This is a genomic window from Modicisalibacter muralis (assembly GCF_900102945.1).
GTDB classification, from domain to species: Bacteria; Pseudomonadota; Gammaproteobacteria; order Pseudomonadales; family Halomonadaceae; genus Modicisalibacter; species Modicisalibacter muralis.
In genome coordinates, this window is the sequence record NZ_FNGI01000013.1 from 57,672 (window position 1) to 115,342 (window position 57,671).

Sequence of the window (57,671 nt, forward strand, 5' to 3'; positions counted from 1 at the left end):
GGCTGGTTGCCCCCGATAGGCTGATCGCCCAGCGTGGGCGCTGCCCGGATATCGAATGGCAGCTCGCCGAGCCAGAGCTGTGGACCGAGGACCTACTCGGCCAGGCTGTGGCTACGCGCTTTGCCGAAGCCAAAAGCGCCCAGCAAACACTCGATGCCGGCGGCACCGAAGCAATGGATGCCTGGGAGCGACCCAATCCGGCATTGGCACTCGAGGCCGGATTGTGTGCGCTGGCCCTGGAAAAGATCGTCCAGCAGGACAGCGAACAGGACGACCCACTGCCCTGGGAAGAGGCACCATCGAGCGAGGATGTCTTCAGCGATGCGCGCCGGCGCGGCATTCCCGGACTGGTGATCGACGACGCGATGTTCGCGCTGCGCCACGCCCAGATGCAGACCCAGCAAGCCCAGCATTATCTGTCGCTACTCCTCGAACGCTGCGCCCGACACCCGCATTACCAGAGCGCCCTGCTGGTGCAAAAGCGTATCATTCCCGAGCGGATCGCCGGGCAGGACAATCCGCTGCACGAGTTCGCCGACGACGAGGTGCTGAGTTACCACGGTGGCACCTTCCATACCGCCATCGCCACGCTGTCTCGCTATAACGCGCATAGCCTCTGGGAGACCCATCAAACTCGGCTCGCCGATTACCTGAGCGATGCTGCCTATCAGCGCGCGCTGGCCGACTATTTCAGCCTGGAAGGCGGCGATTACCTCAGCGGCTTCGCCATCGCCCAGCAACTCTTCACCGCGCTGAGCCTCGATCGCCAACGCGCGGATACCCTGCTCGATCGCGATATCGCCAGCCAGTTCGGCGATACCCAATCAGCGACGGCGGCGCGCACCCTTCAGGCGCTGCTCGAAGACGGCAGCGATGAGCCGTTACACGCGATGTGCTTTCCTGATAGCGCCGCCTATCGCGTCGAGCAACCCTTCGTGCTGCCCGAAACCGAAATCAACGACGGCAGCGGTGTGTTCAGGTCCTTGGCCCTGGCCGAGCAAGGCCAGCGCGATCAAGCCCCCGAGAAGGACGAACTACATACCCTGGAAGCCTCGCTGCTGGCAGCCATGGCCCGCAGCAGCACGACCAGCCAGCTAAAGGGCTGGACGGGCACCATCGACATTGTGTTCGCCAAGTTCGCCGAAAGCGGCAAGAACCTGCTCGGCCAAATCGCCGACGAAAACCAACGTACGGTGATGGCCGCACGTATTTACCTGCCCTCGTTCAATGCCTCGCGCGCGGCCTTGCATACACTGATCGGCGATCTGACCTTTCAGCCGCTTGCCGATGTCGACTTGGGCAACAAGGTGCTGCTGGGTGTCGAGGACGTCGCCTCGGGGCTGACCTTCGGGCTCGACAAGGCCGAGCGGGAATACATGGCCAATCACCGTCGGCAATTTTATGGCAACGTCTATCGCACTGCGGATGGCACCTTGCTGGGCGCCACCAACCGTCGCCGGCTGAACTCGATGAGCGAGATCGGCGAAGCCCGCGAGATGCGCTTCATCTTCGCCGACGCCGACTCCCGGGCCGCTGAGCTGGTACGCCGGGGTAGAACACGCATCGGGATGGCCGAACGCGCCGCCGGAATCACCAAGTTGCCGTATATTCTGGTGGTCGTCGAAGCGATGAATTTGGCAGTCTGTGGATCGGCCTTCCTCAAAACGAAAAAGAGCGCTAAAACAGCCTTATATGCCGTTTCCGCAATGACCGATCTTGGCCTGGCCACGCTGAATATCAGCGAGTATATCGCCAAGCGCCATCAAGCCCCCCGGCCAATTATTCGCGTCAGCCAGATCAGTCAGAAGGTGGTTATTCGTAATCAAGGAACTAACTGGTTAGCACGTCGTTTTCCCCAACTAATTCGGATCAACTGGCTGGCCACCAAAGCTTCCGGCATTCTGCTGGCGATCACCATGGCCTGGGAGGCACTGGGCCGCTTCGACGAGGGCGATACCGATGCCGGCATTGCCTATGCGCTGGCCGCCGTCGGCGCGGTGATGCTGATGATCGGACCGCTGGGCTGGATCGGCCTGGCCCTGCTGCTCGGGGGTAGTATCGCCGGCACCCTGCTCACCGATGGGCCCTTCGAGGCCTGGCTCAAGCACGGCCCGTTCGGCAACCAGAAAGACGATGCGCCCTGGTTGCAGGACCCCAAAATCGCCTACTATCGCCTGCAAGGGCTGTTCGCCAATATCCGAGTGACGCGACGCAGGATGTCGCCCATCGAGCAGCGCGCCCTGCTGGCAGGGCTGGGCAACAGCCATGATTCAACGTCTTACCCCATTGGTGAACGCTGGCAACAGCATGGAAGCCTCCAAGACATCGATACGGCCATCGAGGTGCGCAGCGCCCTGCCCGGCATGGGCGTCGAGCTCAAAGATAGGCTCGTGCTGACCCGCGAGCACTACCGGAATACCACGCTGCCACGCATGTATCCGCAACCGGACACCTTGTCATCGACCCGCGTACAGCCGTTATTGACCCAGATCGCACCGCACCGGCTGACCTATTTCGTGCATACCCCGCGAGTCGCGGACCCAGTGGTTAGCACTGGGTTGGCCCTGGTAACAGAAGGCTATCGCTGGCAACTTCAGTTACAATTTCACGAAGTCACCCAGCCGCCGCTGCGCACCAGCCGGCGAATTTTTCCGGCACCCAAGCCGTTGGTGGCCATACCCGATGACATGACCGAAATACTCAGCATCGACAACGCCATGGGCGACTACTGGATCAAGGAAACGCTCTGATGTCGGTTAATGAAACCTTCGACAGCTATTACGCCGCAACGGCCTACACGCCCGAGAAGCGCCACGAGTGGGAATCAGAAAACCCCAAGCGGGACAAGCTATTTGGCTCGCAGCTGTCCTGGGATCGCAAGACCCAGGATACCGGTCCGGAAGAAGAATATGACTACAGCCATATCGAAATTTCTCAACAGGAAGAGAAAAGACGCTCGGGAAAAAGTCTGGAAGGAAAAGAGATTTACAAAGAGCTGAAGGCACGTTACGACTATCAGGTTATCATGCCGCCAAATTACAAAGCATTGGCAACATTTTTTTTTATGACAACGGGAATATCAAAAGGACTGACTTACATGTCAGCATTTGGATATTTTGCCTTTTCCGTATTACTTCCTTTGTACGTGGTTTTTGGAGATCCAACGCTCTCAGATTATAAAGACGCAATGATTTACCTTTTCTTTTTTTTGGGTCCGGTTTTTTTTATCTGCTTATTCCTTTGGAAATCAGGGGAGCTACTTAACAAAAAACGTCCAGATATTTTCATGGGTGTGCGAAAAGGTCCCCTTTGGCAGGCCAATCGCCAAACCGGCATGCTTACCTTCTACAAGAAAAGGCGCGCCTGGAAGCAACGCTTGCAAGCGCCATTTCACGAGTTCGATGCCTTTCTGCAAAGCTCTCCGGATTCTCAGGGTAGTTCGACCTATTCGCTGTTTCTGTATCATCCCCAGCAACGCATTAAACAAAAGCTCGACGCTCAGTTTCCGCCGACCAAGATGGAGGGCGAGCTGGTCGCCGCCTGGCAATTCCTGCAACGCTATATGGATGTCTCCCAGCCACTGCCGGATGTTCCCGGGCTGGAGATCCATCGCCATAAGGACCCTACCACGGCAGCCTCTGACAAGCGCAGGAAGCGAAACCCGCGCTACTGGCGCGACATGAGTGAGCAAAACGTCAACAAAATTCAGCGCGAGAAATATCTGAAGAACATTCGACGTTGATGGTTGGATAGAGCTTGTCGCTTGACCCTGAATCGCCGTTATAGACGCGCCTCAATCATCGGTATTAGCAGGTGATTTGAGATCCGATTTAGCGGTAGCGTGGGCGGCTATAGGGCCGACATGCAGAATAGAATACAGGCCCATCGAGATCTGCAACACCGAGCGACGTCGAACCTAAAGGCGTGCCTAGCGACTGGCACCGCTTGACTATCGAGGTTTGGTAATAGAGGAAGGATGGATAAATGAGTCGCAAAAAAGCCGCCGGAGAATTACCCAAACCGGCCCTCGACCAACCCCACCGCGCCGGTGACACCGAACGCATGGCGGGAGGGCGGGTCACTTACCTAGCCCCCTTGCCGCTGCCCACCGGCTACCCGAAGGTGGATTTTCTCAAGGCTACCGGCGAACTCAACGATACCTGGCTGGACTATGGCACCGGCTGGCCCACGGTATTTGGCTGGCAGTTGATCTTCGGCGTGGTGTTTGGTGTTTTTTTACTTGTTGCGTTTATTTTTCCGCTACTGGCTGCGGCTATGACTTATAGCGAAGCTTATCCGTTTACGGAGGAGCTTTCGATTTACTTAGATATCACCATGCCGTTTGCCATTTTAGGTGGGGCGGCTGGCTTGCTGATCTCGTTGTCGGCTGTTTTCCATGCTCATCAAAAAAGAAAAAAAAGCATGCCCGTGCGTTTCAACCGCCAGCGTCGTGAGGTGTGTTTTGTGCCGGAAGGGCCACGAGGTCACGAGGCACCGGTCTTCGTGCCCTGGGAGTCGCTGATGGCCTGGGTGGTGGAGGCACGTGGCGTCACCGGATATGGCGTGACCCAGCAATATGGCCTGGGGCTGGGCTATGCCCACCCTCAGACCGAAAAATGGCTGACCCTGGAGTTTATGTCGCCGGCCGTGCCGCTGGCGATTGGCAGTTGGGAAGCGATTCGCGCCTATATGGAATACGAGGTGGACTCGCTGCGCGATATTCAGGACCCGGAAGGGTTGCGCGGCCCCGACGACCCGCCCTACGAGGGCCTGCACACCCTGCGCAATGCCCGCAAGGATATTAACCGGCGCTACCGTAACGGCGAGGTGGGCTGGCTCTATACGCTGTGCTGGTATCTGTTCGATATCATCGAATGTTGGAATTTGCCCGGCTATCTGGCCGAGTGGGAAACCCGCCGCCTCAAGAAGGCCGGGCCCAAGCGGCTCCCACCGGAAATGCAAGCCTGGTCGCAGCCATTGCCCAGGGAACAATGGGCTCAGCCCAGCCCGGCACTCAAGCGCCTATCCGCCGAGGTGAATCGATTGCACAAGCAACACCCCAACCGCCCCATCGAGCAGCTATTCGCCGAGGTGTACCGCAAGGAAGGGTTGACGGCTTGAGTCAGAAAACCGCCAGCAACCTACCCAGGCCGGGCTTCAACCAACCCCACCGCGCCGGTAACACCGAACGCATGGCGGGTGGACGGGTCACTTACCTAGCCCCCTTGCCGCTGCCCACCGGCTACCCGAAGGTGGATTACCTCAAGGCCGTCGGCGAGCTCAACGACACCTGGCTGGATTATGGCACCGGCTGGCCCACGGTATTTGGCTGGCAGTTGATCTTCGGCGTGGTGTTTGGTGTTTTTTTACTTGTGGCGTTTATTTTTCCGCTAATTATAGCAACCGTAACCTATAACGAGGCCTACCCCTTTATCGGAGAGTTTGTAATTCACTTTAAGATGGGTATTACCCTCGCTTTATGGGGCTGCGGGGCTGGTTTGCTAATCTCGTTGTCGGTTGTTTTACATGCGCATCAAAAAAGAAAAAAAAGCATGCCCGTGCGTTTCAATCGTCAGCGCCGTGAAGTGTGTTTCGTGCCGGAGGGGCCACGGGGTCACGAGGCGCCGGTCTTCGTGCCCTGGGAGTCGCTGATGGCCTGGGTGGTGGAGGCACGCGGCGTCACCGAGTATGGCATGATGCAGCAATATGGCCTGGGGCTGGGCTACGCCCATCCACAGACCGAAAAGTGGCTGACTCTGGAGTTCATGGCGCCGGCCGTGCCGCTGGCGATGGGCAGTTGGGAAGCGATTCGCGCCTATATGGAGTACGAGGTGGACTCGCTGCGCGACATTCAGGACCCGGAAGGGTTGCGCGGCCCCGACGACCCACCCTATGAGGGCCTGCACACCCTGCGCAATGCCCGCAAGGATATCAACCAGCGCCGGCGTAACGGCGAGGTCGGCTGGCTCTTTACGCTGTGCTGGTATCTGATCGATATCATCGAAGGTTGGAACCTGCCCGGCTACCTGGCCGAGTGGGAAACCCGCCGCCTCAAGAAGGCTGGGCCTAAGCGGCTACCCGAGGCGATGCAGGCCTGGTCGCAGCCATTGCCCAGGGAACAATGGGCCCAACCCAGCCCGGCGCTCGAGCGGCTATCCGTCGAAGTGACGCGACTACACAAGCAACACCCTAACCGCCCCATCGAGCAGCTATTCGCCGAGGTGTACCGCAAGGAAGGATTGACGGCTTGAGTCAGCAAAAAACCCACGAGCTCGTCGTGGGTTTTTCGTTCAAGCCATAGGCTAGCGATGTAAGCTCAAGACTCAACCTTTGGCGGCTCTACCTCGAGCTTCTGCGCAGCAATTACCGCCTGGGTGCGCGAGTGCACGCCCAGCTTGCGCAGGATCGCGGTGACATGCGCCTTGATGGTGGCTTCGGAGACATTGAGCTCGAAGGCGATCTGCTTGTTGAGCAGCCCTTCGGTCAACATGTTGAGCACGCGGAATTGCTGCGGCGTCAGTGAGGCGATGGCTTCGGCGAAGCGTGTTTCATCCTCGTCGGACTCGCCGAGCGCTTCGGCGAGCTCCGCGGGTAGCCATACTTCGCCATTGAGTATCTCGCCGACGGCTTCGGCGATCATCGTTAGCGACGATGATTTGGGAATGAAGCCGGAGGCGCCGTAATCGATGGCGCGGCGTACCACGTGGGGTTCGTCGCTGCCTGACACCACTGCCACTGGAATGTCCGGCGTCTGGCCACGCAATTGGATCAGCCCCGAAAAACCGTGAGCGCCGGGCATGTGCAAGTCGAGCAGGATGAGATCCGCGTCGGGATGCCGCATCACCATCTGATTGGTGGCATCCATGGTGTCGGCCTCGACGATCTCGGCCTGCGGCGCCACTTGACGCAGCGCCTGGGTCAGCGCGGCGCGAAACAACGGATGGTCGTCGGCAACGATGAATTTCTGGGCAAAAGCCATTGAGTCTCCTCCGGATCCTCCTGCAGCGAACAGTTGCACTGTCTACCGCAATGCTAGTCTGGTTCGCCTTTCGTACAGCATGTTACCCCATGCCAAGCGGGATTCCCAAGGTTCATGCAGTGCGGAGGCCAGGAACGCTAATATTCTCGCAAGTCGACTTCAATGAAATCGATATGAACCGGAGCCCGCCTGCCTGGTGGCAGTAGCGGGCCCGGTAGAAAAGGTATGTTGAATTAGCGATTAGCGCGGTTCTCGATCAAGTCCTCGACCACGCTGGGATCGGCAAGGGTACTGGTATCGCCGAGCCCTTCGGTCTCGTTGGCGGCAATCTTACGCAGAATGCGGCGCATGATCTTGCCCGAGCGGGTCTTCGGCAAGCTGGGCGCCCACTGGATGATATCCGGCGAGGCAAACGGCCCGATATCCTTGCGCACGCACTGGGTGAGTTCCTTCTTGAGCGCATCGCTGGGCTCGTACTCGTCGCCCACCGTTACGTAGATATAGATACCCTGTCCTTTGACATCGTGCGGATAGCCGACCACCGCCGCCTCGGCCACGGCTTCATGGGCCACCAGCGAGGATTCGATCTCGGCGGTGCCCATGCGGTGCCCGGAAACGTTGATCACGTCGTCGACGCGTCCGGTGATCCAGTAGTAGCCGTCTTCATCGCGGCGGCAACCGTCGCCGGTGAAGTACATGCCTTCATACGTGGAGAAATAGGTCTGTACGAAGCGCTCGTGATTGTTCCAGATCGTGCGCGCCTGACCCGGCCAGGAATCGAGCATCACCAGGTTGCCGCTGGCAGCGCCCTCGAGCAGATTGCCCTCGTTGTCGACCAGCGCCGGCTTGATGCCGAAGAACGGTCGCGTGGCGGAACCCGGCTTGAGATCGATGGCGCCAGGTAGCGGCGAGATCATGATGCCGCCGGTCTCGGTCTGCCACCAAGTATCGACGACCGGGCAATTGGATTTGCCGATCACGCGATAGAACCACTCCCAAGCCTCGGGGTTGATCGGCTCGCCCACCGAACCCAGCAGCCGCAGGCTGTCGCGCTTGCTGGAATCCATCACATGGTCGCCGTGGGCCATCAGCGCACGCACCGCAGTCGGCGAGGTGTAGAGAATCGCCACGTTATGCTTGTCGATGACCTCGCCCAGGCGGCCATGCGTCGGATAGCTCGGCACGCCCTCGAACATCAGCGTGGTCGCACCATTGGCCAGCGGCCCATAGACGATATAACTGTGGCCGGTGACCCAGCCGACGTCGGCGCTGCACCAGTAGACCTCGCCATCCTTGTAGTCGAAGACGTATTGATGCGTCATGGCGGAGTGCAGCAAGTAACCGCCCGTGGTGTGCTTGAGCCCCTTGGGCGCGCCGGTGGAGCCCGACGTGTAAAGAATGAACAGCGGATCTTCGGCATTCATCGGCTCGACCGAACAGTCGCTGGATTGCTTGTCGACCAGATCGTGGAACCAGACGTCGCGACCGTCGTGCCAGTCGATGTCGCCGCCGGTGCGCTTGACGACCAGCACCTTCTCGGCAACATCGGTACCATCGCGAGTCAGCGCCGCATCGACATTATTCTTGAGTGGTACCTGCTTGCCACCGCGCACCGACTCATCGGCGGTGATCACCAGTTTGGTCTGGGCGTCGACGATGCGTTGCGCCAGAGCGTCCGGCGAGAAGCCGCCGAATACCACCGAGTGAATCGCGCCGATGCGCGCGCAAGCCAGCATCGCCATGGCCGCCTCGGGAATCATCGGCATGTACAAGGTGACGGTATCGCCCTTGCCGATGCCGAGTTCCTTGAGCGCGTTGGCCAGTTGGCAGGTACGCGCGTGCAACTCACGATAGCTCAGCGTCTTGCTCTGGCTGGGATCGTCGCCCTCCCAGACGATCGCCGGCTGGTCGCCGCGCTTTTCCAGATGGCGATCAAGGCAGTTGGCGCTGGCGTTGAGTTCGCCATCCTCGAACCAGCGGATATCGACATTGTTCGAGGCGAAAGAGGTGTTCTTGATCTTGCTCGGCGCCTTGATCCAATCCAGGCGCTTGGCCTGCTCGGCCCAGAAGGCTTGTGGATCGTCCACCGACTGCTGGTACAGGGACAGGTACTTTTCGTTATCGGCCCAAGCGTTGGCGGCGAAATCATCGCGCACTGGGTGGACCTTGTGCTGTTCACTCATATCGATGCTCCCTGCACTCGTAATGAGTACGCTGAGAAAGAATTGTATTTCCCAGCATATACCCAGTCGGGGCAGCTTTCCCAATTAGACGTTGGTAGGAGACATTCTTCTTTTAAATCAGAAATTTAAACAGACATTAGCGCTATGAGACGCTGCTATGGACCAAGGGTTGGCGGCATTGTCGGCAAACATAGGATTGACCCGCGCAGGCCAGGGCATGACGACGCCGGCTGAAATGATGATCGCGGCATGCACAACGGTAACGATAGGGCGCCGGGCTCGCCGAGCGAGTGTCGAAGCGGTGCGTCGCGCGAGGCTCCAGGCCGTAGAGGTTGCGCATCACGCTGCGCCACTCGCGGCCATGAGGGCGGACCCTGTGCCCTTCCTCAAGATGGTGGACCAACCAATGCGCCATTTCGTGAGGCACCACATCGACGAAGAACGCCAGGCGATTCTCGCTCAGCAGGGTGGGATTGAAACGTAACCCGCCCCGCCCGAAATGCGCCTGGCCCGCGCACTTGCCGCGCAGGTCCAGCCACGTCCCGGGACGCGGCAGCGCCGGGTATACCTTGCGACCCAATTGCCAGGCGTCATCGACACGCTGGTGAAGGCGGGCATGCAGTGCCGCTTGATCGAGCGCGAACAATCGATCGACATCGGGGGTGGGGAGCGCCGGAGACTTCATGGGATGCTAGAATGCCGAGCAACGCCACCATCGTCCAGCCCCTTTTCCATGGAAGCGACATGCAAGAGACGCCCTATCCCCAACCGCTGCTAGACGACGACGAACTGGATCGACTCGACGACTTCCTCGACTCCGAACGGGTCGACGCCGAGGCGCTGGACCTGATCGGCTCGCACGGTCTATTGGTGGCGTTGGCGGTCGCGCCTCGCGATGTTCCGGCGTCGACCTGGGTCGGTGAGTTGTTTCACGGCGAGCCCACCTTCGCCAACGACGCCGAGCGCGACGATATCCTCGGCTTGCTGGAGCGTCTCAAGCGCAACGCCATCGAGGCCCTCGAGCACGGTCAGTTGCCTGAGTTGCCGTTCGATCTGGAGCTCGAAGGACTGGCCGCCGAGGAAACCCCGATCGGCGACTGGTGCGCCGGTTTCATGGAAGGCGTGTTCCTCGATGAGAGCGCCTGGTTCGAGGGCGACGAGGAAGGCGCCGCCACCCTGTTGCTGCCGTTCATGGCGTTGTCGGGCCTGTTCGACGATGAGCCGGACATGGCCGAACTGGCCGGCGACCCGCTTCAGGCCGAACGCCTCGTGCAGCAACTCCCGGAGCTGGTGCTGGATATCTACCTGCATTACCGCGTGCCGCCGGAGTCGCCCAAGCCCAGCCCACGCAAGAAGCAACCGGCAGGACGCGGTGGCAGGAAGCGCTAACCGCAACCATGCACTCTTAGCTCGCTTTCAGGAGTTTCCCATGAGCGCCCCGATTCCCACTCGTGTTCACTATCATAAGCAGGCCCGCGATCTCGAGCTGGATTATGCCAATGGCGAAAGCTATCGGCTCAGCGCCGAGTACCTGCGCGTGTTTTCGCCCTCCGCCGAGGTACGCGGCCACGGTCCCGACACCGCCGTGCTGCAGGTCGGCAAGAAGGATGTCGGACTTTTGAACATCACCCAGACCGGGCGCTACGCGCTCAAGCTGCACTTCGACGACGGCCACGATAGCGGCTTGTTCAGTTGGGATTACCTGTACGAGCTGGCCACGCATCAGGAGACCAACTGGGCCGATTATCTCGAGCGCCTCGATAACGCCGGCGCCTCGCGCGAGGCATTGGGGATTCCGCTCAAGCAGTTGTAGGCCTCGGCGCAGACAAATGCCGCTGGGCGGCGCTACAATGTCGCCCACGCGTCTTCACACCCGGCCACAGCAAGGGAATACCATGGACAAGCGCACGACCCACTTCGGTTATCAGGAAGTTCCGGTCGAGGAAAAGGCCGCCCGGGTGGCCGACGTCTTCCATTCGGTGGCGGCTCGCTACGACATCATGAACGACCTGATGTCGCTGGGCATTCACCGGCTGTGGAAACGCCTGACGCTCGAGCGCGCCGGCGTGCGGCGCGGCCACAGCGTGCTCGATATCGCCGGCGGCACCGGCGATCTGACGCTCAAGTTCTCGCGGCAGGTCGGCCCTACCGGTCGCGTGGTGCTCGCCGACATCAATCAATCGATGCTGCGTGTGGGCCGCGACAAGCTGCTCGACAGCGGCGTCGGCGATAACGTCGAGTACGTGCAGGCCAACGCCGAACGCCTGCCGTTCCCCGACAACAGCTTCGATTGCATCACCATCGCCTTCGGCCTGCGTAACGTCACCGACAAGGACGCCGCGCTGGCCTCGATGGCCCGCGTGCTCAAACCCGGCGGACGGCTGCTGGTACTGGAGTTCTCCAAGCCGCCCAACGCCTTGCTTTCCAAGGCTTACGACAGCTATTCGTTCAGCATGCTGCCGAAGATCGGCGAATGGGTCGCCGACGACGCCGATAGCTACCGCTATCTGGCCGAATCGATTCGCATGCATCCGGACCAGGAAACGCTCAAGGCGATGATGGAAAATGCCGGCCTGGAACGCGTGGAGTACACCAACATGACCGGTGGCATCGTCGCCCTGCATCGCGGGATCAAGCTGTGAGGATTCGATGTCGCTGACCCCGACCCTGCTACTGGCCTGCGCCGAGAAATCCCTGAATGCCTTGCTTGCCCGTGACCCGGCCGCGCCGGCCCGGCTGCGTCGACTGACAGGCAAACGCCTGCTGCTGCGCCTGGAGCGGCCGCGCCTCGACCTGCTGGTGGTGTTTTATCGCGAAGGCCTGAGCCTGCTCAGCGCCGCGCCAGCCGAGGAGAGCGATGCCGACGCCATCGTCGAAATCGACAACGCGGCGCTGGGGGCGCTGCTCGCTGGCGAGTCGTTGGAAAAACTGATGTTTTCCGGTCGCCTGTCGGTCCGCGGCCAGACCCAGTTACTCGAACAAACCCGCGCGCTGCTAATGGATCTCGACCTGGACTGGGAGGGCGAACTCGCCGAGTGGCTCGGCGACACTCCCGCCCATGGCCTGTCCGAAGGCTTGCGCCATTGCGTGCGCTTCGGCCTGCGCAGCCAGCGCGAGCTGCGTGTCGACATCAAGGATTACGTCTTCGAAGAGGCACGCCTGCTGGCCGGTCATCGGCAGCGCGAGGCACTGCGCGATCATCTCACTGAATTGGAAATCGCCACCGACCGCCTCGAAGCCCGTCTCGATCGCCTGCGACATCGGCTCGACGCACGACGGGAGTCCGCAGCGTGAATCTACGCCTGCTGCGCATCTTCTGGGTGGTGACCCGTTACCGCCTCGATACGCTGATTCCCCTGGAACGCCTGCCGCTGTTGCTGCGCCTGGCCTTTCGCCTGTCGCCGCTGCGCCTGGTACCCACCGGCGATCATTCGCGCGGCCTGCGCCTGCGTCTGGCGCTGGAGGCACTCGGGCCGATCTTCGTCAAGTTCGGGCAGATGCTCTCGACACGCCGCGACCTGCTGCCGCCCGATATCGCCGATGAGCTAAAGCGTCTGCAGGATCAGGTACCACCGTTCCCCGGCGACCAGGCGCGAGCGCTGATCGAGGAAGAACTCGAGTGTCCGATCGACACCGCCTTCGCCGCCTTCGATACCGACCCCATGGCTTCGGCCTCGGTTGCCCAGGTTCATGCCGCACGCCTGCACAGCGGCGAAGACGTGGTCGTCAAGGTGATTCGTCCGGGCATCGACCGGGTAATGCAGCAGGACATCGGCCTGCTCTACTTCTTTGCGCACTTCCTCAAGCGCATTCCCGAGGCGCGACGCCTGCGTCCAGTGGAAGTGGTCGCCGACTACGAAGCGACGTTATTCGACGAGTTGGACCTGCACAAGGAAGCCGCCAACACTTCTCAGCTGCGTCGCAATTTCAAGGATTCGCCGCTGCTCTACGTGCCGATCATTCATTGGTCACTGACGCGCCGGCGGGTAATGGTTCAGGAGCGCATTCATGGCGTGCCGGTCGCCGACATGCAGGCACTCGAGGCGCAAGGCACCGACCTTCGCAAGCTCGCCGAGCGCGGCGTGGAAATCTTCTTCACGCAGGTGTTTCGCGATAATTTCTTTCATGCCGACATGCATCCCGGCAATATCTTCGTCTCGTACAATCACCCATCGGACCCCCAGTACATCGCCATCGATTGCGGCATCGTCGGCAGCCTGACCCGCGAGGATCAGGATTATCTGGCGCGCAACCTGCTGGCCTTCTTCCATCAGGACTACTACGAAGTCGCGGTGCTGCACATCGAATCCGGCTGGGTCGGCGAGGGCACCCGCGCCAATGAGTTCGCCGCCGCGATCCGCACGGTCTGCGAGCCGATTCTGGAAAAACCGTTGAAGGACATTTCCTTCGGTCAGGTACTGTTGGGGCTATTCCAGACCGCGCGGCGCTTCAATATGGAAGTTCAGCCGCAATTGGTACTCTTGCAGAAGACCCTGCTCAATATCGAGGGATTGGGCCGCCAGCTCTACCCCGATCTGGACCTATGGAGCACGGCGAAACCCTTTCTGGAACGCTGGATGAAGGAGCGCGCCGGGCCGCGCGGGCTATGGACGTCGCTACTCAAACAGGCCCCGGAACTCAGCCGGCAACTCCCCGAATTGCCGGTACTCGCTCACCAGGCCCTGTCGCGGATGGAGAGCGAGCAGCGTCAGCGCCGCCGCCAGGCCGATGCACTGATCGGCATGCGCCGCCACCTGACCCGAGTAGTGGGTAGCGGTCGACGCTTGCGTCTGGGACTCCTGTTGCTGGCCATGGCGCTCGCCTGGCAGCCCCTCTGGCAATGGGCCCAGCTGCAACCCTGGCCGGTGTTGGCCGCCGCCGCACTCGGCACCCTATTACTCGCCTGGCGTTAGCCTTATACCATTTGCCTACACAGGACCGTCATCGATGAGCGATATCCTCGATCAACTGGCCACGGTGCTCGAGCAACGGCGTCACGCCGATCCCGAGGCCTCCTATGTGGCGTCGCTGCACCACAAGGGACTCAACAAGATTCTCGAGAAGCTTGGCGAGGAAGCAACCGAAACTCTGCTCGCCGCCAAGGATGCCGCCCAGGGCGATGAACCTGAGCGTCAGGCAGTAGTCGCCGAAACCGCCGACCTGTGGTTTCATAGTCTGGTGATGCTGTCGCATCTGGGTATCGATCACCAGGCGGTGCTCGACGAACTGGCACGCCGTTTCGGTATTTCCGGGTTGGACGAAAAGGCCGCCCGCCCTTCTGAATAATCCGGGCCTGGCCCGAAGAGGAGAAACTCCATGTTAGGTGGCATCAGTATCTGGCAACTGCTGATCGTACTCGGCATCATTATTCTGATCTTCGGCACCAAGAAGCTGCGCAACGTCGGTGGCGATCTGGGCGGCGCGCTCAAGGGTTTCAAGAAGGCCATGCACGAAGACGATGACAAGGACAAAAACGACGACGCCAACCAGCGCCATGTCAGTCATGAAGAACCGGGCGACACCTACGACGTCAAGCCCGAGCAGCGCACCGAGGACCGTGCCGAACATCGGGACGAACGGAAATAAGCCATGTTCGACATCGGCTTTCTCGAACTCATGCTGATTGGCATCGTCGGCCTGTTGGTGCTGGGCCCCGAGCGACTGCCCAAGGCCGCGCGTACCACGGGATTGTGGATCGGCAAGATCAAACGCAGCGTCTCCGGCATGCAGCGTGAGATCAACGCTCAGTTGGAAGCCGAAGAATTGCGTCAGAAGCTTGCCGAACAGCAGAAGAAGCTCGATGCCGGTCTCGACAAGGCGCGGCGCGATGTCGAGAGCTACGCCGGAGCCGCGCCACGGGAAGACGAAAGCAGCCCGAAGAAAGCCGACAATGTGAATCCTGGCCAGCCTGGTGCCACTCAACAAGCCGAACATGAGCCGGTCGAGCCCTCCACGCCCGCCACCGATGCCGACTCGAACAACGCGTCCAACGACGTCGTTTCGAATGCGGCCGAGGCCCCTTCCGGTACCGACAGGGCCGATGCGTCTTCCGCCAGCGGGGCCGGCGACTCATCAGCCGATAAGGATTCCGCATCACGATGAGCGATAGCCCAACCCCGCGAGGCGATCAGCAGGCCCCGCACGGCGAACAGGCACAGGCGCCGCTGATCGAGCATCTGATCGAACTGCGCTCACGGCTGATGCGTGCGGTTATCGTCATTCTGATCATTTTTCTGGCGCTGTATGCCTTTTCCAACGATATCTATACCTTCGTCGCCACGCCGCTGATGGCGCTGCTACCCGAAGGTTCTCAGATGATCGCCACCGAAGTCGCCTCGCCCTTTCTGGCGCCCTTCAAACTGACCATGGTAGTCGCAGTCTTCATCGCCGTGCCCTTCGTACTGCATCAGATGTGGGCCTTTATCGCCCCGGGGCTGTACCAGAACGAAAAGACCCTCGCACTGCCGCTACTGGCCTCGAGCGTCGTGCTGTTCTATGGCGGCGCCGCTTTCGCCTATTACGTGGTGTTTCCGCTGCTGTTCGAGTTCTTCGTGTATACCGGGCCGGAAAATGTCGCGGTAATGACCGATATCAGCCAGTACCTGAATTTCGTGCTCAAGCTGTTTTTCGCCTTCGGCGTGGCCTTCGAAATCCCCATCGCGACCTTTCTACTGATCTGGACCGGCGCCACCAGTGTCGAGAGTCTGTCGAAGAAGCGCCCTTACATCGTGCTCGGCTGCTTCGTGATTGGCATGCTGCTGACGCCGCCCGATGTGATCTCGCAAAGCCTGCTGGCGATACCCATGTGGTTGCTCTATGAGATCGGCCTGCTGTTCGGGCGCGTGGTAAAGCGCAGGAAAGCCGAGGATGAGGATCGCGACGAGTAGGTCGGAAGAAGGAAGAAGGAAGAAGGAAGAAGGAAGAAGGAAGATAGGATTCTGCTTTCCGCTCTTTTCTTCAAGGCGCGCAGTGCCGTTCTTCCCTCTTCCAGCCGCGAAGCGGCGATCTCCTATCGAGTGGCCATCATTTCGTCGAGCTTGTCGACCAGCTTGAAGATACCCTGCGCCACCTCACTGATGCGCTCGCCGAGCATGTAGGCAGGCGTGGTCACCACCCGATGCTCGCGATCCACCACCACCTCGTCGACGGCACAGCTCTTGTGCAGCCCGCCCATGGCACTGATGGCGCCGGCGACACTGGCATTCTGCCCCACGGTCACCGGAATGGCGCTACCCAACAGCCGAGGCACCAGCACCGGCGCGAAGCACATCAGGCCGATCGGCTTGCCGGTCTCGTGAAACGGCACCAGCTTATCGCGCAATAGCGGCAGTATCGTCATATCGGCGCCCGCCGCGTCGAAGTCCGACAGGTTGCGGATGATGCCAAAGCCACCGGGCAGGACGACACCATCGAAGGCATCGGGGTCGAGCGCCTCGAGCGAGTCGATCTTCCCATCAGCCAGGCGCGCCGACTCGACCAGCATGTTACGGGTTTCGCCTTCGGCTTCCTCGCCGGTCAGGTGATTGATGACCTGTCGCTGATCGCTATCCGGGGCGAAACAGTGATAGCCGATGCCCAATTGATCGAGACGCAGCAGCGTCAATATCGTCTCGTGAATCTCCGAGCCATCGTGAATACCACAGCCGGACAGGATGACCGCCACCTGTTTGCTCATGTCATTCTCCTTATGCAAGGGCCCATGCAAGGTGCCTGCAGGTGCGCACGCTCTGACGGAATCTTTCACTTTAGAAGGTCCCCGCGGGTGCGACAAGGCGCCGGCATCCGCGCCTCGTTCGCCCTGATATACTCAAGAGCAACACCGCCACTGTCACCTGACTGTCATCTTCATGAGGCAGGCTAGGCGTGGCGTCGTGACCCTCTACGACCGGAGATGCGAGCTTGAATCCATTAGTTTCACGCCAGTACCCCGCGACCCGTATGCGTCGCATGCGCAAGGACGATTTTTCCCGCCGGCTGATGCGCGAGTCGACACTCACTCCCGCCGACCTGATCCTGCCGGTGTTCGTGCTCGACGGCGAACGGCGCCGCGAGGCAGTGCCATCGATGCCCGGTGTCGAGCGCCTGTCACTCGATCTGCTGATCGAACAGGCCCGCGAAGTCTCGGCGCTGGGCATTCCCGCCTTGGCGCTGTTCCCGGTGGTCGGTGGGCAGCACAAAAGCGAACTGGCCGAGGAAGCCTACAACGCCGGCGGCCTGGTACAGCGCAGCGTGCGCGCACTCAAGGATGCCTGCCCCGAGCTCGGCATCATCACCGACGTGGCACTCGACCCCTACACCAGCCACGGCCAGGACGGCATCCTCGACGCGCAAGGCTACGTGGAGAACGACCGCACCGTCGAGACGCTGCTCAAGCAGGCGCTGTCGCACGCCGAAGCCGGCGCCGACGTGGTCGCGCCTTCGGACATGATGGACGGGCGCATCGGCGCGATTCGCGCGGTGCTCGAGCAGGAGCAGTTGCACAACGCCAGGATCATGGCCTATTCGGCCAAGTATGCCTCGCATTATTACGGTCCGTTTCGCGACGCGCTGGGCTCGGCGGGCAACCTGGGCAAGGCCGACAAGACCACCTATCAGATGGACCCGGCCAACAGCGACGAGGCCGTGCATGAAGTCGCCCTGGATCTCGCCGAGGGCGCCGACATGGTGATGGTCAAGCCCGGCATGCCCTACCTCGACGTGGTGCGCCGTATCAAGCAGGAACTCAGGGTGCCGACATTCGCCTACCAGGTCAGCGGCGAATACGCCATGCACATGGCGGCCTTCGACAATGGCTGGCTCGATGCCGATAGCGTGATCATCGAATCGCTGACGTGCTTCAAGCGCGCCGGCGCCGACGGCGTACTGACCTATTTCGCCAAACGCGCCGCCCAGCTACTCAATCAATAAGCGCGGGAGCTGTGCCCTCGCGCCAACGCAGGGAGCCTTTGCGATGGAAGAGTCGCGCAGCCACGTGTCGTCGAGTAACGATGCCCAGGCGACGTCACCGTTAGCCGATGGCAACGAAGCCGCCAGCGTCGCCCCGGCACTGCGCATCAACCGGACTCGCACCGGCATCCATGCCAAGCCGACGCCCTCGCCACAGGCGGATCTCGACGATGATTCGCTGTATTTCAATCGCGAGCTATCGCACCTGCAGTTCAACATCCGCGTGCTGGAACAGGCGCTGGACGCCTCGCATCCGCTGCTCGACCGGCTGATGTTCCTGCTGATCTTCTCGTCGAATCTCGACGAGTTCTTCGAGATACGCGTTGCCGGATTGCAGCGCCAGCTGGAACTTGGCCATGAGGATACCGGCGCCGATGGCCTGCCCCCACGCCGGGTGCTCAGCGAGATCGCACGCATCGTTCACGAGCAGGTCGAACGCCAATACCGAGTGCTCAACGAAGCGTTGATTCCCGCGCTCGAGGAGCAGCGCATCCGCTTTCGTCGGCGTACCCAGTGGAGCGAGGCGCAACGCGATTGGGTGCGCGACTATTTCGAGACGCAGATCATGCCGGTAATCAGCCCCATCGGCCTCGACCCCTCGCACCCTTTCCCTCGGCTGGTCAACAAGAGCCTCAATTTCATCGTCGAACTGGAAGGTAAGGATGCTTTCGGTCGCGAAGGCGGCCTGGCGATTCTGCCGGCGCCACGCTCCCTGCCACGGCTGATCCGGCTACCGAGCGAGCTCAATGAAGACGGCTATGCCGATTACCTGTTTCTGTCGTCGATGATCCACGCCCATGCCCAAGAGGTTTTTCCCGGCATGGAAGTGCGCGGCTGCTATCAGTTCCGCTTGACCCGTAACGCCGATTTTTCCGTCGACCCCGAGGCCGTCTCGGATCTGGCCTCGGCACTGCGCGGTGAATTGCTGGCCCGGCGCTACGGCGATGGCGTGCGCCTGGAGGTCGCCGACAATTGTCCCGCCGGCTTGGCTAGCTTCCTGCTCAAGCAGTTCGAGCTCGACGAACAGGATCTGTATCGCGTGCATGGCCCCGTCAACCTGACACGCATGATGGCGGTGCTCGGCGATGTCGATCGTCCCGATCTGCGTTACCGGCCGTTTACCCCGGGACTTCCGCGCAGTTTCAAGCCGGAGAGCAGCCTGTTCGATGCCATTCGCCAGGGCGATATTCTGCTTCATCACCCCTTCCAGTCGTTTACGCCCATCGAAGAACTGCTGCGCGAAGCCGCCCGCGACACCGAGGTGCTGGCCATCAAGCAGACCCTGTATCGCACCGGCGCCGACTCGCCGATCGTCGGCGCGCTGGTCGACGCGGCCCGCAACGGCAAGGAAGTCACGGTGGTGATCGAACTGCGCGCGCGCTTCGACGAGGCCGACAACCTAGCCCTGGCGTCGCGCCTGCAGGAGGCCGGCGCTATCGTCATCTACGGTGTCATGGCCTACAAGACCCACGCCAAGATGCTGCACATCGTGCGCCGTGAGCAAGGCGAGCTGCGTTATTACGCGCACCTGGGCACCGGCAATTACCATTCGAAAACGGCGCGGCTGTATACCGATTACAGCCTGCTGACCGCCAATGAAGCGCTCTGCGAGGATGTGCACCAGGTCTTCCAGCAGCTCTCGGGGATGGGCAAGCAGCGCCGCATCGACATCCTGCTGCATGCCCCCTTCGTGCTTCACGAGCGGCTGGTGGAAATGATCGATCGGGAAGCCAAGCTGGCCGAGAAGGGCAAAAAGGCCCATCTGATCGTCAAGTGCAACTCACTGACCGAACCCAAGCTGATACGCGCGCTCTACCGGGCCTCGCGCGCTGGCGTGACATGCGACTTGATCATTCGCGGGGTCTGCTGCCTGCGCCCCAGCGTGCCGGGTATTTCCGAGAATATCCGCGTGCGCTCGGTCATCGGTCGCTTCCTCGAGCACACCCGGGTCTTCTATTTTCATAACGATGGCAAATCGGAAGCCTGGGCCTCGAGCGCCGACTTCATGGAACGCAACATGTTCCACCGCGTGGAGACCTGCTTCCCGATCCTCGACAAGAAGCTCGCCCAGCGCGTGCGCAAGGATCTGGAGACCTATCTGGTCGACAACTGCCAGAGTTGGCTGCTGCACGAGGATGGCAGTTACAGCAAGCTCGAATCCGGCGACGAGGCACCGATCAGCGCCCAGGAGACGCTGCTGTATGCCTATGCCACCAAGACGTAGCCCCTTCCCCTTTCATTGATTCACTGCCTGTCGCGCAACCGCTCGGCGGCGCGTTCGAGCAGATCGGCGGTAGCCTCCCAGCCAAGGCAGGCATCGGTAATCGAGACACCGTAACGCAGCGCGGTGGGATTGAGCGGCTGCTTGCCCTCGTGCAGATTGCACTCGATCATCACACCGACCAGGCTGTCATCGCCGGCCAGGCGCTGCGCCAGTACGTCGAGCAGCACCTCGGCCTGGCGGCGGTGATCCTTGCGTGAATTGGCGTGGCTGCAGTCGACCATGATGCGCGCCGCCAATCCGGCGTCGCTCAGCGCCTTGCGGCTGGCGCGAACCGAACCGGCGTCATGGTTGGGCCGGTCGTGGCCACCGCGCAGCACCAGGTGCGTATGGGGATTGCCGTGGGTCTCGCGCATCACCGGACGACCATTGTGGTCGATAGCCAGGTGGCGATGCGCATGCATCGCCGCGCGTATCGCCGCGATGGCAACCTCTATTCCGCCATCGGTGCCATTCTTGAAGCCCACCGCCGCTTCCATGCCGCTGGCCAGTTCACGGTGAATCTGCGACTCGGTAGTGCGCGCACCGATCGCCGCCCAGGCCAGCAGATCGTCGAAATAGGCGGCGGCCAGTGGCTGGAGTAATTCGGTGGCCACCGGCAGACCCAGCGCCGCGATATCACGCATTAACTGACGAGACAGCGCGAGGCCATGCGCCATGTCGTCGCTGCCATCCAGGTGCGGATCGTAGGCCAGACCCTTCCAGCCCACGGTGGTGCGTGGTTTCTCGACATACACGCGCATGACCAGCAACAGGCGATCCCCGACACGCTCGGCAAGTGCCGCCAGGCGCTCGGCATATTCCAGCGCCGCCTTGGGGTCGTGGATGGAACACGGGCCGACCACCACCAGCATGCGATCGTCGCGGCCATCGAGAATCGCACGCACCGCCTGGCGTTGGGCGGTGATGCGGCTACGCAACGCGGTATCCAACGGCAGGCTCGAGCGCAGCTCGGCGGGGGTCGGCAATGGCCGCGAGCCGGTATCGACACGTCCGTGGTCACCGGCATCGGCGCGGCTCTTGTCACTGGTATCCAGCATGGGTAATTGAGCGTTCATGGCATCGTTTCCTAACGGCGAACGGAACATCGTGATTGTCGTAGGCCACCGATAACGAGCCGGTCGGAGGTGGCAGCCTGCACCGACCGGACGACGCTAAATCGCCAATAACCCTCGCCATGATAGCTGTTGTGGTAAACGCTGCAGGCGAAGGTCGCGATGCTCATCCGTCAATCTCCCATACCATGATCAATGAAAACGAAAAACCCCCGGTCGGGTTGCCGACCGGGGGTTTGATATGCGGTGGAGGCAGCCCTGGGGTTCAGGGTGCGCCTCTTGGCTCAGGTCATCTCGACCGGGCCGCCGGCGCACCGTCTATAAACCAATACCAATAGCCAAAACCGCGCCACGCAACGTCACGCGAACCATCCAGCATGAGCTGGTCGGTATCGGCAGTGAGTCGCGAACGGTTGAGGGGCATGGCTGTCTCCTGAATTCTACCTTCATCCTACACGGTCAAGGATTTTTGGCAACCCGACCGCGGCCAAGATCCAAGCGCTTGCGTATCAGTTAAAATACTGTATCCAGGTGATGGTAGCCGGCAGCACGCTCATGCCGATCAGAACCACCACGCCGAGGAATAGCGACATGAAGCCACTCTCGTCCTTGAAGTTGGAATCGTACTCGGCCATACCGTGGTCTCCGCGTAATCAGGGGAAGTCATCTGGGTTGGTCACATTCTAACCGGTTGTGGCCCGCGATGCAGCGTCGCTCGCCGATTTGACGCGACGCTCATACCTTGCGCTCCTCGCCCGCTGACAGCGCGGCAGCCTCGGCGCTGATTTCAGGCAGCGGGATCAGCGGCACGCGTGGGGCATAGGCGAAAACATCGGAGAATGTCCGCCCAGGGTCGAGGCCCAGCGGCGCCAGGGTGTCGATGCAGGCGTAGACCATGCCCGGCGAGCCGGACAGATAAACGTCGCATCCCGAAACGTCGTCCAGCGTCGCCGCCAGGACCCGATCGATACGCCCATGATGCGCATGCACGCGCTCAGCGGCGAAATCGATATCGAGCGGTGCTTCGGATACGCCATGAAAGTCGACGTTGGGGTACGTCTCGGCCCACTCACGCGGCAGACTCTCGAGATAGAAGTCGCGACGCTCGCGCACCGCCCACCACAACGCTATCGGCCGGTTGCCATCGGCGGCCAGCGCCGCCTCCATCAGCGCCTTCACCTGGGCAAAGCCGGTTCCAGCGGCGAGCAACAGCAGTGGCCGCCCGCCGGATGGCGTCAGCACGCAGTCGCCACCCGGCAGGCGCACGGTGAGTTGCGGCGAATGCTCGATGACTTCGCGCATGCGCCGGGAGTTTTCGCGTTCCGGCCAGTGCTGGATATGCAGCTCGATAGCGCCATCGCCACGATGCGCGTTGGCGATCGAGAACGGCACCCAGGTCTCGTCGTCGAGCTTGAGCTCCAGATACTGACCGGGCGCGTGAGCGACCGCCTCGGCACGGCCTTCCAGGCTGACGCGGAAGACATCGGAAGTCAGGTCTTCAACCGCGATCACGTGGCAGGTCAGGGTCCTCGCCGTCATGCTGTCCTCTTGCAATTGTCGGAGCGGACCATTTCAACGGCCCGCCGTGTCGGGCAACGTAATACCCAGCTCGTTCCAGCGGGCATCGACACGAATCTTGACCTCGCTGGTCATGACGATTGGCGTGCCCCACTCACGATCGGTTTCCCCCGGCCATTTATTGGTGGCGTCCAGGCCCATTTTCGAGCCCAGCCCGGCCACCGGCGAGGCGAAATCCAGGTAATCGATCGGCGTATTCTCGACGATCACCGTATCACGCGACGGATCCATGCGCGTGGTGATCGCCCAGATCACGTCCTGCCACTGGCGAGCATCGATATCGTCGTCGAGCACCACCACAAACTTGGTGTACATGAATTGGCGCAGAAAACTCCACACGCCCATCATTACCCGCTTGGCATGGCCCGGGTAGCGCTTCTTCATGGTCACCACCGCCATGCGGTAGGAGCAGCCCTCGGGTGGCAGGTAGAAATCGACGATCTCGGGAAACTGCTTACGCAGGATCGGCACGAACACCTCGTTGAGTGCCAAACCGAGAATCGCCGGCTCATCGGGCGGCCTGCCGGTATAGGTCGAGTGATAGATCGGCTCGCGGCGATGGGTGATGCGCTCGACGGTAAACACCGGGAAGGGCTCGACTTCGTTGTAATAGCCGGTGTGGTCGCCGTAGGGGCCTTCCGGTGCGGTGTCGTCAGGGTAGATGAAACCTTCGAGGACGATCTCGCTAGAGGCCGGCACCTCGAGATCGGCGTGCCCGCATTTAACCAGCTCGGTGCGCGAGCCGCGCAGCAGTCCGGCGAAGGCGTATTCCGACAGCGTATCCGGCACCGGCGTCACCGCGCCGAGGATCGTCGCCGGGTCGGCGCCCAGCGCCACCGCCACCGGAAACGGCTCGCCGGGGTGCGCCTCGCACCATTCCTGAAAATCCAGCGCGCCGCCGCGATGCGACAGCCAGCGCATGATCAGGCGGTTCTTGCCGAGCTTCTGCTGGCGATAAATACCCAGGTTCTGGCGCTCCTTGTGCGGCCCCTTGGTGACCACCAGCGCCCAGGTCACCAGCGGTGCCACGTCACCCGGCCAGCAGTGCTGAATGGGAATGCGATCGAGGTCGACGGCGTCGCCCTCCAGCACCACATCCTGCACCGGCGCCTTGCGCAGCGTCTTGGGCCCCATGCTCATCACCTGCTTGAATACCGGCAGCTTGTCCAGCGCATCGCGAAAGCCCTTGGGCGGCTCCGGTTCCTTGAGAAAGGCCAGCAACTCGCCGACCTCGCGCAACGCACCGACCGAATCCTGGCCCATGCCGAGTGCCACACGCTTCGGCGTACCGAACAGGTTGCCCAGCACCGGCATGGCATGCCCCTTGACGTTCTCGAACAGCAACGCCGGGCCGCCGGCACGCAGGGTGCGATCGCAGATCTCGGTGATTTCCAGATACGGATCGACCTCGGCACTCACCCGCTGGAGTTCGCCGAGTTTTTCCAGCGCCGCGATGAATTCACGCAAGTCCTTATACTTCATCGGTTTCCCGTCTTACGAACGACAGAAGGGGCAGGATAGCACCTGCCCCTCCGGAATGTCGTTTTCAATGCCGCCATGACAGAAAGCATCGAGAACCGTCACGAGCGAACACAGTCGAGTTCGGACGGAGCACAGGAACCGGAGCATACACGAAGTATGTGAGGATTCCGTTCGGACTCGCGCACGAGCACCGCCCGGGCTCGAGATGTGGAGCGCAGTAGGTTATTCGTTGCTTTCTAGCGTCGCTTCATGGCCTCGAAGAACTCCAGATTCGTCTTGGTATCCTTCAAGCGATCGATCAGGAATTCAGTGGCCGCGGTGTCCTCCATCGGGTTGAGCAGCTTGCGCAGAATCCACATGCGCTGCATTTCTTCCTCGGAGGCGATCAGATCCTCGCGGCGGGTGCCCGAGCGGCGAATGTTGATGGCCGGGTAGACGCGTCGCTCGGCCAGCTTGCGGTCGAGGTGCGCTTCCATGTTGCCGGTACCCTTGAACTCCTCGAAAATCACCTCGTCCATCTTCGAGCCGGTATCGACCAGCGCGGTGGCGAGGATGGTCAGGCTGCCGCCCTCTTCGATGTTACGCGCGGCGCCGAAGAACCGCTTGGGCTTCTCCAGGGCGTGGGCATCGACACCGCCGGTAAGCACCTTGCCGGAGGATGGCACCACGGTGTTGTAGGCACGCGCCAGACGGGTGATGGAATCGAGCAGGATGACCACGTCCTTCTTGTGCTCGACCAGGCGCTTAGCCTTCTCGATGACCATCTCGGCGACCTGCACGTGGCGTGCCGGCGGTTCGTCGAAGGTCGAGGCCACCACCTCGCCGCGCACCGTGCGCGACATCTCGGTCACTTCCTCGGGGCGCTCGTCGATCAACAGTACGATCAGGTGGCACTCGGGGTTGTTGCGCGTGATCGAGCCGGCGATGTTCTGCAGCATCAGCGTCTTACCGGCCTTGGGCGGCGAGACGATCAGGCCACGCTGGCCCTTGCCGATAGGCGAGGTGAGATCGATGATGCGGGCGGTGAGGTCCTCGGTGGAACCGTTGCCGATCTCCATGAACATACGCTCATTGGGAAACAGCGGCGTGAGGTTCTCGAAGAGGATCTTGTGCTTGGCATTTTCCGGCTTGTCGAGGTTGATCTGGTTGACTTTCAACAGCGCGAAATAACGCTCGCCTTCCTTGGGCGGACGAATCTTGCCGGCAATGGAGTCACCCTTGCGCAGGTTGAAACGGCGAATCTGCGACGGCGACACGTAAATGTCGTCGGGGCCGGCAAGATAGGATGAGTCGGCACTTCGCAGGAAGCCGAAACCGTCCTGGAGGATTTCCAGAACACCATCGCCATAGATATCCTCGCCACTCTTGGCGTGCTTCTTGAGGATGGCGAAAATGATGTCCTGCTTGCGGGAACGGGCCAGGTTATCGATACCCATCTGTTGGGCGATTTCCAGCAGTTCCGGAACGGTTTTTTGCTTGAGTTCGGTAAGATTCATCGGTTTGTAGAGATTGCTCTTGTCAGCGTGACGGCGTGAATGCCGATAGATAACTGGGACAGGAGGCGGTGACGGTGCGCCGCGCGGTGCGTTCAGAGCCCTGGATGTTCCGCTCGCCGGATATGGCCGTTGGGTGGCGCTCCACCAGGAGGCCATGGACACTATCGGAATCGAGGGAGGCGCTGTTCCTATCGCCTGGATCTTTCAACAACTGCCAATCAAAAATTGCAGCACTGGAACAGCGGGCTAACTGACGACTTGGAATTTGACCGCGTGGCGGCCGGAAAGCATTCGGAACAGGCGAACGCTTCGATGTTAGTTAAGCTGGACGACAAACGCAAGCCCAACCGCCCAAGTACGATTGACAAGCTTCGAGACGCCCAGCAACCTTGACCCATCGTCACCTTATTCAGCCCCATGACAACATAGGGACAGCGCATGAGCAGGACGCTTGCCAAGGCGTTGCAACCTCGCCGCCTCGCGGCCATCGATCTGGGCTCCAACAGCTTTCACTTGCTGGTGGCCAACTACCAGGACGGCCAGCTTCAGGTCGTCGCCAAACTCGGCGAGAAGGTCCAATTGGCTGCCGGGCTCGATGACGACGGCGCGCTGAGCGAGGAGGCGATGCAGCGGGCGTTGGCCTGCCTGGCCCAGTTTGCGCCTTTCATCGAGGATATCGCGCCGCGTCACCTGCGGGTGGTGGGCACCAATGCCTTGCGTGCCGCGCACAACAGCCAGGCGTTGATCGAGCGCGCCGAGGCGCTGCTCGGGCATGAAATCGAGATCATCGCCGGTCGCGAGGAGGCACGACTGATCTATCTGGGCGCGGCCCATGCGCTGGCCGACGTGCATGGCAAGCGACTGATCGTCGATATCGGCGGCGGCTCCACCGAATTCATCATCGGCGAAAGTTTCGAACCACTGGCGCTGGAAAGCCTGCACATGGGCTGCGTGGCCTACACCCGGCGCTTCTTTGCGGGCGGCAAAATCAGCGAGCAACGCTTTTGCCGCGCCGAACTGGCAGCGCTTTCCGAACTCGCCAATATCCGTCGCCATTATCTGGAGTTGGGCTGGGCCGACCCGGTCGGTTCGAGCGGCACCATCAAGGCGGTGGCCGCCGTGCTCGCCGCCAGCGGCGACAGCCCCGACGAGGTGATCCATCGCGATGGACTGCACGCGCTGCGCAAGCGACTGATCGCATGCCAGCATCTCGACAAGGTCGCCATGCAAGGGCTCAAGGACGACCGCGCCAGGGTTTTCCCCGCCGGCGTGGCGATACTCTGCGCGATTTTCGAGGCCTTCGATCTTTCGCATATGCGCTATTCGGATGGCGCCTTGCGCGAGGGCGTGCTCTACGACCTGGCCGGACGCAATACGGCCGAAGACTCGCGTCTGCAAACGCTGGCCGGCCTGGGCCGGCGTTATGGCATCGAGGCCCGCCAGGCCGAGAATGTCGCGGCCAACGCCACGGCGGCGTTCGAACAAGTACGTGACAGCTGGCGACTCGATGATGAGCAGGGCCAGTTTCTCGCCTGGGCGGCGCAGCTACACGAGATCGGCCTAGCCATCTCGCATAGCCAATTCCATCGTCACGGCGCCTATCTGCTCGAACACTCCGACCTGCCGGGCTTCTCGCGCCCGGAGCAACGCGCCTTGGCGTTTCTGGTTCGCGCACACCGCCGCAAGTTCCCGTCCAAGGAACTCGAATCGCTGCCCGCCGGGTTACGCCCACGCTACGCGCAACTCGCCCGGCTACTGCGCCTGGCGGTCGTCCTCAATCACTCGCGCCCCGAACAGCCAATCGGCGATTTTCGCTTGCGCGCCGATGGCGACGATCTGACTCTGTCATTGCCCGAGGCGCTGGCCGAGCATCCATTGTTGGTCGACGACCTGCAGCAGGAAAGCGCCTACCAGCGCGCCGCCGGCTATCGCCTGGACATCGACCAGGCCATGGCCAGCGTATAGATTCAGTCGTCGAAGACCGGGCCAACCTGCGTCCAACCCTCGGCAACCGCCACGCCCAGCACGGCGATCAGCGTATCGTCATGCCAGACCAGCAACTGTCGTGAACGTAGCCAAGGCGGCACGCCGGCTTCCTGTAATAGACGCTTGACGTCACGCCGGCCACGCCCGGCAACGCGTAACCATTCACCGCCATGGCGCATCGCCACACGCAGCGTCGGCCGTGTCCCACTGTCGTGAATCAGGCGACAGGCAACGCGCCCCAGCGGCGTCGAAAGGCCGGGCCGGCCATCCCATTCGGCCTGCCAATCGACCGGCGGTTCGGTCCACGGCGCCTGCAGGTACAGCGCGCCGCGCCAGCAGCGCGCCTCGCCACCCGGCCAAGCGACATGCATCCGGGCGTCGCCACGGCCCTCGAGCTGGGACAGCAACGTCGCCAGTCGTGTCGCGGGCGGAGTAGGCAGCCCCAGACGCTGGCAGGTGTAACGCACCAACAAGCGCTGACGCGCCTCGGACAGCCGCAATAGTGACGGCACCGGGATACGCTGCGGCGCCCCGCCTGCGGCGGCAAGATCCAGCGCGGCCAACTCATCGAGCAGTTCATCGGCCTCGCCGGCAAGTTGCGCGCTGCGTGCAAGCGCACGGGATGCATCGGGCCAGCGCGCAGCCAGCAATGGAATCGCTCGAGCGCGCAAAAAATTGCGATCGAGAGCGGTATCCCGGTTGCTGGGGTCTTCGATCCAATGCAGCCTAAGTCGCTCGGCCTCGCGTTCGAGATCGGCCCGCGTGAGTCCGAGCAACGGTCTTGCCAGGCGTCGCCCGCGCCAATCGCGCTCGGCGGGCATCCCCGCCAGCCCGCGAACGCCACTGCCACGTAGCGCGGCGAGCAGCAACGTCTCGGCCTGGTCATCGTCGTGCTGGGCCAGCCACAGCGTCTCGCCGGGTCTCACGCGCCGCGCGAACGCCACGTAGCGCGCCTCGCGCGCCGCCGCCTCGACACCCTTGCCTGCCGGCTCGACATGCACAGGCTCGACGAACAGCGGCACGCCGAGCCGCGAGCACAGCGCGCGACAATGATCCTCGAAATCGCTCGCAGCGTCTTGCAGGCCGTGGTTTACATGCAGCGCGTAAATCGCGCTGGGGTAGCTGCGAGCCGCGCGGGCGGCCAGGGTCAGGAGTAGGCAGGAATCGAGACCACCGGACAGCGCGATCCAGACAGGACGCCCCAGCGGGGTTTCCGCCAGGGCGTGATCAATAAGCGATTGCATAGGAGCCATTCATGGCTCCTTTACGTTGGCGAGCCATAACTCATCAAGCGCTGATACCGCCGCTCGAGCAACTCATCGGTATCCATCGACTCGAGGCGCTCGAGGCTCGCCAGCAGCGATTCCTTGACCCGCTCGGCAGTGTCGTATGGGTGGCGGTGCGCGCCGCCCAGCGGCTCCTCGATCAGGGTGTCGACGAAGCCCAGCTCCTTCAGGCGTTCGGCGGTAATACCCATCGCGTGGGCGGCGTCGGAGGCCTTTTCGGCACTTTTCCACAGAATCGACGCGCAACCCTCCGGCGAGATGACCGCATACGTCGAATATTGCAGCATCGCCAGCTCGTCGCATACGCCGATCGCCAGCGCGCCACCGGAACCGCCCTCGCCGACCACGGTGGCAATGATCGGCGTCTTGAGCCGTGACATCACCGCCAGGTTGTAGGCGATGGCCTCGGACTGGCCGCGCTCCTCGGCGTCGATGCCGGGATAGGCGCCGGGGGTGTCGATGAAGGTCAGCACCGGCATCTTGAAGCGTTCGGCCATTTCCATCAGACGGCAAGCCTTGCGGTAGCCTTCCGGGCGCGGCATGCCGAAGTTGCGGCGAACCTTTTCATGCACGTCGCGGCCCTTCTGATGGCCGATCACCATCACCGGCTTGCCGTCGAGACGCGCGACGCCGCCGACGATGGCGGCGTCGTCGGCGAAGTGGCGGTCACCGTGCAACTCGTCGAAGTCGCTGAATACGCTGTCGAGATAATCCAGCGTGTAGGGGCGCTGCGGGTGGCGCGAGAGCTGCGACACCTGCCAGGCGGTTAGATCGCGAAAGATCGACTCGGTCAGCTTCTTGCTCTTTTCCTGAAGCTTGCCGATCTCGTCGTTGATGTTGATCTTGCTGTCATTACCGACCAGCCGTAGTTCCTCGATCTTCGCCTGCAGCTCGGCAATCGGCTGTTCAAAGTCCAGATAATTGGGATTCATAGAGCTTCTACTTTCCGAAGATTAATGGGGCGCGCATGTAGAAACAGGCCGGCCGTTCACGATAACTCGCCATTATCCCACCTTGACCCGCTCACGCAAGGCGAGCCGATCGCCAGCCGTTATCCACGATATTTGAGACGCACGCCATCCTGGCCTTCGACCTCACGCAGCGCGATCATCAGTTCGTCGGCGGGCGCGACCTTCCAATCGCCGCCCAGCTCCAGCCAGCCGCTGGCCTGGGTGTTACGGTATTTGACGCGCACCGGCAAACCGTCGATATCGCGCCAGGGGTCCAGGCTGTCACGCAGGCTATTGATGAATTGGCCGTTGGTGCGCGTGCCGTCCACCGACAGCTCCACTGCCTCGCCATAACGCCGGCGCGCCTCGACCATCAAAGTGATCTCCTTGCCACGCAGACGCAACCCACCGGAGTAGTCGTCACTTTGCACCTCGCCTTCGACGATCAGCACCTGATCCTGGCCCAGGGTGTTACGCACCTGATCGAACAGTTCGCCGAACAGCGAAGCCTCGATGCGCCCGGTGCGATCGTCGAGGGTGACGAAGGCCATGGTATCGCCGCGCTTGGACTTCATGGTGCGCATCGCCACCACCAGCCCAGCCACGCGCTGCGGCTCGCGCGATGGCTTGAGATCGCTGATCCGCGTCGAGACGAAGCGTGAAAGCTCCTTCTCATACTCGTCGATGGGGTGCCCGGTCAGATAAAGGCCCAGCGTGTCCTTCTCGCCGGCCAGGCGCTCCTTGTCGCTCCAGTCGCGCACCTGCAGATAGCCCGCGTAGCCGCCGCCGGCCTCGGGCTCGGCGAACGCTTCGCCGAACATGTCGACCATGCCCAGACTGGCATTGGCATTGCTCTGCGCCGCGGCCTTCAAGGCATCCTCCAGCGCTGCACTGAGTACCGCGCGCGAGGGCCCCAGATTGTCCAGGGCGCCGGAGCGGATCAGCGCTTCCAGGGTGCGCTTGTTCATGCGTTTGGAATCGATGCGCCGACAGAAATCGAACAGGTCGGCGAAGTCGCCGCCGTCGCTTCGCGCTTCGACGATCGCGCCGATCGGCCCTTCGCCGACGCCGCGGATCGCGCCCAGGCCGTAGACCACCCGGCCCTCGCCATCGACGGTGAACTTGTAGGCGCCGACGTTGACGTCGGGCGGAGTCACCGTCAAACCCAGGTTGCGGCACTCCTCGATCAGCGGCACGACCTTGTCGAGGTTGTCCATCTCGGTGGACAGTACCGCGGCCATGAACGGCCCGGGGTAGCGCGTCTTGAGCCAGGCGGTCTGATAGGAGACCAGCCCGTAGGCCGCCGAGTGCGATTTGTTGAAGCCGTAGCCGGCGAATTTTTCCACCAGGTCGAAGATATTGCCGGCGAGGTTCTTGTCGATGCCATTGGCGGCGCAGCCCTCCATGAAACCGGTGCGCTGCTTGGCCATCTCCTCGGGCTTCTTCTTGCCCATCGCCCGGCGCAGCATGTCGGCCTGGCCCAGACTGTAGCCGGCCAGCACCTGGGCGATCTGCATCACCTGCTCCTGATAGAGGATGACGCCATAGGTGGGCTCGAGCACCGGCTTGAGCCACTCGTGCTGGTAGTCCGGGTGCGGATAGGAAAGCTCGGCGCGGCCGTGTTTACGGTTGATGAAGTCGTCAACCATACCCGACTGCAAGGGGCCGGGGCGGAACAGCGCGACCAGCGCGATCATGTCCTCCAGCGAGTCGGGCTGCAGGCGCTTGATCAGCTCCTTCATGCCACGCGATTCGAGCTGGAAGACTGCGGTGGTCTCGGCCTTCTTGAGCATCGCGAAGGTCGGCGCGTCATCCAGCGGAATGCTGGTGATGTCCAGCGGGCCTTCGCCCTGGCGCGCGCGCACCACGTCGACCATCTCGAGCGCCCAATCGATGATGGTCAGGGTGCGCAGGCCGAGGAAGTCGAACTTGACCAGCCCGGCTTCCTCGATATCGTTCTTGTCGAACTGCACCATCAGCCCGCTGCCATCCTCATCGCATAGTAGCGGCGAGAAGTCGGTGAGCTTGGTCGGCGCGATCACCACCCCACCGGCGTGCTTGCCGGTACCCCGAGTGATGCCTTCGAGCTTGACCGCCATGTCCCAGATTTCCTGGGCGTCCTCGTCGCCGGCGATGAAATCGCGCAGGGCTTCCTCCTGCTCGGACGCCTTGGCCAGGGTCATGCCGACTTCGAAGGGAATCAGCTTGGAGAGCTTGTCGCCCAGCGAGTAGGGCCGTCCCTGGGCGCGCGCCACGTCGCGCACCACCGCCTTGGCGGCCATGGTGCCGAAGGTGACGATCTGCGATACCGCGTTGCGGCCATAGCGGCTTGCCACGTAATCAATGACGCTGTCGCGCTTCTCCATGCAGAAATCGACGTCGAAGTCGGGCATCGAGACACGTTCGGGATTGAGGAAGCGTTCGAACAGCAGGTCGTATTCCAGCGGATCGAGATCGGTGATCTTCTGCGCGTAGGCGACCAGCGAGCCGGCGCCGGAACCGCGACCCGGCCCCACCGGCACGTCGTTGTCCTTGGCCCACTGGATGAAGTCCATGACGATCAGGAAGTAGCCGGGGAAACCCATCTGGATGATGACATCGAGCTCGAAATCCAGGCGCTGGCGATAAGCGGGTTCGTGTGCGGCGCGATCACGCCCGGCGTAGATCGCGTTGGGACTATCGAAGAGCTGGTCGAGACGCTCGCTCAGGCCGTCATGCGAAACCTTGCGAAAGTATTCCTCCAGGGTCATACCCTCGGGAATCGGGAACTCGGGCAGAAAAATCTCGCCGAGTCGCACGTCGGCATTGCAGCGCGCGGCGATCATCACGCTGTTTTCCAGCGCCTCGGGAATATCGGCAAACAACTCGGCCATTTCCTGCGGTGTCTTCAGGTATTGCTCTTCGCTGTAACGCCGCTCGCGGCGCGGGTCGTCCAGCGCCTTGCCTTCACCGATCGACACCCGGGTCTCATGCGCCCAGAAGTCCTCGCGATTAAGGAAACGCACGTCGTTGGTGGCGACCACCGGCGTGCCGGTGCGCGCCGCCAGTTCCACCGACAGATGCACGCAGTCTTCGTCGTACTGACGTCCGGTGCGGCTAAGCTCGAGATAGAAGCGCCCGGGGAAATGCCGCTGCCATTCAGCAAGCGCCTGGCTCGCCTCGTCAGGGCGATCGGCGAGCAGAAAACGTCCGATCTCGCCTTCGCGCGCGCCGGACAGGGCGATCAGCCCCCCGCTTTGCGCGAACACCCAGTCCTTCTTGAGAATCGCCAGCCCCTGGCGCTGGCCCTCGACCCAGCCGCGCGAGATCAACTCGGTCAGGTTGCGATAGCCGTCGTTGTCCATGGCCAGTAGGGTCAGGCGATACGGGTGGCCTTCGTCGAACGGATTGTCGAGCCACAGGTCGGCGCCGATGATCGGCTTGAGGCCGGCGCCCTGGGCCGCCTTGTAGACCTTGACCAGCCCGAACAGATTGGCCTCGTCGGTGACGGCGATCGCCGGCATGCCGGCCTCGGCGGTGGCAGCGACTAGCGGCTTCAGGCGTACCAGGCCGTCGACGAGGGAGTATTCGCTGTGCACGCGAAGATGGACGAAAGGCGTAGTCATATCGGGCTCGCGGTGGTTCGGTCACGAGGCGGGCCGGCGCTGTCACGCTGCCCCGCCTGGTTAGAAAAGATCGTACTGTTTCTTCACCGGCGCAAAGGAGCGGCGATGGTAATCGGGCAGCGGCCCGAGACTAGCTAGTGCCGCCAGGTGCTCGGGCGTCGAGTAGCCCTTGTGACGGGCGAAACCGTAGTCGGGGTAGCGCTCGTGCAGCGCCACCATCTGTGCGTCGCGCGCCACCTTGGCCAGAATCGAAGCCGCGCCAATCGCCGGATGGCGTGCGTCGCCCTTGATGACAGCCTGGCCAGGGCAATGATGCCCGGGCAGGCGATTACCGTCCACCAGCAGATATTCGGCGGCGATCGCCAACCCGTCGATGGCGCGGCGCATGGCCAGGTGGCTGGCGTGATAGATATTCAGCGTATCGATCTCGGCGGGCGATGCCTCGGCCACGGCGAAGGCCAGTGCATGCTCGCGGATCAGCGCGTCGAGCTCGATGCGACGCGTCTCGCTGAGCACCTTGGAGTCATTGATGCCGTCGATGGGTCGACAAGGATCGAGAATCACTGCCGCGGCGACCACCGCGCCGGCCAACGGCCCGCGACCGACCTCGTCGACGCCGGCCAGGCGCTCGCCAGCGTAGTCGATGACGAGTTCGGGGTAAGCGTCGAGACGGCCGACCTCGACGTCGAGCACGCCGTCTTCGGGCAGAGTCAGGGTCATTCGGTCTCCTCCATGACATCGGGCGCCACCGGTTTGGGCAGCGCCCGGCCCTGGGCCAGGGCCAGCACCGCCTCGGCGGCGCGCGCGCTGGCGCCACGCTGCAGGCCGGCATGCATCGATGCGAAGCGCGTCTCCACGGTCCGGCGAGCATCGCCGTCGTTCAGCCAGGTCGTCAAGTGCGCGGCGATCGCCTCGGGCGTGGCGTCGTCCTGGATCAGCTCGGGCACCAGTGTCTCGCGGGCGATCAGGTTAGGTAGCGAAATCCACTCGGTCTTGACCAGACGCCGCGCCAGCCAGTGCGTGGCCGGCGCCATCTTGTAGGCGACCACCATCGGCCGGTGGCAGAGCATGGCTTCCAGCGCCGCCGTGCCGGAGGTCAGCAGCACGGCGTCGCTGGCGACCATCGCCTCGCGGGATTGGCCGTCGACCAGGGTCACCTGCCCGTTCAATTGCGGATAGCCCTTCAACAGCGCCTCAAGCTCCTTGCGGCGCCGCGGGGAGGCGGCGGGAACGATCAGTTGCAGCCCGTCGACGCGCTCGCACAAGCGCTCGGCGGCGGCGAGAAACGTCGCCCCCAGAAAGCGGATCTCGTTGGCCCGCGAGCCGGGCAGAATCGCCAGCACCGGTACGTCGGGCGCCAGACCCAGTTCGGCACGGGCGCCAACGCGGTCGTTGACCAGCGGCAACTCGTCGGCCAGCGGATGGCCGACGAACGTCACCGGTACGCGATGGCGCTCGTAGAAGGCGGCTTCGAACGGCAGGAAGGTCAGCATGGCATCGACCGCACGGGCGATGCCCTTGACCCGCCCCTGTCGCCAGGCCCACACGGAGGGGCTGACGTAATGCGCGGTGGCAATGCCGTTCTCGCGCAGTTGGCGTTCCAGGCCCAGGTTGAAATCCGGCGCATCGATACCGACCATGACAGCGGGCCGCCAGGCCAGCGCATCGCGCTTGAGATGGCGCCGTACGCCCAGCAGTTCGGGCAGGTGCTTGAGCACCTCGACCAATCCCATCACCGACAGCGTCTCCAGTGGATAGAGACTCTCGAGGCCCTCGGCGATCATGCGCGGCCCGCCGATACCGCGAAACTCGGTATCGACGTGGCGCGCCTTTAGCGCACGCATCAGTCCGGCGCCGAGAATGTCTCCGGAAAGTTCGCCCGCGACCAGATAGATACGCATGGGAATTACCGGGTAATGCCGCGATTCGACGCCTTCAGCGAGGCGATGAAGGTGGCGAGTTCCGGCGGTGCCTCATGCTGCGATTCGAGGCTCGCCAGCGCCTGCTCCAGGGTCAGCCCCTGGCGGTAAACGACCTTGTAGGCATCGGTGAGCGACTTGATCGCCTCGCGGGAAAAGCCGCGACGTTTCAGGCCGACCAGATTCAGACCGTGCGCCTGAGCCGGGTTGCCGTTGATCATCACGTAGGCCGGGGTGTCCTTGGTGATGATCGAACCGCCGCCGGCCATGGCATGCGTGCCGAAATGACAGAACTGATGCACCGCCGCGAGCCCGCCGAGAATCGCGAAGTCGCCAAGCGTGACATGACCGGCCAGGGTCACCTGGTTGGCGAGAATGCAGTCGTCGCCGATCAGGCAATCGTGACCGACATGCACGTAGGCCATGATCAGGTTGCGATTGCCGAGGGTGGTCACGCCACGATCCTGGATGGTGCCACGGTGCAGCGTCGCGCCTTCGCGAATCACGTTGTCGTCGCCGAGCTCGAGGCGCGTCGCTTCGCCGGCGTATTTCTTGTCCTGGCAATCCTCGCCCACCGAGGCGAACTGAAAGATGCGCGTGCGCCGGCCCAGGCGCGTCGGGCCCTTGATCACGACATGCGGCCCGATCACGCTTCCGGCACCGATCTCGACATCCGGTCCGATCACGCTGAACGGACCGACCTCGACGTCTTCGGCCAGGCGGGCGGCAGGATCGACGATGGCGGTGGGATGAATCAAGCGACCTTCCTCTCGGCACAGATGATCTCGGCTTCACAGGCCAGCTCGTTATCCACGGTGGCGCGGCAGGCGAATCTCCAGATACCCCGCTTACCACGGATCACCTTGGCCTCGAGGCGCAACCGATCGCCTGGCATGACCGGGCGCTTGAAGCGTGCCTTGTCGGTGCCGACCAAATAATAGACATAGCCATCGGCGGGCAGCTTGTTGACCGTCTTGAAGCCGAGGATGCCACAGGCCTGGGCCATCGCCTCGATGATCAGCACGCCGGGCATGATCGGATGATGCGGAAAGTGCCCGTTGAAGAAGGGTTCGTTGATGCTGACGTTCTTGTAGGCAACGATGGATTCGCCGATGGCGATCTCCACCACGCGATCCACTAACAGGAAAGGGTAGCGGTGCGGCAGATACTCACGAATCTCGTTGATGTCCATTTCCATCGAGGCAACCTCTGAAAGTGCTTGATGTCCACCGCGAGTGGACACTGCTTGGCGAGTGGGCCCGCCAGTCGAATTTGGCGCTGGATTATAGCGTCGCCGGCGCCGTCTGGCAGCCGCTACCCATCGCGAAAGTTATGTGTCACGAGAACTACGTTCGAGTCGCGTCAGGCGCTTGGCGAGGTCATCGAGCTGTTTGAAACGCACCGCGTTCTTGCGCCACAGCGCGTTGCTCATGGCGCCAGTGCCGGACGAATAGACGCCGGGCTTCGTGATGGAATTGGTGACCAGGCTCATCCCCGTGACCTGCACGCCATCGCAGATCGTCAAGTGACCCGCCAGCCCGACGCCGCCGCCCAGCATGCAGTGACGCCCGACCTTGGTCGAGCCGGCGATGCCCACGCAGCCGGCCAGCGCCGTATGATCGCCGATGCACACGTTATGGGCGATCTGTACCTGGCTGTCGATCTTCACGTCGTCGCCGATCACGGTATCGCCCAGCGCGCCGCGATCGATGCTCGAACAGCTGCCGACCTCGACGTCATCGCCCAGCACCACCCCGCCAAGCTGGGCGATCTTGTGCCAGCCGGCGCCATCATGGGCAAAGCCGAAGCCATCGGCGCCAATCACGCAGCCGCTGTGCAAGATGGCGCGTTTGCCAACGATCACGCCATGGTAGACGGTGACGTTGGCATGCAACCGCGACCCGGCGCCAATCGACGAATCCGCCCCCACCACGCTGCCGGGTCCGACGATCACATCGTCGCCGAGCTCGGCGCCGGACTCGATCACCGCATGCGCACCGACCTCCACCCGCTGGCCCAGCGTCACGCCGTCGGCGACCGATGCAGCGGGATGAATGCCGGCAACCGGGCGGGCCGCGAGCGGATCGAACAGGCGCGATAGCTCGGCATAGGCCAGGTAAGGGTTGTCGAGTTCGAGGCGCGTCGCCGGACATTCGGCGACATGCGCGGGGTGAATCAGCACCGCGGCCGCCCGGGTATCGGGGAGATATTTGAGGTAGGCCCTGTTGGCCAGGAAACTCAAGTCCTCCGGACCGGCATCGCTGAGCGTCGCCAGACCACTGACACGGCGCTCGCCGTCACCGACGAGCGTTGCCCCTAGCCGCGCGGCCAGCTCGGCCAGGGAGCAGGAAAAAGCGTTGGTTTTCTTCATGTCATTGGCGAACCAGGCACCGTTACAGTGCCTGAGTATCCGTTGGAGTTGAGAGTGTGCACAGGCAATCTCTCGCTGGCTTGAATCCCGACACCATCAGAACGTCTGGCCGAGCGAGAACTGGAAGGTTTGTTCGTCGTCGCCCTCCTCGTTGCTGAGCGGCTGGGCCACGCTGAACGTCAACGGCCCCACCGGGGTCAACCAGGATAGCCCCAGACCGACGCTGTAACGCAGCTCATCGAGATGCACGCCGCTCTCGCAGTCCGAGGTGAAGCCGTCGGGCACGTCGTAGCACTCGGTGAGGTAGGTGTTACCGGCATCGAAGAACACGCTGGTCTGTATCGAACGACGATCCTCGATCCATGGGAACGGATAGATCAACTCCACCGAGCCTTCGACCAGCACGTTGCCACCCAGGGTATCGTCATCGCCGCCATTGCGCTCGGTGGTGGCCGGCCCCAGCGTATTGCCGGCGAAACCGCGCACCGAGCCCAGACCACCGGCATAGAAGTTTTCGTAGAACGGATAGGGCTCGTCGCCGATGGTATCGGCGTAACCGAGTGCAGTGCTGAACTTCAACGACCAGTCGGGGCTGAGCTCGAAAAGCTTCTGGCCGCTGTAACGCAGCTTGTAGTATTCGGCATCGGAGCCCGGCACCGCGGTCTCCAGCGAGACGCGTTGGTAACTGCCGGCGGTCGCCATGATGCCGCGGTTGAGATTGTTGCGCGTCCAACTGGCGGTGAGCTTGTAGCTCATCGCATCGTTGCCCTGGCTATCGGTGTATTCAACGATTTCCGCCGGTGTGTCTTCGTAGGTTTCGATCGACAGGTCTTCCAGGCCGACCCCGAAATTGAGACGGCTGAGATCGTTGATCGGGTAACCGAAATCGATGCTGCCGCCGTAGGAGTCGGTGGAGTAAGTCGAAATATCCGAATCTTCGTAGTCAGTCTCGCGATAGAACAGGTTGTAGCCGCGCGAAATGCCGTCCAGCGTCCAGTAGGGGTCGTTGAAACCGAAATTCACGCTGGTAAAGGTATCGCTGCGCTGCGCGCCGACATTGACCTGGTTGCCGGTACCCAGGAAGTTGCGCTGCGCCAGCGAGGCGCCATAGATGACTCCCGCGGTCTGAGAATAGCCGACGCTGGCCGAGATCGAGCCGGACGGCTGCTCCTCGACGTTGTAGATGACATCGACCTGATCCGGCTGGCCCGCCACCGGACGCGTCTCCACGTCGACCTGACGGAAGAAGCCGAGACGCTCGAGCCGCACTCGCGATTGACTGATCTTGTCGGTCGAGGCCGGGGCGCCCTCCATCTGAGTCAGCTCGCGGCGCAGCACCTGATCCTGGGTGGTGGTGTTGCCTTCGAAGGTGACGCGCCGCACATAGGCACGGCGTCCGGGCTCGACCAGGAAGGTGACATCGACCGTATCGCCGCTCTCGTCGACCTCGGGGATGCTCTCGACGTTGGCGAAGGCGAAGCCTTCGGCGCCCAGCTTCTGACGCAGCGCTTCGGAAGAGGCCGTCAAGGCGCTACGCGAGTAGACATCGCCGGACTCGGCGGTGACCAGCTCGCGGGCCTTTTCTTCGCTCAGGATCAGGTCGCCGGCGAACTGGATATCGTCGATCCGGTAACGGCGCCCCTCGTCGACATTGATGGTCACGTAGATCTGCGACTTGTCGGGACTGATCGCCACCTGGGTGGAGGTGATGGCGAAATTGACGTAGCCGCGGTCAAGATAGTGCGAGCGTAGCGTCTCGAGATCGGCGGAGAGCTTCTCGCGGGCATATTCGTCATCCGAGAACCAGCCGAACAGCCAGCCCGGACGATCCTCGAGCACCATCAATTCGCGCAGGGTCTCGTCGTCGAAGGCTTGGTTACCGACGATATTGATCTGACGGATCTTGGCCACCGCGCCTTCGTTGACGTCGATATTGATCTGCACGCGGTTGCGATCGACCGGCTCGACCGAGGCCTCGATACTCGCACTGTAGCGACCCTGCGAATGGTAGAGCTGCTCCAGTTCGCGCTGCACTTCCTCGAGAGTCGAACGCTGCAGCACCTGACCCTCGGCCAGCCCCGCATCGGACAGACCCTTGCGCAGATCCTCGTCGGATATCTGCGAGTTGCCGTCGATTTCGATGAGCGAGATCGATGGGCGCTCGACCACGTTGATGATCAGTACATCGCCGTCACGCGCCAGGCGAATGTCGTCGAACAGCCCGGTTTCGAAGAGTTGCTTGGCCGCTTCGGCCAACTCACGATCGTCGACGCTTTCATGAGCGCTGACCGGGAACGCATTGAACACCGAGGCAGCCGAAACACGCTGCAGGCCCTCCACGCGAATGTCGGAAACCGTAAATGTGGCCGCCAGGGCCGTCTGGGTGCTGGAAATCAGCAGTGCCGCCAATCCGATGGTCTTGAGTTTCATGCAATCGATTCGCTCGAGTTGTTCCGCCAGCTCGCTGAACAGGCACCTTATACATTTCCCTGGGTGACTGACAAGGCCAAGCATGGCGCCTGTCAGTGCATCGCCTCGGGACGAGAGGCGCCGATGGCGCCGTTATGGGATGCGCTTGCCGAGTCCGTCGCGACGGACCGCTACAAGCGCATCAGGTCGAAATACAGCGCCATCAGCATCAATGTGCCGACCAGCGCCATGCCGATACGCAACCCCACGGCCTGCGCCGTTGCGGAAACCGGGCGCCCGCGTATGGCTTCGATCAGGTAGTAAGCCAGATGGCCACCGTCGAGTACCGGAATCGGCAGCAGATTGAGTACGCCGAGACTGATCGACAAATAGGCCATGAAGCTGATGAAGCTCTCCAGCCCGCTGCGCGCCGTGTCGCCGGCGATCCGGGCGATGGTGATCGGCCCCGACAGATTGGAGGGCGAAATCAGGCCGGTCAGCATCTTGCGGATCGAATCCAGTGTCAGCACGGTCATTTCCGCGGTGCGCGACAGCGACTGTCCCAGCGCCGCCAGCGGCCCATAATGGATCTCGCGACGGTACTCCTCTGGCCAGCTCACCGGCTCGGCCCCGGCGCCGATATAGCCGATGGTCGCGCCATTCTCCTCGCGACTCGCCGGGGTCAGGGTCACTTCACGCATCTCGCCATCGCGCTCGATGCGCAGCGTCAACGGCTCGCCGGGACTGCCACGCACCAGCCCGACGAAGGCCATCCAGTCGGTCAGCGGCCGGCCATTGACCGCCACGACATGATCGCCGGGCTCGAGACCCGCCCGCGCAGCGACTTCGCCCTCGAGCACCCGTCCCAGCGTCGCCGGTATTTCCGGGCGCCACGGCGTCACCCCCAGCGTCGCAAGCGGTTGCGGTGGGTCCTGGCGTACCAGCCAGTCCGCCACCGGGACCTGAAAGTCGCGCGGCGCACCCGCCTGACCATCGCGCGCCGTCACGCTCAAGGCTCCGCTGTGCCCGATGGCCGCAATCAGCTCGAGGTTGATCTGTTCCCAGGTAGGGGTGCGATCGCCCTGGACCGCGACGATCTCCTGGCCACGCGACAGACCGGCCTGGGCCGCCGGCGAACCCGGCGCCACCTCGCCGATCACCGGCGCCACGCTGGTGGTGCCGACGACGAACAGCAGCCAATAACCAAACACCGCCAGCAGGAAGTTGGCCAGTGGCCCGGCGACGACGATCGCGATGCGCGACCAGACCCCCTGGCGGTTGAAGGCGCGATGCTGCTCCTCGGGCGCCACCGGCGCCTCGCGCTCATCGAGCATCTTGACATAGCCACCCAGCGGGATGGCGGCGACTGCGAACTCGGTACCATGCCGATCGAAACGCGACCACAGCGGCTTGCCGAAACCCACCGAGAAACGCAACACCTTGACGCCACAGCGACGCGCCACCCAGAAATGGCCGAATTCATGAAAGGTGATCAACAGGCCCAACACCACGATGACCGCCAGCAGGTTCTGAATGACATCCATCGCTACCCCCTCCCGGCGTCAGCGCGTCAATTGCCGCATGGCGACGCGTCGCGCCCGTGCGTCTTCGTGGAGAATCGCATCCAGCTCGTTGGCGGGATGCACATCACAGGCGTCGAGCACCGCTTCAACGACGCGGGCAATATCGCCAAAACCCAGGCGCCCGTCGAGAAACGCATCGACGGCGACCTCATTGGCGGCATTGAGCAATGCCGGCGCGGTACCACCGGCGTGCATCGCCTCGCGAGCCAATCGCAGGCAGGGAAATACCGCCTCATCGGGCGCCTCGAAGTCGAGACGCGCGACGCTGAACAGGTCGAGGTATTCGACACCCGCGTCGATACGCTCGGGCCAGGCCAGGCCGTAGGCGATCGGCGTGCGCATGTCAGGGTTGCCCAACTGGGCGATCACCGAGCCATCGCTGTAAGCCGCCATGGAGTGAATCACGCTCTGCGGGTGCACGACCACTTGAATCTGCTCCGGCCGCGCATCGAACAACCAGCAGGCTTCGATCAATTCGAGCCCCTTGTTCATCAGCGTAGCGCTATCCACCGAAATCTTGCGGCCCATCGACCAGTTGGGATGCGCACAGGCCTGGGCCGGGGTGATCTCGGCCAACTGCTCGGCGCGCCAGCCGCGAAACGGGCCACCCGAGGCGGTCAACAGCAACTGGGTCACGCCGATGTCGTTCAGCCTGCCGCGATGCTCGGCGGGAAGGCATTGATAGATGGCGTTATGCTCGGAGTCGATGGGCAGCAACAGGCTCTTGTGTCGCACCACTTCCTCCATGAACAACGCGCCGGACATCACCAGCGCCTCCTTGTTGGCCAGCAACACGCGCTTGCCGGCGCACACCGCCGCCAGTGTCGGCAACAGCCCGGCGGCACCGACGATGGCCGCCATGACCACATCCACTTCGCTGGCTTCGGCCGCCTCGACCAGTGCCGCCTCGCCCGAACCAACCTCGGTGGCGACGCCGGCGCGGCCCAGTTCGTCGCGCAGCCAAGCGGCATCGCGCTCGTCGGCCAGCACTGCGACGGCGGGGCGATGCACCAGACACTGGTCGCGCAGCGCCTCGCGCCGGGTAGAGGCGGTCAGCGCATGCAGCCGGTAGCGCTCGGGATGGCGGGCGATCACGTCCAGCGTGCTGGTGCCGATGGAACCGGTCGCACCGAGCACCGTCACCGTCTGGCGCCCGCGTGGCGTGGGAATGTCGGTCATCACGGCCTCCTCAGCTCCACAGCCTGAACAGCGCGAACATCGGTACCGCAGCGGTCAAGCTGTCGATGCGATCGAGCACGCCGCCATGGCCCGGCAATAGATCGCCGGAATCCTTGAGGCCACGCAGGCGCTTGAGCATGCTCTCGAACAGATCGCCCAATACCGATATCAGCGCGACCAGCAGCGTCGCCAACATCAACCAGACCCATTCAACCGCCACCAGTTCCGCCCAGCCGGAAAAAGCCAGCGCCAGTAACGCCACCGCAACCATGCCACCGTATACGCCTTCCCAGGACTTGCCCGGACTGACACGCGGCGCCAGCTTGCGCCGCCCGAAGCGGCGTCCGGCAAAATAGGCGCCGATGTCGGCCAGCCACACCAGCAGCAGCACATACAGCAGCCATTCGATGCCGCTCGCGCGCAGTTGGATGAAGCCCACCCAGCACGGCAACAGCACCCACAACCCCATCGCCAGCCGCATCGGCGGCGCATGCCATTGTTCGCGACACTCGGGATAACGCGCCACCCAATAGAAATTGACCAACCAGCCGATGCCGCTCAACCACAGCGGCCAGGCCGCGTGCGCGGCGCCACTAAGCCAGCCGATCACCATCAACACGGCCAGGGTCAGCACATAGCCCAGACGCGCGGCGGTACGCTCGAAACCGGCCAGATTGGCCCATTCCCAGGCGCTCAGCAGCACCACGGCGCCAGTGAACAGGGCAAAGGCGCTTCCCGTCAGACCGAACAGACCGGCCACTACCAGCGGGATCAGGATCGCGGCGGTCACCACGCGCTGTCTAAGCACCGTGGGCCTCGATCTGTTCCCGAGTCAGGCCGAAACGTCGTTCACGCTGGCAAAAGTCGTCGATCGCCTCATCGAAAGCCTCGGCACCGAAATCGGGCCACATCAACGGCGAGAAATACAGCTCGGAATAGGTCAGTTGCCAGAGCAGGAAATTGGAGATGCGCTGTTCGCCGCTGGTGCGAATACACAGATCGACCGGTGGGGCGCTGGCCTGGCCGATGTCATCGTCCAGTGCCTGCTCGTCGATCTCCTCCGGCGTCAATTCGCCGGCCTCGACCCGCGCCGCTAGACGCCGCGCGGCCATGGCGATGTCCCAGCGCCCGCCATAGTTGGCGGCGATCATCAGATGCAGCCCCTGATTGGCGCGCGTCAGTTCCTCGGCGCGCGCGATGTGCTGCTGAATCGTCGTCGAGAAGCCTTCGCGCTCGCCGATGATCGTCAGTCGAATGTCGTGCTGGTGAAGCTTTTTGACTTCGCGCTTGAGCGCCATCAGGAATAGCTCCATCAGCGCATTGACCTCGCCCGCCGGGCGCTGCCAGTTCTCGCTGGAGAAGGCGAACAGGGTCAGCGTCTCGACGCCGCGTTCGGCGGCGCGACGAATCACCGCGCGCACCGATTCGACACCCGCGCGATGGCCGCGCACGCCGGACAGACCATGCGATCTGGCCCAACGGTTGTTACCGTCCATGATGATGGCCACGTGACGCGGCACTTTGGGGGACTGCGGTGACGTCATGGTGTCTCGCGTGGAGGAGTGGTTACGGACGACGCCGCCGCCGCCCGCTACCGCCGGAAAATACCCTCAGACCTGCATCAGGTCATGTTCCTTGGCTTCCAGCAGCTTGTCGATCTCGGCGATATACTTATCGGTCAGCTTCTGAATCGCCTCCTCGGCACCATGCTCCTCGTCCTCGCTGATTTCCTTTTCCTTGAGCAAGGCCTTGACGTCGCTGTTGGCATCGCGGCGCACATTGCGCACGGCCACTCGCGCATTCTCGGCTTCGCCACGCGCCTGCTTGGTGTAATTCTTGCGCGTTTCCTCGGTCAGCATCGGCATCGGCACGCGAATCACCGAGCCCGCCGTGGCCGGGTTGAGGCCCAGGTCCGAGGTCATGATCGCCTTCTCCACCTTGGGCACCATGGACTTCTCCCACGGCACCACGGCCAGCGTGCGGGCGTCTTCGACGTTGATGCTGGCGACCTGGTTGAGCGGCATCTGCGAGCCATAATATTCCACGCTCACCGCATCGAGGATGCTGGGGTGGGCACGCCCGGTACGGATCTTGTGGAAGTTGGCCTGCAGCGCATCCAGGCTCTTCTTCATACGTGTTTCGGCGTCTTTCTTGATATCGTTGATCACGGTTTCAGCCTCTATCTATCAGCGTGCCTTCCTTGCCGCCCACGACCAGGTTCAGCAGTGCGCCGGGCTTGGTCATGTCGAATACGCGAACCGGCATAGCATGGTCCCGCACCAGGCAGATGGCGGTCAAATCCATCACCCCCAACTTCTGGTCGAGAACCTCGTCATAACCCAGGTGATCGTACTTGACGGCGTCGGCATGTTTCACCGGGTCCTTGTCGTAGACACCGTCGACCTTGGTCGCCTTGACCACGACATCGGCATCGATCTCGATACCGCGCAGGCAGGCGGCAGAATCGGTGGTGAAGAACGGATTGCCGGTGCCGGCGGAAAAGATCACCACGTCACCGGAGGTCAGGTAACGAATGCCGGTACGCCGGTCATAATGCTCGACCACGCCACTCATGGGAATCGCCGACATCACTCGCGAGCGAATGTTCGAGCGCTCCAGGGCGTCGCGCATGGCCAAGGCATTCATCACCGTGGCCAGCATGCCCATATGATCGCCGGTCACCCGATCCATGCCCGCCGCGTGCAGAGCGGCACCGCGAAACAGGTTGCCCCCGCCGACGACGATGCCCACCTGAACGCCAATGCCGACCAACTGGCCGATCTCCAGCGCCATGCGATCGAGCACCTTGGGATCGATGCCGAATTCGCCGTCGCCCATCAGCGCCTCGCCCGACAGCTTGAGCAAAATGCGCTTGTACTTCGATTTTGCACCGCGCTCTTGAGGTTTGTCATTACGCTCGGGAGTGACAGGCATGCGTGAATCTCCAGATGACGGCGGATGGGGTGGCCGGCAGGTTCGCCGGCTGGATACACAATGGCGTGCGCTCTCGCGCACGCCATCTCGCTAACCGGAAGCTAGGACCTCAGCTACGGCGAGCCTGTTCCATGACTTCCTTGGCAAAATCGACTTCTTCCTTCTCGATGCCCTCGCCCACCTCGAAACGCGTGAAACCAAGCACCTCGCCACCGCCTGCCTTGACGTAATCGGCCACGGTGGTGTTGGGGTCCTTGACGAAGGGCTGCTCGGTCAGGCTGTTCTCGGCCAGGTACTTCTTGAGACGCCCCTGGACCATCTTTTCGGCGATCTGCTCCGGCTTGCCAGCCATGTCCGGCTGCGCCAGGATGATCGCCTTCTCGTTGTCGAGCTGTTCCTGCGGCATGTCGCCGGGGCGCGCCACGGCCGGGTTGATCGCCGCGACGTGCATGGCGACATCCTTGGCCACTTCGGCGCTACCGCCGGTAAGCTGGACCAGCACGCCGATACGTCCGCCGTGGACGTATTCGCCCACCACGCCACCTGCCGGTGCATCGATCACTGCCGCGCGACGCACGGAAATGTTCTCGCCGATCTTCTGCACGAGCTGCTCGCGGGTCTCTTCCATGCCATCGGCCATGACCGCGGCGACGTCTTCGGATTTGCTCTCGAAGACCTTGGCCAGCACCTTCTCGGCGAAGCCCTTGAAGTTGTCGTCACGCGAGACGAAATCGGTCTCGGAATTGATCTCGAGCATCACGCCGTAGCTGCCATCGTCGGCCACACGCGTCAAGACGGCGCCCTCGGCGGCGGTACGGCCGGCCTTCTTGGCGGCCTTGAGACCGGAATTCTTGCGTAGATCCTCGATGGCCCTGTCGATATCGCCATCGGCTTCGGTGAGTGCCTTCTTGCACTCCATCATGCCGAGCCCGGTACGCTCGCGCAGTTCCTTGACCAGAGATGCGCTGATAGCTGCCATGGTAATAAACCTCTGAATGTTTCGACGTCGGTTATGCAAAGATGCGCCGCCCTGTGTACCCGGCTAGCGAGACAAAGGGGGCCAAGGCCCCCTTATTGACGATCAGGACGGGCGCGACGATATCACTCGGCGACTTCGTTGCCCTCGGCCACTTCGACGAACTCGTCGGGGCGGCCTTCCTTCGCCTTGGCGCAAGCGTTGGCGATGGCCTGCACGTATATCTGGATGGCGCGGATCGAGTCGTCGTTGCCGGGAATGACGTAATCGACGCCATCCGGATTGGAGTTGGTGTCGACCACGCCAATCACCGGAATACCCAGCTTGTTAGCTTCGTTGATGGCGATACGCTCATGATCGACATCGACCACGAACAGCGCGTCCGGCAGGCCGCCCATGTTCTTGATGCCACCGACGCTACGCTCGAGCTTGTCCTGCTCGCGGGTCGCCATCAGGACTTCTTTCTTGGTCAGCTTCTCGAAGGTGCCGTCTTCGTGCATCGACTCGAGCTCGCGCAGACGCTTGATCGACACGCGAATGGTCTTGTAGTTGGTCAGCATGCCGCCCAACCAGCGATGGTTGACGAACGGCTGACCCACGCGATTGGCTTCTTCCTTGATGATCTTGCTGGCGGAACGCTTGGTGCCGACGAACATGATCTTGTTGTTGGAAGCGGCCATCTTCTCGACCACCGCGATGGCGTCGTTCAGCGCCGGCAGGGTGTGCTCGAGGTTGATGATGTGAATCTTGTTGCGGGCGCCGAAGATGTACTTGCTCATCTTCGGGTTCCAGTACTTGGTCTGGTGACCGAAGTGGGCGCCTGCTTTCAGCAGGTCACGCATATTGACTTGTGCCATGGATAACTCCTGGTGCATCGGGTTAGGCCTCCACGCACCCCATGGATCCGACCGCGAGATCGACCTCGAAAGGCGAATCGTCGACGGCACCCGGGACCATGTGACGGTGCATGTGTGTTTTCAAGGCGTTAAGCTCATTGACGCCTTCCGCGATTGCCGAACGCCACGACGCAGCGTGCGGATTGCAGGAAAGCGCGCGGCTTTATACCATATAATGGTGCCAAGATGAAGCCGACCGTCGCGGTTCTTCCGCTCCATGCCCGCGCTGCTGGCCGGCTCGCCATTCCCATAATCGAGACTTCATGAACGTTCCCATCAAAACGCCCCTCGAGATCGACAAGATGCGCGAAGCCGGTCGTCAGGCCGCCGCCGTGTTCGACATGATCACTCCCCACGTCCAGGCGGGTGTCAGCACCGGCGAACTAGACCGGCTGTGTCATGAATTCATCGTCGACGAGCTGGGCTCGGTGCCCGCGCCGCTCAACTATCATGGCTTTCCCAAGTCGATCTGCACCTCGATCAACCACGTGGTGTGCCACGGCATTCCCGACGCCGGCAAGAAGCTGAAGAACGGCGATATCATGAATATCGATGTCACCGTCAAGACCGCCGACGGCTATCATGGCGACGCCAGCAAGATGTTCATCATCGGCGAGAGCATCCAGGGCGAGCGGCTGTGCCGGATCACCCAGGAGTGCCTGTACCGGAGCATGGCCGAGGTACGCCCCGGCGCCCGGCTGTCCACCCTGGCCAAGGTCATCCAGCGTCACGCCGAAGCCAACGGCTACTCGGTGGTGCGCGATTTCTGCGGTCACGGCATCGGCGCGGTGTTCCACGAGGACCCGCAGGTGCTGCATTACGATGGCTACGCCCCCGAAGCCGATATCCAACTCGCCGAAGGCATGTGTTTCACCATCGAGCCGATGATCAACGCCGGCGGTTATCGCACCAAGGTGCTGCGCGACGGCTGGACCGCGGTGACCCGCGACAAGAGCCTCTCCGCGCAGTGGGAACACACCCTGCTGGTCACTGCCACGGGGGTCGAGGTGTTGACCGCGCGTGGCGAGGAAGACCTATCCTTCCTCGACGCCTGACATGCTCCTGCACCATTATCGTTTCGCGCCCGACGCCACACTGTTCGATGCCGAGGCCTTTAGCGACGAACTTGCCAGCAGCCACGCGCCGATTGCGCTGTTCAAGCAGGCACTGAGCGATATTCAGCAGCGCCTCGATGCGCGCTTTCATGGCGGCGCCGACATCCGCGACCTGGTCCACGGCCGCGCCTGGTGCCTGGACCGATTGCTCGAAGCCGCCTGGTCGCGCCATGCCTGGCCCGACGCTGGCGTCGCCCTGCTTGCCGTCGGCGGTTATGGGCGTGGCGAGCTGCACCCACATTCGGATATCGACCTGCTGCTGCTGCTCGAACACGACGACGACACGCCCTATCGCGAACCGCTGACCGCCTTTATCACCTTCTTGTGGGATATCGGCCTGGAGATCGGTCACAGCGTGCGTTCGCTGGCCGACTGCGAGCGCGAGGCCAGAGCCGATGTCACGGTGATCACCAACCTGATCGAGACGCGCACCCTGGCGGGCCCGGAAGCGCTGCGCAAGGCCATGCGCGAGCGTCTGTCGAGCCAGCGCATGTGGCCGTCGGATCGCTTCTTCGAGGCCAAATGGCAGGAGCAGATCGCCCGCCACTACAAGCACAACAACTCCGAATACCATCTCGAACCCAACATCAAGAGCTCGCCGGGCGGGTTGCGCGACATTCAGATGATCGGCTGGGTGGCCAAGCGCCATTTCGGCCCGCTGCGCTACGAGGACGTGGTCGCGCAAGGCTTCATGAACGACCCCGAGCTGCTGATTCTCAGTCAGGGCCAGGCGTTTTTGTGGCAGGTGCGCTACGCCCTGCACATGCTCACCGGGCGCGCCGAGGATCGCCTGCTGTTCGATCACCAGCGCGCCATCGCCGAGTTGTTCGGCTTTCGCGACACCCCCGAGCGCCTCGCCGTCGAGCAGTTCATGAAGCGTTACTATCGCCATGTCACCGCCCTGGCGGGGCTCAACGACATGCTGCTGCAGCACTTCGACGAGATGATCCTGCGCGCCGACGAAGTACTCGAGACACGCCCGCTCAACGCCCGCTTCGAAATCAAGGGTGGCTACATCCAGGCCCGCGACACGCGCGTCTTCCAGCGCCGCCCCGCCGCGCTGCTCGAACTGTTCCTGCTGATGGCCCAGCACCCCGAGATCGAGGGCGTGCGCGCCGAGACCATTCGCCTGATTCGCGATCACCGCCACCAGATCGACGACGCCTTTCGCGACGACTTGCGCCATCAGAGCCTGTTCATGGAACTGCTGCGCTGCGGCGGCAACGTCGCCCGCCAGCTACGGCGCATGAACCGCTACGGCGTGCTCGGCAAGTACCTGCCCGAATTCGGCCAGGCGGTGGGGCTGATGCAGCACGACCTGTTCCATATCTATACCGTCGACGCCCACACCCTGCGCCTGTTGAAGTTCATTCAGCATTTCCGTGGTCCCGAGAGCCGCGAGGAATTCCCCGTCGCCGCCGCCCTGATTCAGCAATTGCCCAAGCTGGAGCTTTTGTGGATCGCCGGGCTCTATCACGATATCGGCAAGGGCCGAGGCGGCAACCATTCGCTGCTCGGCGCCCGCGACGCCGCCGAGTTCTGCGAGCGTCACGGCCTGTCACCGCGCGATACGCGGCTGGTCGTGTGGTTGGTCGAGTACCATCTGCTGATGTCGAAGACCGCCCAGAAGCGCGATATCTCCGACCCCGACGTGATCCGCGAATTCGCCGCGCAGATGCGCGACGAGGTGCACCTCGACTATCTCTACGTGCTCACCGTGGCCGACATCAACGCCACCAATCCCTCGCTATGGAACGGCTGGCGCGCCGCACTGCTGCGCCAGTTGCATGGCGAGACCAAGCGCGCACTGCGTCGTGGCCTGGAAAACCCCATCGATCGTGACGACTGGGTCAACGAGACCCGCGCCGAGGCGCTGGCCCTGCTGCGCACGGTGGGTGCCGATGTCGCACGCGTCGAGCGATTGTGGGACACCCTCGGCGACGACTACTTCGTGCAATACGCGCCCAGTGAAATCGTCTGGCAGACCCAGGGCATTCTCGCCCACGGTGGTTCCCAGCTACCGCTGGTGCTGATCAGCGCCCCGGCCGCGGACACCAGCGAAGGCGGCACCAAGGTGTTCATTCATACCCGCTCGGTGGACGACCTGTTCGCCGCCAGCGCGGCGGCCATGGACCAGATGGACCTGTCGATCCACGATGCGCGCATCGCCACCTCGAGCAACGACTGGACGCTCAACACCTTCATCGTGCTCGATGACGACGACGAGCCGATTCGCGATCCGGGCCGCCTCGAGCGCATCCGACGCCACCTGGTAGAGGAACTCGACGACCCCGACGACTACCCGTGGATCGTCAGCCGCCACACGCCACGCCAGCTCAAGCACTTCCGCGTACCCACCCAGGTGCTGATCGAACAGGATCCGGCCAACGAGCGCACCGTGCTCGAGCTGATCGCCCCCGACCGCCCCGGCCTGCTGGCCCGTGTGGGTCGCATCTTCATGGAGCAGGACATCGCCCTGTCGGCGGCCAAGATCGCCACCCTGGGCGAGCGCGTCGAGGACGTGTTCTTCATTACCGACAAGAACGGTGCGCCGCTGACCGATGTCACGCGCCAATCGCAACTGCGCGAACGGCTGTGCGAAGTGCTCAGCGTTTGAGCCACCCCGGCGGCTTCCCTATAATCGTGGGTTTGGCGCTGGCCACGGTTCTTGCGCTCACCATGATAACGATTCGCCCTAGGCGGACACCGCTGGAACGCCGATGAACCCCGATCTCGACGCCCTCAAGCCCTACCCCTTCGAGAAGCTCGCCGCGCTGATGGCTGGTGCGATGCCACCCGCCGAACTGGCCCACATTGCGCTGTCGATCGGCGAGCCGAAACATAGCCCGCCGGCGGAGGTGCTCTACAGCCTGCGCCGCCACGAGGGCGACGTCGCACGTTATCCGACCACCACTGGTCTGCCGGAACTGCGTACCGCGATTGCCGACTGGGCGACGCGGCGCTTCAGCCTCGGCGCCCAGAGCCTCGACCCCGAGCGCCACGTACTGCCGGTCAACGGCACCCGCGAGGCGATCTTCGCCTTCGTTCAGGCCACGCTGGACCGCTCGCGCCCGGCCCGGGTCGCCGTGCCCAATCCGTTCTATCAGATCTACGAGGGCGCCACCCTGCTCGCTGGCGGCCAGCCATTGTATCTCGATTGCCGCGCCGAGCAGGGCTTCCGGCCGGATATCGAGGCGGTGCCAGCCGATGCGTGGCGCGACGTGCAGATCGTCTTCGTCTGCTCGCCGGGCAATCCCACCGGCGCGGTGACGCCGCTGGCCGACTTCCAGCGCTTGATCGAGCTGGCCGACGAGTTCGACTTCATCGTCGCCTCGGACGAGTGCTACTCCGAGCTGTATCTCGACGAGGCCGCGCCACCGCCCGGCCTGCTCGAAGCCTGCGCCGCGCTGGGGCGTGACGATTACCGGCGTTGCATCGTCTTCCATTCGCTGTCCAAGCGCTCCAATCTGCCCGGCCTGCGCTCGGGCTTCGTCGCCGGTGACGCAGCGCTGATTACGCCATTCAAGCGCTATCGCACCTATCACGGCTGCGCCATGGGGCTGCAAATCCAGCAGGCCTCGATCATCGCCTGGCGCGACGAGGCTCACGTGCTGGCCAATCGCGCCGCCTATCGCGAGAAGTTCGCCGCGGTCGGCGATATCCTCGCCCCGGTGATGGATTTCGCGCCGCCCGAAGCCAGCTTCTACCTGTGGCCGGCGGTTCCCGATGGCGACGACGAAGCCTTCGCTCGCGAGCTATTCGCCGAACAGCATGTCACCGTACTGCCCGGCCGCTACATGTCGCGCGGTGGCGAGAGTGGCGGCACGACTCACAATCCGGGCGCCGGACGCGTGCGCCTGGCGCTGGTTGCCGAACTCGAGGCCACCGTCGAGGCCGCAACGCGCATTCGCCGTTTCATCGAGCGACGCTATTAAGACACGGCGCGGTTCACACACTATGCCAAGCCATGGAGAGCCCAGCACCCGATGATCACGCTATATGGCATCAAGACCTGCGATACTTGTCGCAAGGCGCGCAAGGCACTCGATGCCCAGGGCACGGCCTATCGCTATCACGACCTGCGCGAAGATGGCCTGGATGGCGAGCGCTTGGATCGCTTCATCGACCAGGCCGGCCTACAGGCGTTGCTCAATACCCGCAGCACGACCTGGCGAGCGCTCGACGCCGCCGCTCAACAGGCGGCCAAACAGGATGCCGCAAGCGCCCGCGAACTGATGCTCGCCCAGCCGACGCTGCTCAAGCGTCCGCTGCTCGATAGCGGAGAGCGGCTGATCGTCGGCTTCAAGGGTAGTGAATACGCATCACTGACCGACTGAACATCATCCGACCCTTTTCGATCATTTTTCAGGAGAATTCCCATGCTGAGCTTCGCTCTCGGAATCGGCAATCAGAACAGCCAAGGCGATTGGCTGGATACCTACTACCCGGCGCCACTGTTCGAACCCGCTGCCGCGCTGGTCGACGCCGCCCGTCAGGTGCTCGACGCGCCCGCCGGCAATGCCACCGTCAGTTTCCTGCCCGAACACTGCGCCGCGCTGGCCCAGGCATTGAAGAAGGCCGGCAACCCCGAGCAGGCCGAACTGGCCGAAGCGCTCGCCGCCAGCCAGCGGCCGCTGGTCGCCACCTTCCTCGAGAGCGACCAGCCGCCGGCCAGCGTGCCGGAGGTCTATCTCAAGCTGCACCTGCTGTCGCACCGGCTGGTCAAGCCGCACGGCGTCGATCTTTCCGGCATGTTCGGCGTGCTGCGCAACGTCGCCTGGACCAGCGAAGGACCGATCGACGTCGAGGAGTTGCCGGCACGGCGCCTCAGGGCGCGTCTGGAAGGTCGCCCGCTGTCGGTGGACTGCGTCGACAAGTTCCCCAAGATGACCGACTACGTGGTGCCCAAGGGCGTGCGCATCGGCGATACTTCACGGGTTCGCCTGGGCGCCCATCTCGGCGAAGGCACCACGGTGATGCACGAGGGCTTCGTCAACTTCAATGCCGGCAGCGAAGGCCCGAACATGATCGAAGGGCGCATTTCCGCCGGCGTGGTGGTCGGCAAGGGCTCGGATCTTGGCGGCGGCTGTTCGACCATGGGCACGCTGTCCGGCGGTGGCGGCATCGTCATCGCGGTCGGCGAAAACTGCCTGATCGGCGCCAATGCCGGTATCGGCATTCCGCTCGGCGATCGCTGCACCGTAGAGGCCGGACTGTACATTACTGCCGGCGCCAAGGTCGTGGTGCTCGACGATCACGGCCAGGAAGTCAAAACCGTGGCCGCGCGCGACCTGGCCGGGCAAAACGACCTGCTGTTGCGCCGCAACTCGGTCAACGGACGCATCGAATGCCTGACCAACAAGAGCGCCATCGCCCTCAACGAAGCGTTGCACGCGCACAATTGATAGCTGGCGCTCGCCATTGCGAGCGCCTTTTCCTCACCCTTCGAGACGATCCATGCCGCCTGATACCGCCGAGCTTTCGCCAACGCTTTCACCGACACTCGAGCTTGCCATCGAGTTGATGCGCCGACCGTCGGTCACTCCCGACGATGCTGGCTGTCAGGCGCTGATGATCGAGCGCCTGGAGCGCATCGGTTTCAGCGTGACACGCCTGCCCTACGGCGATGTGGATAACTTCTGGGCGGTACGTGGCCATCGCGGGCCGGTGCTGGCCTTCGCCGGACATACCGATGTGGTGCCCAGCGGCCCCGAAGGCCAATGGGATAGCCCGCCCTTCGAGCCGCTCATCAATGCGGATGGCGAACTGTGCGGGCGTGGCGCCGCCGACATGAAAGGCAGCCTGGCGGCGATGCTTACCGCCGTCGAGCGCTTCGTCGCCGAGCACCCCGAGCATGATGGCAAACTCGCCTTTCTGATCACCTCCGACGAGGAAGGCCCGGCGATGGACGGCACCCGCGCGGTGGTCGAGCACCTGCGCGAGACCCACGAGCGCCTCGACTACTGCCTGGTTGGCGAGCCGTCTTCCACCGCGCGCCTGGGTGACATCATCAAGAATGGCCGACGCGGCTCGCTGGGCGCGGTGCTGCACGTGCATGGCGTGCAGGGCCACGTCGCCTACCCGCACCTGGCGCGCAACCCCATTCACGAGGCCGCGCCGGCACTCGATGCGCTGTGCCGCGAACACTGGGACGCGGGCAACGAGTTCTTCCCCGCCACCAGTTTTCAGATATCCAACGTGCGCGCCGGCCAGGGCGCCAGCAACGTGATTCCCGGCGACCTGGAAGTGGTCTTCAACTTCCGTTACTCCACCGAGGTGACCCACGAGCAACTACGCCAGCGCACCGAAACGATCCTCGATGCCCATGGCCTCGATTACCGTCTCGACTGGACGCTCAACGGCGAACCCTTCCTGACCGCCGAAGGCGAATTGGTCGATGCCACCGTGGCCGGCGTTGAAGAGGTCATCGGTCAACGGCCGCGGCTCGCCACCACCGGCGGCACCTCGGATGGGCGCTTCATCGCCACGCTGGGCAGCCAGGTCGTGGAACTGGGACCGCTCAACGCGACCATCCACAAGGTCAACGAGCGCGTGCGCGCCGCCGATCTCGATACCCTGAGCCGCGTCTACGAGACGATCATCAAACGGCTGTTTACCTGAGGCCCGCCATGGAGCGCTATCCCGATATCGAGGTCTACCTGGCCAACGCCGCTATCGAGCGTCTCGATGCCTGGCTGGGGCAAACGTTGGACGCCGCGCCGCTGAAGCCGGCCGGCAAGCGCAAGTGGCGCGGCAATGGCCGGCGCGATGGCGTCGATATCCCGATCCTGCTGGTCGAGAATGCCGCCGACGGTTTCGCCAGCCTGTGGTTCGACAGCGCCGCCACGCCGTGGCCGCGCGATACCGACTGCGCCCGCGATGTCGCCCGCGCGCTCGGTTGCGAGGTGCGCTGTTCGCTGGGCGGCTGGCAACCCGGCGATGATCCGGACCGCTTCTGGCAGGTCTGCCCCGACGGCAGCGAAGGCGCCATCGTGTGGCCCGATTCGGGGCACTAGCCCACAATGAAACACCCCGTCGGGGTATCCCGACGGGGCGCTGAGGCTACGAAGAAACTTGTCGAGCGAAGATCAGGCGAGGCGAAAGGGCATCGAAAGTCGGACTGGGCTCGCATCCGAGTTTACTTTAAGTAAATGAGCAACTTGAGGTGCCCTTTCAACAAAGCATGGTCGAGCGCAGGCAGTTTCAAGTAATGACGGTGACGTCATCGGCCTGTAGCCCCCGCTCATTGTGGATGGTGTAATAACGCACCTTCTGGCCCTCGGCGAGGGTACGGTGGCCCTTGCCGCGAATGGCGCGAAAATGCACGAAGACGTCTTCACCGCTGTCTCGGGTGATGAAGCCATAACCCTTGTTGACGTTGAACCACTTGACCTCGCCGATCTCGCGATCGTCGTTTTCGACCTCCGCCAGGTTGGCGAGTTGCGGGGTAAAGGCATTCACTGCCAGTGTCGCAATCAGCAAAATGATGAAGACCGCCAGCGCGGTGGCCAGATAAACCGGCGCCGTTTGTTCGAGCGACGCGCTACCGGCCAACGACACGAACAGGCCAATCAACAAGGGGGCAGGAGCGGCAAGCAGGAGACTGATCAGGCTACAACGGAATAAGACCTTACGATTCATGGACCTCGGTTTCTCTTGTTGTGGTGACAAAAACAACCCGGCAGGCGCCTCACGCGCATGCGGGCGAAGACTCGATGAAGGTGTCGCGATGAACGGCAACACGCAGCGCAACGATTCTAGCATGGCCAATGACGACACGCTCGTCCGCCTGGAACGGCGATTCGAGGCGCTGGAGAGTCGTTTGGCTTATCAGGAGCACTGGCTGGATACGCTCGACCGAGCCGTGGCCAGCCAGGAACAGCGGCTGACCCAACTCGAACGGCTAAGCGAACTGATGCAACGCCGCCTGCGCGATCAGCAGCAGACGCTACAGGGGCTGGACGACGACGATTACCGCCTCGAAGATGAAGTGCCGCCGCACTACTGAAGCGGGAAGAGCGCCGCTTCGCGGCTGGAAGCTGGAAGTACGGCGCTACGCGCCTGGAAGAAAAACACAGACATCTGCCCTGCCCCTCCTCCCCGGCTTCCCGCTTTGGTTGAGGCTCTTGGCCTCAAGCCAGGTCGTCCAGATAGCGCTCGGCATCCAGTGCCGCCATGCAGCCGCTGCCGGCGGAGGTGATCGCCTGGCGGTAGACGTGATCCATGACGTCGCCGGCGGCGAATACGCCGGGGCGATTGGTCGCCGTGGCGTTGCCATCGAGGCCGGATTTGACCTTGATGTAGCCATCGGCCATGTCCAGTTGGCCCTCGAAGATGCCGGTATTGGGCGTATGGCCGATGGCGATGAATACCCCGGGCACCGACAGTTCCTGGGTACCGCCGTCTTCGACCGAGCGCAGCCGCACACCGGTAACGCCACTGTCGTCACCCAGCACCTCGTC

Annotated in this window: 52 protein-coding genes (2 of these 52 cut by a window edge); 24 read left to right on the top strand and 28 right to left on the bottom strand. The window is 62.8% G+C overall.

The features are described from left to right. The 4 genes from BLR92_RS20025 to BLR92_RS17720 all read left to right on the top strand — a co-directional run. Nucleotides 1-2,750 carry the 3' portion of a toxin VasX gene (locus BLR92_RS20025; protein ID WP_245704261.1) on the top strand. Its footprint begins 757 nt before the window's first position, so only the last 2,750 of its 3,507 coding nucleotides appear in the window; the start codon falls outside the window, past its left edge; it ends in the stop codon at nt 2,748-2,750. Beyond that, nucleotides 2,750-3,742, top strand: coding sequence for a hypothetical protein (locus BLR92_RS17710; RefSeq protein WP_089730606.1), 993 nt, complete (start codon nt 2,750-2,752; stop codon nt 3,740-3,742). Before BLR92_RS20025 ends, BLR92_RS17710 begins: the two co-directional genes overlap by 1 nt. Before the next feature lie 242 nt (nt 3,743-3,984). Further along, nucleotides 3,985-5,121 carry a DUF6708 domain-containing protein gene (locus tag BLR92_RS20030; protein ID WP_245704262.1) on the top strand — a complete coding sequence of 379 codons (1,137 nt, stop codon included), beginning with the start codon at nt 3,985-3,987 and terminating at the stop codon, nt 5,119-5,121. Between the two features lie 431 nt (nt 5,122-5,552). Next, nucleotides 5,553-6,251 (top strand): hypothetical protein, encoded by a 699-nt coding sequence (locus tag BLR92_RS17720; protein WP_245704263.1) that lies wholly within the window; start codon nt 5,553-5,555, stop codon nt 6,249-6,251. 65 nt (nt 6,252-6,316) lie between these two features. On the opposite strand, the gene BLR92_RS17725 is transcribed toward BLR92_RS17720, so the two are convergent. From BLR92_RS17725 to BLR92_RS17735, 3 genes are all read right to left on the bottom strand, one after another. Beyond that, nucleotides 6,317-6,979, bottom strand: coding sequence for a response regulator (locus BLR92_RS17725; RefSeq protein ID WP_089730607.1), 663 nt, complete (start codon nt 6,977-6,979; stop codon nt 6,317-6,319). Nucleotides 6,980-7,212: 233 nt separating this feature from the next. After that, entirely contained in the window at nt 7,213-9,162 is a 1,950-nt protein-coding gene (gene acs, locus BLR92_RS17730) for an acetate--CoA ligase (RefSeq protein ID WP_089730608.1), read from the bottom strand. A 142-nt stretch (nt 9,163-9,304) separates the two neighbouring features. Beyond that, nucleotides 9,305-9,847, bottom strand: coding sequence for a SprT family zinc-dependent metalloprotease (locus tag BLR92_RS17735; RefSeq protein ID WP_089730609.1), 543 nt, complete (start codon nt 9,845-9,847; stop codon nt 9,305-9,307). Between the two features lie 59 nt (nt 9,848-9,906). Here BLR92_RS17735 and BLR92_RS17740 point away from each other — a divergent pair, with 59 nt between their 5' ends. From BLR92_RS17740 to tatC, 9 genes are all read left to right on the top strand, one after another. Beyond that, a complete protein-coding gene (locus tag BLR92_RS17740; RefSeq protein ID WP_089730610.1) occupies nt 9,907-10,551 on the top strand; it encodes a YecA/YgfB family protein in 645 nt (214 codons plus the stop codon). Nucleotides 10,552-10,591: 40 nt separating this feature from the next. Next, nucleotides 10,592-10,975, top strand: a complete 384-nt coding sequence (locus tag BLR92_RS17745) for a gamma-butyrobetaine hydroxylase family protein (RefSeq protein ID WP_089730611.1) — start codon at nt 10,592-10,594, stop codon at nt 10,973-10,975. A gap of 82 nt (nt 10,976-11,057) precedes the next feature. Then, complete coding sequence (gene ubiE / locus BLR92_RS17750) at nt 11,058-11,804, top strand: bifunctional demethylmenaquinone methyltransferase/2-methoxy-6-polyprenyl-1,4-benzoquinol methylase UbiE (protein ID WP_089730612.1); 747 nt, start codon at nt 11,058-11,060, stop codon at nt 11,802-11,804. Nucleotides 11,805-11,811: 7 nt separating this feature from the next. After that, nucleotides 11,812-12,456, top strand: a complete 645-nt coding sequence (locus tag BLR92_RS17755; RefSeq protein ID WP_089730613.1) for a ubiquinone biosynthesis accessory factor UbiJ — start codon at nt 11,812-11,814, stop codon at nt 12,454-12,456. Continuing rightward, nucleotides 12,453-14,075, top strand: a complete 1,623-nt coding sequence (gene ubiB / locus BLR92_RS17760; protein WP_089730614.1) for a ubiquinone biosynthesis regulatory protein kinase UbiB — start codon at nt 12,453-12,455, stop codon at nt 14,073-14,075. The genes BLR92_RS17755 and ubiB overlap by 4 nt, the downstream gene beginning before the upstream one ends. A gap of 34 nt (nt 14,076-14,109) precedes the next feature. After that, nucleotides 14,110-14,448 carry a phosphoribosyl-ATP diphosphatase gene (locus BLR92_RS17765; protein ID WP_089730615.1) on the top strand — a complete coding sequence of 113 codons (339 nt, stop codon included), beginning with the start codon at nt 14,110-14,112 and terminating at the stop codon, nt 14,446-14,448. Between the two features lie 30 nt (nt 14,449-14,478). Beyond that, on the top strand, nt 14,479-14,748 hold the full coding sequence (tatA, locus tag BLR92_RS17770; protein WP_089730616.1) for a Sec-independent protein translocase subunit TatA: 270 nt from the start codon (nt 14,479-14,481) through the stop codon (nt 14,746-14,748). Nucleotides 14,749-14,751: 3 nt separating this feature from the next. Continuing rightward, nucleotides 14,752-15,264, top strand: coding sequence for a Sec-independent protein translocase protein TatB (tatB, locus tag BLR92_RS17775; RefSeq protein ID WP_089730617.1), 513 nt, complete (start codon nt 14,752-14,754; stop codon nt 15,262-15,264). Further along, nucleotides 15,261-16,049, top strand: a complete 789-nt coding sequence (tatC, locus tag BLR92_RS17780; protein WP_089730618.1) for a twin-arginine translocase subunit TatC — start codon at nt 15,261-15,263, stop codon at nt 16,047-16,049. The genes tatB and tatC overlap by 4 nt, the downstream gene beginning before the upstream one ends. Nucleotides 16,050-16,171: 122 nt before the next feature. On the opposite strand, the gene elbB is transcribed toward tatC, so the two are convergent. Next, nucleotides 16,172-16,837 (bottom strand): isoprenoid biosynthesis glyoxalase ElbB, encoded by a 666-nt coding sequence (elbB, locus tag BLR92_RS17785; protein WP_089730619.1) that lies wholly within the window; start codon nt 16,835-16,837, stop codon nt 16,172-16,174. A 224-nt stretch (nt 16,838-17,061) separates the two neighbouring features. On the opposite strand from elbB, the gene hemB reads away from it, so the two are divergent. Together hemB and ppk1 are read left to right on the top strand one after the other, a co-directional pair. Then, nucleotides 17,062-18,069 (top strand): porphobilinogen synthase, encoded by a 1,008-nt coding sequence (gene hemB / locus BLR92_RS17790; protein WP_281242951.1) that lies wholly within the window; start codon nt 17,062-17,064, stop codon nt 18,067-18,069. Between the two features lie 43 nt (nt 18,070-18,112). After that, nucleotides 18,113-20,332 (top strand): polyphosphate kinase 1, encoded by a 2,220-nt coding sequence (gene ppk1, locus BLR92_RS17795; protein WP_089730621.1) that lies wholly within the window; start codon nt 18,113-18,115, stop codon nt 20,330-20,332. A gap of 20 nt (nt 20,333-20,352) precedes the next feature. Here ppk1 and BLR92_RS17800 read toward each other — a convergent pair whose 3' ends face one another. The 5 genes from BLR92_RS17800 to rho all read right to left on the bottom strand — a co-directional run bounded on the left by BLR92_RS17800 (nt 20,353) and on the right by rho (nt 26,000). After that, the gene (locus BLR92_RS17800) at nt 20,353-21,447 is read right to left on the bottom strand and encodes a 3-deoxy-7-phosphoheptulonate synthase (RefSeq protein WP_089730622.1); all 1,095 of its coding nucleotides are present in this window, start codon (nt 21,445-21,447) and stop codon (nt 20,353-20,355) included. A gap of 506 nt (nt 21,448-21,953) precedes the next feature. Next, complete coding sequence (locus BLR92_RS20095) at nt 21,954-22,079, bottom strand: hypothetical protein (protein ID WP_281242952.1); 126 nt, start codon at nt 22,077-22,079, stop codon at nt 21,954-21,956. 100 nt (nt 22,080-22,179) lie between these two features. Next, the gene (locus BLR92_RS17805; protein WP_089730623.1) at nt 22,180-22,983 is read right to left on the bottom strand and encodes a ferredoxin reductase domain-containing protein; all 804 of its coding nucleotides are present in this window, start codon (nt 22,981-22,983) and stop codon (nt 22,180-22,182) included. 33 nt (nt 22,984-23,016) lie between these two features. Further along, nucleotides 23,017-24,504, bottom strand: coding sequence for a 4-hydroxy-3-polyprenylbenzoate decarboxylase (gene ubiD, locus BLR92_RS17810; RefSeq protein ID WP_089730624.1), 1,488 nt, complete (start codon nt 24,502-24,504; stop codon nt 23,017-23,019). 236 nt (nt 24,505-24,740) lie between these two features. After that, a complete protein-coding gene (rho, locus tag BLR92_RS17815; RefSeq protein WP_089730625.1) occupies nt 24,741-26,000 on the bottom strand; it encodes a transcription termination factor Rho in 1,260 nt (419 codons plus the stop codon). Nucleotides 26,001-26,438: 438 nt separating this feature from the next. Between rho and ppx the strand changes: the two genes are divergently transcribed. Next, nucleotides 26,439-27,965, top strand: coding sequence for an exopolyphosphatase (gene ppx, locus BLR92_RS17820; RefSeq protein ID WP_089730626.1), 1,527 nt, complete (start codon nt 26,439-26,441; stop codon nt 27,963-27,965). A gap of 2 nt (nt 27,966-27,967) precedes the next feature. Here ppx and tilS read toward each other — a convergent pair whose 3' ends face one another. The 17 genes from tilS to rpsB all read right to left on the bottom strand — a co-directional run bounded on the left by tilS (nt 27,968) and on the right by rpsB (nt 48,055). Beyond that, nucleotides 27,968-29,239 (bottom strand): tRNA lysidine(34) synthetase TilS, encoded by a 1,272-nt coding sequence (gene tilS / locus BLR92_RS17825; protein WP_089730627.1) that lies wholly within the window; start codon nt 29,237-29,239, stop codon nt 27,968-27,970. Nucleotides 29,240-29,250: 11 nt separating this feature from the next. Next, entirely contained in the window at nt 29,251-30,204 is a 954-nt protein-coding gene (gene accA, locus BLR92_RS17830; protein WP_089730628.1) for an acetyl-CoA carboxylase carboxyl transferase subunit alpha, read from the bottom strand. A gap of 119 nt (nt 30,205-30,323) precedes the next feature. After that, entirely contained in the window at nt 30,324-33,827 is a 3,504-nt protein-coding gene (gene dnaE / locus BLR92_RS17835) for a DNA polymerase III subunit alpha (protein WP_089730629.1), read from the bottom strand. Between the two features lie 60 nt (nt 33,828-33,887). Then, the gene (rnhB, locus tag BLR92_RS17840; RefSeq protein ID WP_089730630.1) at nt 33,888-34,547 is read right to left on the bottom strand and encodes a ribonuclease HII; all 660 of its coding nucleotides are present in this window, start codon (nt 34,545-34,547) and stop codon (nt 33,888-33,890) included. Beyond that, nucleotides 34,544-35,728, bottom strand: a complete 1,185-nt coding sequence (gene lpxB, locus BLR92_RS17845) for a lipid-A-disaccharide synthase (RefSeq protein ID WP_089730631.1) — start codon at nt 35,726-35,728, stop codon at nt 34,544-34,546. The genes rnhB and lpxB overlap by 4 nt, the downstream gene beginning before the upstream one ends. Before the next feature lie 5 nt (nt 35,729-35,733). After that, nucleotides 35,734-36,504 (bottom strand): acyl-ACP--UDP-N-acetylglucosamine O-acyltransferase, encoded by a 771-nt coding sequence (lpxA, locus tag BLR92_RS17850; protein WP_089730632.1) that lies wholly within the window; start codon nt 36,502-36,504, stop codon nt 35,734-35,736. Next, nucleotides 36,501-36,944, bottom strand: coding sequence for a 3-hydroxyacyl-ACP dehydratase FabZ (gene fabZ / locus BLR92_RS17855; RefSeq protein ID WP_089730633.1), 444 nt, complete (start codon nt 36,942-36,944; stop codon nt 36,501-36,503). Before fabZ ends, lpxA begins: the two co-directional genes overlap by 4 nt. A 132-nt stretch (nt 36,945-37,076) precedes the next feature. Then, entirely contained in the window at nt 37,077-38,117 is a 1,041-nt protein-coding gene (gene lpxD, locus BLR92_RS17860) for a UDP-3-O-(3-hydroxymyristoyl)glucosamine N-acyltransferase (RefSeq protein WP_089730634.1), read from the bottom strand. A 96-nt stretch (nt 38,118-38,213) separates the two neighbouring features. Further along, the gene (bamA, locus tag BLR92_RS17865) at nt 38,214-40,547 is read right to left on the bottom strand and encodes an outer membrane protein assembly factor BamA (RefSeq protein WP_175488845.1); all 2,334 of its coding nucleotides are present in this window, start codon (nt 40,545-40,547) and stop codon (nt 38,214-38,216) included. Between the two features lie 170 nt (nt 40,548-40,717). Further along, the gene (gene rseP / locus BLR92_RS17870) at nt 40,718-42,070 is read right to left on the bottom strand and encodes a sigma E protease regulator RseP (protein ID WP_089730635.1); all 1,353 of its coding nucleotides are present in this window, start codon (nt 42,068-42,070) and stop codon (nt 40,718-40,720) included. A gap of 18 nt (nt 42,071-42,088) precedes the next feature. Next, nucleotides 42,089-43,288 (bottom strand): 1-deoxy-D-xylulose-5-phosphate reductoisomerase, encoded by a 1,200-nt coding sequence (gene ispC / locus BLR92_RS17875; protein ID WP_089730636.1) that lies wholly within the window; start codon nt 43,286-43,288, stop codon nt 42,089-42,091. Nucleotides 43,289-43,298: 10 nt separating this feature from the next. Next, nucleotides 43,299-44,096 carry a phosphatidate cytidylyltransferase gene (locus tag BLR92_RS17880; RefSeq protein WP_089730637.1) on the bottom strand — a complete coding sequence of 266 codons (798 nt, stop codon included), beginning with the start codon at nt 44,094-44,096 and terminating at the stop codon, nt 43,299-43,301. Then, the gene (uppS, locus tag BLR92_RS17885) at nt 44,089-44,832 is read right to left on the bottom strand and encodes a polyprenyl diphosphate synthase (protein ID WP_089730638.1); all 744 of its coding nucleotides are present in this window, start codon (nt 44,830-44,832) and stop codon (nt 44,089-44,091) included. Before uppS ends, BLR92_RS17880 begins: the two co-directional genes overlap by 8 nt. Nucleotides 44,833-44,898: 66 nt before the next feature. Then, nucleotides 44,899-45,456 (bottom strand): ribosome recycling factor, encoded by a 558-nt coding sequence (frr, locus tag BLR92_RS17890; protein WP_089730639.1) that lies wholly within the window; start codon nt 45,454-45,456, stop codon nt 44,899-44,901. Between the two features lie 4 nt (nt 45,457-45,460). Continuing rightward, complete coding sequence (gene pyrH, locus BLR92_RS17895; protein WP_089730640.1) at nt 45,461-46,222, bottom strand: UMP kinase; 762 nt, start codon at nt 46,220-46,222, stop codon at nt 45,461-45,463. Nucleotides 46,223-46,331: 109 nt separating this feature from the next. Next, nucleotides 46,332-47,201: a translation elongation factor Ts gene (gene tsf / locus BLR92_RS17900; RefSeq protein ID WP_089730641.1), complete on the bottom strand. Its 870-nt coding sequence runs from the start codon at nt 47,199-47,201 to the stop codon at nt 46,332-46,334. A gap of 122 nt (nt 47,202-47,323) precedes the next feature. After that, nucleotides 47,324-48,055: a 30S ribosomal protein S2 gene (rpsB, locus tag BLR92_RS17905; protein WP_089730642.1), complete on the bottom strand. Its 732-nt coding sequence runs from the start codon at nt 48,053-48,055 to the stop codon at nt 47,324-47,326. A 302-nt stretch (nt 48,056-48,357) separates the two neighbouring features. Here rpsB and map point away from each other — a divergent pair, with 302 nt between their 5' ends. From map to BLR92_RS17940, 7 genes are all read left to right on the top strand, one after another. Beyond that, nucleotides 48,358-49,149, top strand: coding sequence for a type I methionyl aminopeptidase (map, locus tag BLR92_RS17910; protein WP_089730643.1), 792 nt, complete (start codon nt 48,358-48,360; stop codon nt 49,147-49,149). 1 nt (nt 49,150) lies between these two features. Further along, complete coding sequence (locus BLR92_RS17915) at nt 49,151-51,826, top strand: [protein-PII] uridylyltransferase (protein ID WP_089730644.1); 2,676 nt, start codon at nt 49,151-49,153, stop codon at nt 51,824-51,826. 103 nt (nt 51,827-51,929) lie between these two features. Beyond that, the gene (gene dapC / locus BLR92_RS17920) at nt 51,930-53,144 is read left to right on the top strand and encodes a succinyldiaminopimelate transaminase (protein ID WP_089730645.1); all 1,215 of its coding nucleotides are present in this window, start codon (nt 51,930-51,932) and stop codon (nt 53,142-53,144) included. 51 nt (nt 53,145-53,195) lie between these two features. Then, nucleotides 53,196-53,546, top strand: coding sequence for an ArsC family reductase (locus BLR92_RS17925; RefSeq protein WP_089730646.1), 351 nt, complete (start codon nt 53,196-53,198; stop codon nt 53,544-53,546). Nucleotides 53,547-53,588: 42 nt separating this feature from the next. Beyond that, a complete protein-coding gene (gene dapD, locus BLR92_RS17930; protein WP_089730647.1) occupies nt 53,589-54,614 on the top strand; it encodes a 2,3,4,5-tetrahydropyridine-2,6-dicarboxylate N-succinyltransferase in 1,026 nt (341 codons plus the stop codon). A gap of 52 nt (nt 54,615-54,666) precedes the next feature. After that, the gene (gene dapE / locus BLR92_RS17935) at nt 54,667-55,830 is read left to right on the top strand and encodes a succinyl-diaminopimelate desuccinylase (RefSeq protein ID WP_089730648.1); all 1,164 of its coding nucleotides are present in this window, start codon (nt 54,667-54,669) and stop codon (nt 55,828-55,830) included. A gap of 8 nt (nt 55,831-55,838) precedes the next feature. Then, a complete protein-coding gene (locus BLR92_RS17940) occupies nt 55,839-56,225 on the top strand; it encodes a hypothetical protein (protein ID WP_089730649.1) in 387 nt (128 codons plus the stop codon). Between the two features lie 187 nt (nt 56,226-56,412). Here BLR92_RS17940 and BLR92_RS20100 read toward each other — a convergent pair whose 3' ends face one another. Then, nucleotides 56,413-56,850, bottom strand: a complete 438-nt coding sequence (locus BLR92_RS20100) for a cold-shock protein (protein WP_089730650.1) — start codon at nt 56,848-56,850, stop codon at nt 56,413-56,415. Nucleotides 56,851-56,971: 121 nt separating this feature from the next. Here BLR92_RS20100 and BLR92_RS17950 point away from each other — a divergent pair, with 121 nt between their 5' ends. After that, nucleotides 56,972-57,217, top strand: a complete 246-nt coding sequence (locus BLR92_RS17950; protein WP_245704264.1) for a SlyX family protein — start codon at nt 56,972-56,974, stop codon at nt 57,215-57,217. 124 nt (nt 57,218-57,341) lie between these two features. Here the strand turns inward: BLR92_RS17950 and trxB are convergent, their stop codons facing one another. Further along, on the bottom strand, nt 57,342-57,671 hold the end of the coding sequence (gene trxB / locus BLR92_RS17955; protein WP_089730652.1) for a thioredoxin-disulfide reductase. The gene runs 624 nt beyond the window's last position; 330 of the gene's 954 nt are visible here — the last part of the coding sequence; the start codon falls outside the window, past its right edge; it ends in the stop codon at nt 57,342-57,344.

What these genes read in the sequence shown, in the direction of transcription:
- fabZ (WP_089730633.1), bottom strand. Translation starts at nt 36,944, where the DNA reads ATGGAAATGGACATCAACGAGATTCGTGAGTATCTGCCGCACCGCTAC.
- tatC (WP_089730618.1), top strand. Translation starts at nt 15,261, where the DNA reads ATGAGCGATAGCCCAACCCCGCGAGGCGATCAGCAGGCCCCGCACGGC.
- dapE (WP_089730648.1), top strand. Translation starts at nt 54,667, where the DNA reads ATGCCGCCTGATACCGCCGAGCTTTCGCCAACGCTTTCACCGACACTC.
- BLR92_RS17765 (WP_089730615.1), top strand. Translation starts at nt 14,110, where the DNA reads ATGAGCGATATCCTCGATCAACTGGCCACGGTGCTCGAGCAACGGCGT.
- rnhB (WP_089730630.1), bottom strand. Translation starts at nt 34,547, where the DNA reads ATGACCCTGACTCTGCCCGAAGACGGCGTGCTCGACGTCGAGGTCGGC.
- pyrH (WP_089730640.1), bottom strand. Translation starts at nt 46,222, where the DNA reads ATGCCTGTCACTCCCGAGCGTAATGACAAACCTCAAGAGCGCGGTGCA.
- BLR92_RS17915 (WP_089730644.1), top strand. Translation starts at nt 49,151, where the DNA reads ATGCTCCTGCACCATTATCGTTTCGCGCCCGACGCCACACTGTTCGAT.
- uppS (WP_089730638.1), bottom strand. Translation starts at nt 44,832, where the DNA reads ATGACGTCACCGCAGTCCCCCAAAGTGCCGCGTCACGTGGCCATCATC.
- dapC (WP_089730645.1), top strand. Translation starts at nt 51,930, where the DNA reads ATGAACCCCGATCTCGACGCCCTCAAGCCCTACCCCTTCGAGAAGCTC.
- BLR92_RS17740 (WP_089730610.1), top strand. Translation starts at nt 9,907, where the DNA reads ATGCAAGAGACGCCCTATCCCCAACCGCTGCTAGACGACGACGAACTG.
- BLR92_RS17745 (WP_089730611.1), top strand. Translation starts at nt 10,592, where the DNA reads ATGAGCGCCCCGATTCCCACTCGTGTTCACTATCATAAGCAGGCCCGC.
- rpsB (WP_089730642.1), bottom strand. Translation starts at nt 48,055, where the DNA reads ATGGCACAAGTCAATATGCGTGACCTGCTGAAAGCAGGCGCCCACTTC.
- BLR92_RS17950 (WP_245704264.1), top strand. Translation starts at nt 56,972, where the DNA reads ATGGCCAATGACGACACGCTCGTCCGCCTGGAACGGCGATTCGAGGCG.
- BLR92_RS17925 (WP_089730646.1), top strand. Translation starts at nt 53,196, where the DNA reads ATGATCACGCTATATGGCATCAAGACCTGCGATACTTGTCGCAAGGCG.
- BLR92_RS17805 (WP_089730623.1), bottom strand. Translation starts at nt 22,983, where the DNA reads ATGACGGCGAGGACCCTGACCTGCCACGTGATCGCGGTTGAAGACCTG.
- accA (WP_089730628.1), bottom strand. Translation starts at nt 30,204, where the DNA reads ATGAATCCCAATTATCTGGACTTTGAACAGCCGATTGCCGAGCTGCAG.
- BLR92_RS17940 (WP_089730649.1), top strand. Translation starts at nt 55,839, where the DNA reads ATGGAGCGCTATCCCGATATCGAGGTCTACCTGGCCAACGCCGCTATC.
- map (WP_089730643.1), top strand. Translation starts at nt 48,358, where the DNA reads ATGAACGTTCCCATCAAAACGCCCCTCGAGATCGACAAGATGCGCGAA.
- ubiE (WP_089730612.1), top strand. Translation starts at nt 11,058, where the DNA reads ATGGACAAGCGCACGACCCACTTCGGTTATCAGGAAGTTCCGGTCGAG.
- tilS (WP_089730627.1), bottom strand. Translation starts at nt 29,239, where the DNA reads ATGGCTCCTATGCAATCGCTTATTGATCACGCCCTGGCGGAAACCCCG.
- dnaE (WP_089730629.1), bottom strand. Translation starts at nt 33,827, where the DNA reads ATGACTACGCCTTTCGTCCATCTTCGCGTGCACAGCGAATACTCCCTC.
- tsf (WP_089730641.1), bottom strand. Translation starts at nt 47,201, where the DNA reads ATGGCAGCTATCAGCGCATCTCTGGTCAAGGAACTGCGCGAGCGTACC.
- BLR92_RS20095 (WP_281242952.1), bottom strand. Translation starts at nt 22,079, where the DNA reads ATGGCCGAGTACGATTCCAACTTCAAGGACGAGAGTGGCTTCATGTCG.
- BLR92_RS20030 (WP_245704262.1), top strand. Translation starts at nt 3,985, where the DNA reads ATGAGTCGCAAAAAAGCCGCCGGAGAATTACCCAAACCGGCCCTCGAC.
- elbB (WP_089730619.1), bottom strand. Translation starts at nt 16,837, where the DNA reads ATGAGCAAACAGGTGGCGGTCATCCTGTCCGGCTGTGGTATTCACGAT.
- BLR92_RS17755 (WP_089730613.1), top strand. Translation starts at nt 11,812, where the DNA reads ATGTCGCTGACCCCGACCCTGCTACTGGCCTGCGCCGAGAAATCCCTG.
- ppk1 (WP_089730621.1), top strand. Translation starts at nt 18,113, where the DNA reads ATGGAAGAGTCGCGCAGCCACGTGTCGTCGAGTAACGATGCCCAGGCG.
- bamA (WP_175488845.1), bottom strand. Translation starts at nt 40,547, where the DNA reads ATGAAACTCAAGACCATCGGATTGGCGGCACTGCTGATTTCCAGCACC.
- rho (WP_089730625.1), bottom strand. Translation starts at nt 26,000, where the DNA reads ATGAATCTTACCGAACTCAAGCAAAAAACCGTTCCGGAACTGCTGGAA.
- BLR92_RS17800 (WP_089730622.1), bottom strand. Translation starts at nt 21,447, where the DNA reads ATGAACGCTCAATTACCCATGCTGGATACCAGTGACAAGAGCCGCGCC.
- rseP (WP_089730635.1), bottom strand. Translation starts at nt 42,070, where the DNA reads ATGGATGTCATTCAGAACCTGCTGGCGGTCATCGTGGTGTTGGGCCTG.
- BLR92_RS17710 (WP_089730606.1), top strand. Translation starts at nt 2,750, where the DNA reads ATGTCGGTTAATGAAACCTTCGACAGCTATTACGCCGCAACGGCCTAC.
- dapD (WP_089730647.1), top strand. Translation starts at nt 53,589, where the DNA reads ATGCTGAGCTTCGCTCTCGGAATCGGCAATCAGAACAGCCAAGGCGAT.
- BLR92_RS20100 (WP_089730650.1), bottom strand. Translation starts at nt 56,850, where the DNA reads ATGAATCGTAAGGTCTTATTCCGTTGTAGCCTGATCAGTCTCCTGCTT.
- tatA (WP_089730616.1), top strand. Translation starts at nt 14,479, where the DNA reads ATGTTAGGTGGCATCAGTATCTGGCAACTGCTGATCGTACTCGGCATC.
- lpxB (WP_089730631.1), bottom strand. Translation starts at nt 35,728, where the DNA reads ATGCGTATCTATCTGGTCGCGGGCGAACTTTCCGGAGACATTCTCGGC.
- BLR92_RS17720 (WP_245704263.1), top strand. Translation starts at nt 5,553, where the DNA reads ATGCCCGTGCGTTTCAATCGTCAGCGCCGTGAAGTGTGTTTCGTGCCG.
- tatB (WP_089730617.1), top strand. Translation starts at nt 14,752, where the DNA reads ATGTTCGACATCGGCTTTCTCGAACTCATGCTGATTGGCATCGTCGGC.
- BLR92_RS17725 (WP_089730607.1), bottom strand. Translation starts at nt 6,979, where the DNA reads ATGGCTTTTGCCCAGAAATTCATCGTTGCCGACGACCATCCGTTGTTT.
- ispC (WP_089730636.1), bottom strand. Translation starts at nt 43,288, where the DNA reads ATGACCGACATTCCCACGCCACGCGGGCGCCAGACGGTGACGGTGCTC.
- ubiD (WP_089730624.1), bottom strand. Translation starts at nt 24,504, where the DNA reads ATGAAGTATAAGGACTTGCGTGAATTCATCGCGGCGCTGGAAAAACTC.
- ppx (WP_089730626.1), top strand. Translation starts at nt 26,439, where the DNA reads ATGAGCAGGACGCTTGCCAAGGCGTTGCAACCTCGCCGCCTCGCGGCC.
- BLR92_RS17735 (WP_089730609.1), bottom strand. Translation starts at nt 9,847, where the DNA reads ATGAAGTCTCCGGCGCTCCCCACCCCCGATGTCGATCGATTGTTCGCG.
- lpxD (WP_089730634.1), bottom strand. Translation starts at nt 38,117, where the DNA reads ATGAAGAAAACCAACGCTTTTTCCTGCTCCCTGGCCGAGCTGGCCGCG.
- acs (WP_089730608.1), bottom strand. Translation starts at nt 9,162, where the DNA reads ATGAGTGAACAGCACAAGGTCCACCCAGTGCGCGATGATTTCGCCGCC.